Annotated in this window: 38 protein-coding genes and 8 pseudogenes; 21 read left to right on the top strand and 25 right to left on the bottom strand. The window is 68.4% G+C overall.

The window, feature by feature from the left end; translation table 11 throughout:
* Nucleotides 1–730: 730 nt before the first annotated feature.
* The 7 genes from AB0G13_RS19225 to AB0G13_RS19195 form a co-directional block, all read right to left on the bottom strand.
* Complete coding sequence (locus AB0G13_RS19225) at nt 731–1696, bottom strand: ribokinase (protein ID WP_357875922.1); 966 nt, start codon at nt 1694–1696, stop codon at nt 731–733.
* Complete coding sequence (locus AB0G13_RS19220) at nt 1663–2565, bottom strand: nucleoside hydrolase (protein WP_357875920.1); 903 nt, start codon at nt 2563–2565, stop codon at nt 1663–1665. Before AB0G13_RS19220 ends, AB0G13_RS19225 begins: the two co-directional genes overlap by 34 nt.
* Before the next feature lie 39 nt (nt 2566–2604).
* Complete coding sequence (locus tag AB0G13_RS19215; RefSeq protein WP_357875918.1) at nt 2605–3384, bottom strand: ABC transporter permease; 780 nt, start codon at nt 3382–3384, stop codon at nt 2605–2607.
* Nucleotides 3381–4397, bottom strand: coding sequence for an ABC transporter substrate-binding protein (locus AB0G13_RS19210; RefSeq protein ID WP_357875916.1), 1017 nt, complete (start codon nt 4395–4397; stop codon nt 3381–3383). The genes AB0G13_RS19215 and AB0G13_RS19210 overlap by 4 nt, the downstream gene beginning before the upstream one ends.
* A 67-nt stretch (nt 4398–4464) precedes the next feature.
* The gene (locus tag AB0G13_RS19205; RefSeq protein WP_357875914.1) at nt 4465–5220 is read right to left on the bottom strand and encodes an ABC transporter permease; all 756 of its coding nucleotides are present in this window, start codon (nt 5218–5220) and stop codon (nt 4465–4467) included.
* Nucleotides 5221–5306: 86 nt separating this feature from the next.
* Complete coding sequence (locus AB0G13_RS19200; protein ID WP_357875912.1) at nt 5307–6107, bottom strand: ABC transporter ATP-binding protein; 801 nt, start codon at nt 6105–6107, stop codon at nt 5307–5309.
* Nucleotides 6104–7111: a LacI family DNA-binding transcriptional regulator gene (locus tag AB0G13_RS19195; protein WP_357875910.1), complete on the bottom strand. Its 1008-nt coding sequence runs from the start codon at nt 7109–7111 to the stop codon at nt 6104–6106. The genes AB0G13_RS19200 and AB0G13_RS19195 overlap by 4 nt, the downstream gene beginning before the upstream one ends.
* Before the next feature lie 451 nt (nt 7112–7562).
* Between AB0G13_RS19195 and AB0G13_RS19190 the strand changes: the two genes are divergently transcribed.
* The 7 genes from AB0G13_RS19190 (at nt 7563) to AB0G13_RS19160 (ending at nt 14124) form a co-directional block, all read left to right on the top strand.
* Nucleotides 7563–8573: a dihydroorotate dehydrogenase gene (locus AB0G13_RS19190; protein ID WP_357875908.1), complete on the top strand. Its 1011-nt coding sequence runs from the start codon at nt 7563–7565 to the stop codon at nt 8571–8573.
* 29 nt (nt 8574–8602) lie between these two features.
* Entirely contained in the window at nt 8603–9427 is an 825-nt protein-coding gene (locus AB0G13_RS19185) for an IclR family transcriptional regulator (protein WP_357875906.1), read from the top strand.
* Nucleotides 9424–10047, top strand: coding sequence for a hypothetical protein (locus AB0G13_RS19180; protein ID WP_357875904.1), 624 nt, complete (start codon nt 9424–9426; stop codon nt 10045–10047). Before AB0G13_RS19185 ends, AB0G13_RS19180 begins: the two co-directional genes overlap by 4 nt.
* A 115-nt stretch (nt 10048–10162) precedes the next feature.
* Nucleotides 10163–10636: a hypothetical protein gene (locus tag AB0G13_RS19175; RefSeq protein WP_357875902.1), complete on the top strand. Its 474-nt coding sequence runs from the start codon at nt 10163–10165 to the stop codon at nt 10634–10636.
* On the top strand, nt 10633–11931 hold the full coding sequence (locus AB0G13_RS19170; RefSeq protein ID WP_357875900.1) for a Zn-dependent hydrolase: 1299 nt from the start codon (nt 10633–10635) through the stop codon (nt 11929–11931). Before AB0G13_RS19175 ends, AB0G13_RS19170 begins: the two co-directional genes overlap by 4 nt.
* Nucleotides 11925–12776 carry a hypothetical protein gene (locus AB0G13_RS19165; protein WP_357875898.1) on the top strand — a complete coding sequence of 284 codons (852 nt, stop codon included), beginning with the start codon at nt 11925–11927 and terminating at the stop codon, nt 12774–12776. The genes AB0G13_RS19170 and AB0G13_RS19165 overlap by 7 nt, the downstream gene beginning before the upstream one ends.
* Nucleotides 12769–14124 carry a dihydroorotase gene (locus AB0G13_RS19160; RefSeq protein WP_357875896.1) on the top strand — a complete coding sequence of 452 codons (1356 nt, stop codon included), beginning with the start codon at nt 12769–12771 and terminating at the stop codon, nt 14122–14124. The genes AB0G13_RS19165 and AB0G13_RS19160 overlap by 8 nt, the downstream gene beginning before the upstream one ends.
* A gap of 297 nt (nt 14125–14421) precedes the next feature.
* On the opposite strand, the gene AB0G13_RS19155 is transcribed toward AB0G13_RS19160, so the two are convergent.
* Nucleotides 14422–14775, bottom strand: coding sequence for a hypothetical protein (locus tag AB0G13_RS19155; RefSeq protein WP_357875894.1), 354 nt, complete (start codon nt 14773–14775; stop codon nt 14422–14424).
* A gap of 666 nt (nt 14776–15441) precedes the next feature.
* Here AB0G13_RS19155 and AB0G13_RS19150 point away from each other — a divergent pair.
* Complete coding sequence (locus AB0G13_RS19150; RefSeq protein ID WP_357875892.1) at nt 15442–15831, top strand: SCP2 sterol-binding domain-containing protein; 390 nt, start codon at nt 15442–15444, stop codon at nt 15829–15831.
* A complete protein-coding gene (locus AB0G13_RS19145) occupies nt 15816–17897 on the top strand; it encodes a glycogen debranching N-terminal domain-containing protein (protein ID WP_357875890.1) in 2082 nt (693 codons plus the stop codon). The genes AB0G13_RS19150 and AB0G13_RS19145 overlap by 16 nt, the downstream gene beginning before the upstream one ends.
* Nucleotides 17898–17948: 51 nt before the next feature.
* Here the strand turns inward: AB0G13_RS19145 and AB0G13_RS19140 are convergent.
* Nucleotides 17949–18395: pseudogene (locus AB0G13_RS19140) on the bottom strand (response regulator transcription factor); the annotation flags it as partial.
* A gap of 341 nt (nt 18396–18736) precedes the next feature.
* On the opposite strand from AB0G13_RS19140, the gene AB0G13_RS19135 reads away from it, so the two are divergent.
* The 3 genes from AB0G13_RS19135 (at nt 18737) to AB0G13_RS19125 (ending at nt 22637) form a co-directional block, all read left to right on the top strand.
* Nucleotides 18737–20053 carry an MFS transporter gene (locus AB0G13_RS19135; protein WP_357875888.1) on the top strand — a complete coding sequence of 439 codons (1317 nt, stop codon included), beginning with the start codon at nt 18737–18739 and terminating at the stop codon, nt 20051–20053.
* 179 nt (nt 20054–20232) lie between these two features.
* A complete protein-coding gene (locus tag AB0G13_RS19130) occupies nt 20233–20607 on the top strand; it encodes an SCP2 sterol-binding domain-containing protein (protein WP_357875926.1) in 375 nt (124 codons plus the stop codon).
* Complete coding sequence (locus AB0G13_RS19125) at nt 20604–22637, top strand: glycogen debranching N-terminal domain-containing protein (RefSeq protein WP_357875886.1); 2034 nt, start codon at nt 20604–20606, stop codon at nt 22635–22637. The genes AB0G13_RS19130 and AB0G13_RS19125 overlap by 4 nt, the downstream gene beginning before the upstream one ends.
* A gap of 255 nt (nt 22638–22892) precedes the next feature.
* Here the strand turns inward: AB0G13_RS19125 and AB0G13_RS19120 are convergent, their stop codons facing one another.
* Both AB0G13_RS19120 and AB0G13_RS19115 read right to left on the bottom strand, forming a co-directional pair.
* Nucleotides 22893–23159: a site-specific integrase gene (locus AB0G13_RS19120; protein WP_357875884.1), complete on the bottom strand. Its 267-nt coding sequence runs from the start codon at nt 23157–23159 to the stop codon at nt 22893–22895.
* A gap of 141 nt (nt 23160–23300) precedes the next feature.
* Complete coding sequence (locus tag AB0G13_RS19115) at nt 23301–23678, bottom strand: hypothetical protein (protein ID WP_357875882.1); 378 nt, start codon at nt 23676–23678, stop codon at nt 23301–23303.
* 186 nt (nt 23679–23864) lie between these two features.
* Here AB0G13_RS19115 and AB0G13_RS19110 point away from each other — a divergent pair, with 186 nt between their 5' ends.
* The 4 genes and pseudogenes from AB0G13_RS19110 to AB0G13_RS19095 all read left to right on the top strand — a co-directional run.
* Entirely contained in the window at nt 23865–24353 is a 489-nt protein-coding gene (locus AB0G13_RS19110; protein ID WP_357875880.1) for a hypothetical protein, read from the top strand.
* A gap of 334 nt (nt 24354–24687) precedes the next feature.
* Nucleotides 24688–25112: pseudogene (locus AB0G13_RS19105) on the top strand (transposase); the annotation flags it as partial.
* 158 nt (nt 25113–25270) lie between these two features.
* On the top strand, nt 25271–26533 hold the full coding sequence (locus AB0G13_RS19100) for a PQQ-binding-like beta-propeller repeat protein (RefSeq protein WP_357875878.1): 1263 nt from the start codon (nt 25271–25273) through the stop codon (nt 26531–26533).
* Nucleotides 26534–26756: 223 nt separating this feature from the next.
* Nucleotides 26757–27197: pseudogene (locus AB0G13_RS19095) on the top strand (IS5 family transposase); the annotation flags it as partial.
* Nucleotides 27198–27309: 112 nt separating this feature from the next.
* Here AB0G13_RS19095 and AB0G13_RS19090 read toward each other — a convergent pair.
* The 4 genes from AB0G13_RS19090 to AB0G13_RS19075 form a co-directional block, all read right to left on the bottom strand.
* A complete protein-coding gene (locus AB0G13_RS19090; protein WP_357875876.1) occupies nt 27310–27792 on the bottom strand; it encodes a hypothetical protein in 483 nt (160 codons plus the stop codon).
* A gap of 11 nt (nt 27793–27803) precedes the next feature.
* Nucleotides 27804–28520, bottom strand: coding sequence for a DUF6152 family protein (locus AB0G13_RS19085; protein WP_357875874.1), 717 nt, complete (start codon nt 28518–28520; stop codon nt 27804–27806).
* Nucleotides 28521–28753: 233 nt separating this feature from the next.
* Nucleotides 28754–29233 (bottom strand): lipocalin-like domain-containing protein, encoded by a 480-nt coding sequence (locus AB0G13_RS19080; protein WP_357875872.1) that lies wholly within the window; start codon nt 29231–29233, stop codon nt 28754–28756.
* Nucleotides 29234–29745: 512 nt separating this feature from the next.
* A complete protein-coding gene (locus AB0G13_RS19075) occupies nt 29746–30525 on the bottom strand; it encodes a helix-turn-helix transcriptional regulator (RefSeq protein WP_357875870.1) in 780 nt (259 codons plus the stop codon).
* Nucleotides 30526–30722: 197 nt separating this feature from the next.
* Here AB0G13_RS19075 and AB0G13_RS19070 point away from each other — a divergent pair.
* Both AB0G13_RS19070 and AB0G13_RS19065 read left to right on the top strand, forming a co-directional pair.
* Nucleotides 30723–31913, top strand: a pseudogene (locus AB0G13_RS19070) (multidrug effflux MFS transporter); the annotation flags it as partial.
* Between the two features lie 50 nt (nt 31914–31963).
* A pseudogene (locus AB0G13_RS19065) lies at nt 31964–32067 on the top strand (IS630 family transposase); the annotation flags it as partial.
* Here AB0G13_RS19065 and AB0G13_RS19060 read toward each other — a convergent pair.
* The 10 genes and pseudogenes from AB0G13_RS19060 to AB0G13_RS19015 all read right to left on the bottom strand — a co-directional run.
* Nucleotides 32063–32471 (bottom strand): annotated as a pseudogene (locus AB0G13_RS19060) (transposase); the annotation flags it as partial. The pseudogenes AB0G13_RS19065 and AB0G13_RS19060 sit on opposite strands and share 5 nt — an antisense overlap.
* A gap of 129 nt (nt 32472–32600) precedes the next feature.
* Nucleotides 32601–34250, bottom strand: a complete 1650-nt coding sequence (pruA, locus tag AB0G13_RS19055) for an L-glutamate gamma-semialdehyde dehydrogenase (protein ID WP_357875924.1) — start codon at nt 34248–34250, stop codon at nt 32601–32603.
* A gap of 23 nt (nt 34251–34273) precedes the next feature.
* On the bottom strand, nt 34274–35008 hold the full coding sequence (locus AB0G13_RS19050; protein ID WP_357875868.1) for an acetoacetate decarboxylase family protein: 735 nt from the start codon (nt 35006–35008) through the stop codon (nt 34274–34276).
* 35 nt (nt 35009–35043) lie between these two features.
* Nucleotides 35044–35790 (bottom strand): amino acid ABC transporter ATP-binding protein, encoded by a 747-nt coding sequence (locus tag AB0G13_RS19045; RefSeq protein WP_357875866.1) that lies wholly within the window; start codon nt 35788–35790, stop codon nt 35044–35046.
* Nucleotides 35790–36794 (bottom strand): ABC transporter permease subunit, encoded by a 1005-nt coding sequence (locus AB0G13_RS19040; RefSeq protein WP_357875864.1) that lies wholly within the window; start codon nt 36792–36794, stop codon nt 35790–35792. Before AB0G13_RS19040 ends, AB0G13_RS19045 begins: the two co-directional genes overlap by 1 nt.
* Nucleotides 36795–36916: 122 nt before the next feature.
* A complete protein-coding gene (locus tag AB0G13_RS19035; RefSeq protein WP_357875861.1) occupies nt 36917–37801 on the bottom strand; it encodes an ABC transporter substrate-binding protein in 885 nt (294 codons plus the stop codon).
* A gap of 77 nt (nt 37802–37878) precedes the next feature.
* Nucleotides 37879–38556, bottom strand: a complete 678-nt coding sequence (locus tag AB0G13_RS19030; RefSeq protein WP_357875859.1) for a GntR family transcriptional regulator — start codon at nt 38554–38556, stop codon at nt 37879–37881.
* Nucleotides 38553–39293 (bottom strand): acetoacetate decarboxylase family protein, encoded by a 741-nt coding sequence (locus AB0G13_RS19025; protein ID WP_357875857.1) that lies wholly within the window; start codon nt 39291–39293, stop codon nt 38553–38555. The genes AB0G13_RS19030 and AB0G13_RS19025 overlap by 4 nt, the downstream gene beginning before the upstream one ends.
* A 74-nt stretch (nt 39294–39367) precedes the next feature.
* Entirely contained in the window at nt 39368–39943 is a 576-nt protein-coding gene (locus tag AB0G13_RS19020) for a transposase (protein WP_357875855.1), read from the bottom strand.
* 1016 nt (nt 39944–40959) lie between these two features.
* Nucleotides 40960–41802 (bottom strand): formate/nitrite transporter family protein, encoded by an 843-nt coding sequence (locus AB0G13_RS19015; protein ID WP_357875853.1) that lies wholly within the window; start codon nt 41800–41802, stop codon nt 40960–40962.
* A gap of 565 nt (nt 41803–42367) precedes the next feature.
* Between AB0G13_RS19015 and AB0G13_RS19010 the strand changes: the two genes are divergently transcribed.
* From AB0G13_RS19010 to AB0G13_RS19000, 3 genes and pseudogenes are all read left to right on the top strand, one after another.
* Nucleotides 42368–43597 (top strand): IS110 family transposase, encoded by a 1230-nt coding sequence (locus tag AB0G13_RS19010; protein ID WP_357875851.1) that lies wholly within the window; start codon nt 42368–42370, stop codon nt 43595–43597.
* A gap of 675 nt (nt 43598–44272) precedes the next feature.
* Nucleotides 44273–44641 (top strand): annotated as a pseudogene (locus tag AB0G13_RS19005) (IS110 family transposase); the annotation flags it as partial.
* A gap of 59 nt (nt 44642–44700) precedes the next feature.
* Nucleotides 44701–45047 (top strand): annotated as a pseudogene (locus AB0G13_RS19000) (transposase); the annotation flags it as partial.
* Nucleotides 45048–45141 lie beyond the last annotated feature (94 nt).

Here is a 45141-nt window from a genome sequence, read left to right as displayed (position 1 = left end):
CTTTCTAGCTCCCTGCGGCGTCCGGTCCTCTCGGATCTCGAAGTCCATCGCACCCCTTGAGCTGGGGTGTTGCAACGACTCCTAGAACCCAAGCACTGGGGCGGCCGTTCACCCGGTGGAGCGTGCGTAAGCTCGCCGACTACCGGGAACAGACCGGACCCCGTACCACCCACCGAACTCGCCATGCCCCAACGCCACAGCCCACACGGTCACCAGCTTCTGATCGTGGATGTCGTCTCTACTCCGGCGTCGATCAGGAATACGCCAGCGAGGCCCCTTCAGGACTCCAACACTTGGACGTCGCCTTGGAAGAAACCTGCCACCTGGTCCGGCGGCTGTGTGGCTGGCGCCTTGTCCGTTTCATGCTTCTCGTAGAAGCCGTGCGTGCCAGGATTCTCGTCGTGCCTGTGTTCAGCCCCCGCACGGCGCTTGGGATCGCCACCGACCTTCCACCGCATGTCCGGGCCCTGTCCGTCAGAACACCAAGCCCAGCGGGCCAGCGTGACGGGGGACGCTGCGGCGCTGGGCTGTGTGCGCCGTAACCGCCAACTCCGAGGTGCTGGCGGTTACGGCGCAAGTTGCTCATGTCAAGCCCCTTGACCTGGAGACGCACGCACCCAGCAGCGGGATCGCCGCCAGATGGCTCGACGAGGTGAAGGCCGACTCGCGCTCCACCCCGGGTCGACCAGCCGTGCTGGTGCTGTGGGTCGAACGGGCCTGTGGAGGCCTGCTACGAGAACGGACGGTCCGTGGCGCTCATCGCCCTGGACACCTCATCCAGGGTCGGCAGCGCGCCTTGCGCGCCCCGGCCGCGTGTCGACAGCGCCGCCGCGACGGCCGCCCAGCGGGCGGCCTCCGCCACGGCCCGGCCCGGCCGCGCCACCAGGGCGGTCGCGAGGGCTCCGCAGAAGCAGTCGCCGGCGCCGGTCGTATCCACGGCCTCGGTACGCAGCGCCGGAACGTGATCAACCCGGCCGTCCGGCTCCATCACGGCCGCGCCCTGCGACCCGAGCGTCACCACGACGGTCGCCGCGAGCCCGAGCTTGCCGACGGCGCTCGCCACGTCGTCCAGGCTCTCTGGCGGGGACGTGCCGGCCAGGACCGCCAACTCGGCCCGGTTGGGCACCAGCACATCCACCCGGCGTACGAGGGCGTCGGGAAGCGGAGCTGCGGGCGCGGGATTCAGCACCAGGAGGCCCCCGGCCAGCGCTGCGGCGCGCTCCAGAGCGGGCGTTTCGACCTCGCACTGCATCAGGGTGAGCGCTGCCGTCGCGATCATGTCCCGGTGCCGGTCGACGCGGGCCGCGTCCAGTGCGCCGTTCGCCCCGGGGTGCACCACGATCACGTTCTCGCCGGCGCCGTCCACCGTAATCAGCGCGGTCCCCGTGGGGACGTCATGGACGACCGCCAGCCCCGACACGTCCACGCCCCGGCCGGCGAGCCGCTGCCGCACCTGCTCACCAGCGGCGTCGGCGCCGACGCATCCGACGAAGCCGACGGGCGTACCGAGGGTGGCGATGGTCATCGCCTGGTTCGCGCCCTTACCGCCGACACCCTCCCGGTACTCCCGGGCGGTCAGTGTCTCCCCCGGCCCGGGGAGCCGGTCGGTCACCACCATGCGGTCAAGGTTGGCGCTGCCCACCACCGCGATCTTCGGGCCGTTCAACGCATCGTCGCCTCTCTGTCCGTCGCCCATGCCAGGACGATCTCGCGCCACGCCGTGTTGTCGAGGCGTTTCACCACCGTCACGGCCAAGTTCCCCTCGGGGGTCATGCTCGACCGGCCGTACGCGTCGACGGCCACCGTGGCGGGCGTCTCGACCGCCACCACCTCCGGGCGGGCCACGACAGCTGCGGCCACCAGGTCGTGGCAGTATCGGCTGGCTGTGCCGGACCAGTAGTGCGCCAGCAGTTGCGCACGTACCCCGGGCCAGCCGTTGCCGCCGGCGAGCACCCGCAGGACGGCCTCCGGCGGGCAGCTCGCCTGGGTGGTCGCGTCCGTCGGCACAACCCGTACCCCCCGGCCGGGCGGCTCGGCGAACAACTGCCGGGCGGCCCGGGGATCGCGGGCGAAGTTCGGCTCGGCGCCCCGCACCACGCCGGGCAGGGAGAATGCCCCACCCATCATGGTCAGCCGGACATGCGCCGGCCAGTGACCCACCTGCCCGGCGAGGCGCTCGGCGGTGGTCAACGGGCCGAGCACCAGGTAGTCGGTGTGCGCCGGCAGTGACGGGTCGACGCGTATGTCGCCGTCGAACTCGGCGCCGTGCGTGGGGGCGAGCGGCCCGAGACCGTACTCGCCGTGCAGCCGCGCGCCCGACGGGACTGCGGCCCGCGCGGCGGGGTCGATCTCGGCGCCTCGCAGCAGCAACGGCCGCCGGGCCGGAGCGAGCGCGCGAAGCGCATGGGTGACCGCCGCCCCGACGACATCGGCGGACCGTGCCCCGCCGGTGGCGATGATCGCCGGTATCTCCACATCCGGCAGGCGCAGCAACCAGGCGAGTGCCACCAGGTCGTCCACGCCTCCGTCGGTGTCGACCACGATGCGCCGGGGTGTCCCGGTCATCGTCCCGGCCTCCGCCGACGACAGCGGCTCCGCGGCGGCTCAGCCATCGGTCACGCCGAAGCGGGAGCGGAGCCAGCCGGCGACGGCACCGATACCGGACCAGGAGACCAGCCCGAGCATGCTCAGCAGCAGCAGCCCGACCATTGCCTGCGGGATGTTGTCGGTCTCCTGGCTCTGTGCGACCAGGTATCCGAGCCCACCCTGGGCGCCGATCAACTCGCCGATCACTGCGGCGGTGACTCCGGCCAGGGCGCCGAGGCGGAGCCCGACCACGATGTGCGGCAGGGTCATCGGCAGTTCGAGCTGGAAGAACCGCCGCGGGCCGGAGAGTGCGAGCACCTGACACAGGTGGCGGTAGTTCGTGCCGATGCCGCGCAGCCCGGCCAGCGTGTTGATCAGTACCGGAAAGAACGTGACCAGCGCGACGAGGGTGATCTTGCTGGTCACGCCGAGCCCGAGCCACAGCACCAGGAGTGGGGCGATCGCGATCTTCGGGGTGATCTGGATGAACACCAGCAGGGGCATTGCCGCTCGTTCCAGCCAGCGCCATCGGGACATCGCCACCCCGGTGAGCACGCCGACCGTCAAGCCGATCGCCACCCCCTGCAGCAGTTCGGCACCGGTCACCCGGAGGTGGACCAGCAGTTGCTCGCCGGTGAGCATCCGCCAGGTGTACGTCACGATCTCGATCGGGCCGGGGAGGGTGTACGTGGGCACGTGCGCGAGGTGGACGTAGCCCTGCCAGGCCAGTAGGAAGGCCGCTACCGACGCCGTGCCGAGCACGGCGCGCGGTAGCTTGCCGAGTCGCTGCTCGGTCACGAGGAGGCCTTCACGAAGTCGGACGCCCGCACGTCGCCCTGGATCAGGCCGTACTTCTTCTGCGCGTCCACGGCGTTCTGCCATGCCGTCGGGTCACCGTAGCCGAGCCCGTGCGCCTTGGTGGCGTCGCTCTGCCACAGGTCCTTGACGAAGACTTCCTGCATCACCTGGGTGACCGACTTTTCCTGGCCGGCGAAGCTGGTGGCGTACTTCTGGATGGACAACTCGACGGCCTGCGGCAGCTTGCCGTCGATGAGGTCCTGTAGCGCGGCGTTCAGCGCGGTGGTGAATCCGGTGACGGCCTTGGGGTTCTCCTTGGCGAACTGCTGGCCGGTGATCACGACGTTGCCGAACGACGGGAGGTACTGGTTGGACAGGATCTGGGTGACCTGCACCCCGGCGGCCTGCAGGGTGTAGTAGCGCAGCCGCGAGAAGACGATCGCGTCGACCTGCTTGTTCTGCAGTGCGGAGACGATGGCGCCGGTACCGACGACCTTGACCGTCAGGTCCTTCTTCACGTCCAGGCCCGCCGAGGCGGCAATCGCCGTCAGCTGGACGTAGTTCGGGGAGCCGAGGCTGGTCACCGCGACCGTCTTGCCCTTCAGGTCGGCCGGGCTGGTGATGCCGGAGTCGGCGAGGGTGAGCAGTGCACCGATGCCCTGCTGGTACGTGGTGTGCACGACGAGGTCCGGCACGCCGTTGGCCACCGCCTGGATCACGCTGTCAGCGTTCGGGAAGCCGAACTGGACGTTGTTGGCGGCCACGTTCTTGGTGATAGTCGCGGCGTCGGCGTACAGGAATTCGACGTCGAGGTTCTGCTTGGTGAAGTAGCCCTGTTCCTTGGCCCAGTACAGCGGCGCGTAGTAGGGGGCGGCGGCGCCGTCGATCTGGATGCTGACCTTGGTCGTGCCACCGTCGGTGCCGCCGCCGGGGGCCTCGACGCCGCCGCAGCCGGCGGTGAGGGCGATGACGGTGCTGGCGGCGATACCGGCAAGGAGGGATCTACGGGTCATGGAGCGCATGGGTGTACCTCGTATTCCAGTTCGATGGGGGGCGGCCCACGACGGACAGGTCGTGTGATCAGGCCGTGACGGGATCGCGCCACCGCAGGGCGCGGGCCTCCACGTAGGAGACCAGTTGGTAGAGGGCGAGTCCGACAGCCACGATCACCACGATCGAGGCCATCAGCATGGGGACCTGGTAGGAGGAGTTGGCCTCGACCAGGAGGTAGCCGAGTCCCTGGCTTGAGGAGATCCACTCGGCGAGGACCGCTCCGGTCATGGCGTCGACGGCGGCCACCCGGGCGGCGGCGAAGATCGACGGCGACGCTGCGCGGATGTCGATGCGGAACAGTCGGGCTACCGGGTTCATCCCGACGATCGTGGCGAGGTCCCGGTAGCCCGGGTTCACCTGCCGCAGCCCGGTGGCGGTGCCGACCAGGATCGGGAAGAAGGACAGGCTCACGATGAGCACAAGCTGGCTGGTCAGGCCGAGGCCGAACCAGAGCACCAACATGGGCGCGAGCGCGATCTTCGGCATCGCCTGGAACACGACGAGAAACGGGGAGAGCATCGCGTCGACGACCTGCGACCGGGAGACCGCCACTCCCAGCGCCGCGCCGATCACCGCCCCGATCGCGAAGCCGACACCGATGTTGCGGACCGTGTATCCCAGGTGGGTCCACAGCGTTCCGGTCCGTACCAGGTCCAGCAGTTGCGATCCGACCTCGGTCGGGCTGGCGAGCAGGTACCGCGGGACGTCCGCCACCGCCTGGTACGCGGCCCAGGCGCCGACGATCACGAGGACGTACAGCAGCGCCACGAAGGGCTTGACCACGAGTCGCAGGCGGCCGCGTCGCGACCAACCACCCGGTGCCGGCGCGACGGCCGGTGCCGTCGGCTCGGGTGTCGAGGTCTGAACCGTCACAGTTCCCCCCGCAGCATGGCCTGGAACTCCGCGAACCGCGGATCGAGCTTCGTCCGCGCGTCGCGGGGCCGGGGCAGGGGGACGTCGTGGACCGCGCGTACCCGGCCGGGGCGGGGTGAGAGCACGACCACCCGGTCGGCGAGGTAGGTGGCCTCGTCGACGCTGTGCGTCACGAACACGATGGTCTTGCCGGTCGCGGTCCAGATGTTGAGCAGATCGTCGTGCAGCTTCTCCCGGGTGATCTGGTCGAGTGCGCCGAAGGGCTCGTCCATCAGCAACAGCATCGGATCGTGGGCGAGCGCCCGCACGATCGAGGTCCGCTGCCGCATTCCGCCGGAGAGTTCGCGCGGCAGCGCGTCGGCGAAGTCGGTCAGTCCGACCAGGCTCAGCAGTTCGCGTACCCGAGGCTCGTACTGCTGCCGCGGCTCCTTCAACGTCTCCGGGGCGATGCAGGCGTTACGCAGGACGCTGCGCCAGGGCAGCAGGACGGGCTCCTGGAAGACGTAACCGATGTCTCGGCCGGGTGTCGGCCGGCGTGACCACTCCGTCTGCCCGGAGGTGATGGTGTCGAGGCCCGCCATGATCCGCAGCAGGGTGGACTTGCCGCAGCCGGACGCGCCGATGATGGCGAGGATCTCGCCCTGCCGCACGTCGAGGGACACCTCGTGGAGCGCGCGCACCACCTTGCCCCGGTCGGACCGGTACTCCTTGGTGATCTGCGACAGCCGCAGCAGAGTTTCCTGCGCGGCCTGTGGGGAACGGCGTTCGGCGGTGGGGTTTCCGGTTGGCACACTCATGGCTGTCCACATCCACAACTTGTTCGGAACACGGGCTCGGCGGGCAGGGCGATGTGCCGCGCCGGTCGGTACGGGTCGCGTATTCGCTCCTCGAGAAGCGTCAGGGCGCCGGCCGCGAGCGCCGGCAGGGGCTGCCGCATGGTGGACAGCGGTGGCGTGGTGTAGGCGCTGACGTCCGTGCCGTCGAAGGACACGATGGCGATGTCTCGCGGTACGTCGAGTCCCCGTTCGCGCACGGCGCGCAGCAGGCCGAGCGCCTGCCGGTCCGAGGCGACGAAGACGGCGGCCGGGAAGGTCAACCGGTCGAGCAGTTCGTTCCCGGCCGCCCGTCCGCCCTCCGGGGTGAAGTCCGCCGGTACCTCCCACACGCCGTCGGTGATGCCGTGGTCGGCCAGCGCCTGCCGCCAACCAGATGTCCGGTCGCGCCCGACGATGGTCTCGCTCGGGCCGGACAGGCACGACACCTGCCGGAAGCCGTGCTCGACCAGATGGCTGGTGGCCAGCCGGGCGCCCTGGTGGTGGTCCACCGCGACCGAGTCGTACCCGGTCGCCGCATCGGCCGGCACTCGGTCGAGGACCACCACCGGGCAGGGCGAGTTGGCCAGGGCGGATGCGGTCGACGGGCTCTCGTGGTGCGGCACCCACAGCACCCCCTCGGCCCGGACATCCCCCATGGCGGCGAGTCGCTCGCCCTCCTCGCCGCCGTCGGAGTGCAGCAGGAACAGCAGCTTTCCGCGGCGTGCCGCCTCGGTCTCGATGGCGTTGGCCAGCTCGGCGAAGAAGGGGTTGCCGCCGTCCGGCATCAACAGGCCGAGGAAGCCGCTGCGGGTACGGCGGAGCGCCTGGGCCACGCGGTTCGGGCGGTATCCGAGGTCCCGGATGGCTGCCTCGACCCGGGCCCGGGTGGCTGGTGCGACCGGGCGTGGACCGCCGTTGAGCACATAGCTGACCACCGACGGCGAGGTCTGCGCCCACCTGGCCACATCGGCTCGAGTCACCTTCATGAACACCTCCGGGGGAAGGAGAGCCGAAGATACGTCCATCACATGGGGTAGTCAATACGTGTTGATAACCTCGGACCCGGCCAACGCTCGTTGGCGTCACCGGCACGCGTGACCGTCGCCTAGCGAAACAGAAACTTAACTTCGGCCAGTCGGAAGCCACCCGGACCGCCTGGGCACTCACGGCACTCTGATGCGCGCCCTCCAGACCGGGTCAGCGGTCCCGGAGACTGCGCTGAGTAGCCGGAGAGCGGAAGCCTTTCCGGCGGGAAGCCCGCATCATGACTAGCGAACAGCGCTTGACCACACCGCTTTCCACATGCTGAAACGCGCCGACTCTCAGAGCGATGCGAAAGCTCTGGCGCTTCCCCGGGCAGAGTTCTCCACCCCTTGACGAACCACGGCCGGTGACGCATAGTCGACTCTTCCCAGACGGAAGAGGTACATCCGCGTAGTGGAAACAAGACTGCATGCCTCAACCGACAACTCGGGTATTTCAGTCGCCATCCCGGGCGGCGAGGCCGACTCGAGAGCTCGGTTCTGGACCCAGGAACAACGAGCCAGCATCGATTTAACGGTAACTCTCGGTGATATCCGGCTGAGTAACCCGGTCATGCCCGCGTCCGGCTGTTTCGGCCCGGAACTCGGCACGCTGGTGCCGCTGGACGAGCTGGGCGCGCTGGTTACGAAGACCGTCTTCGCCGCGGTGCGCTCCGGCAATCCCGCACACCGCATCACCGAGACTCCCGACGGAATGCTCAACAGCGTCGGCATCCCCAGTCCGGGTATCGACGAATTCCGCTCCCGCCTACTCCCCCGTTACCTCGCCACCGACGTACCCACCATCATCAGCGTCGGCGGGCTGACCGTGGCGGAGTACTGGACGGCGACGGAGCAACTGGCCGGCCACGGCGCCGCAGCGCTCGAGGTGAACGTCTCCTGCCCCAACCTCGAACACGGCGGCCTGGCCATCGGCACCGACGCGGCCACGGTCGAGCGGGTCGTGTCCGGTGTGGTGGCCCGCTCGCACGTACCGGTGTTCGTCAAACTCACCCCGAACGTGACGTCGATCGTGGACATCGCCCACGCCGCGGAGCGCGCCGGTGCCACGGCCATCACAGTGGCCAACACCTTCCCGGCGATGAGCGTGGACGCCACCCGCCGTACGGCCGTACTCGGCAACGGCGTCGGCGGACTGTCCGGACCCGCGGTGAAACCGATCGCGCTGCGCCTGGTCTGGCAGGCCGCCCGCGCGGTCGACATCCCGGTCATCGGCTGCGGCGGCATCAGCTCGGCGCGGGACGTCCTGGAATTCCTCCTCGCTGGGGCGAGCGCAGTCCAGGTCGGGACGGCCAACTTCGCCCGCCCGTACGCCATGGCGGAGATCGTGCGGGAGCTCGGGCCGCTGCTGGCCGCATCGGGCACCATGTCCGTCTCGGAAGTCGTCGGCTCACTACGGGTCTGAGCCCACCGAGCCAATTCGAAGGAGACAGCGTGCAACCGGTCGTCAGAGCGCTGGAAATTCTGCGGACCCTCGCCCACCACGGCGACGGGATGAGCATGAAGGACCTACACGAGACCCTCGACATCCCGCTCGGCAGCGCGCACCGGCTACTGGCGGTCCTGGCCGAACAGGAGTTCGTCGCCCGATCCCCGGTCAACCGCCGTTACTTCCTCGGCCCCGCCGCCCGCCAACTGGCTGAACAGAACAGCCGCCGCACCTCCACACTGGTCGCCCCGCACCCTGCGGTGGCCGCCGCGGCCGCCGAGTCCGGGGAGACGGTATTCCTCGCCGAACTGGTCGGCAACCGGGTGGTCTGCATCGCTCTCATCGAGAGCGTGCACCCGCTGCGACTGTTCGTCCGGATCGGCCAGGAAATGCCGCTGCACGCGGCGGCGTCCGCCCGCGCTCTCCTCGCCGATATGGACACAGACATCGTCCGCGCGCTGCTCGCGGAACGGCCGCTCACCGCGTTCACCCCGGACACCCCGGCCACCCCGGACGCCGTGGTCGAACACCTCGCGGTCGTCCGGGCTCGAGGCTACGACGTCTGCGACGACGAGCTGGACCGAGGCGTGTGGGCGGTGGCCGCGCCAGTTCGCTCGTCCACCGGCGCGACCTGCGCGAGCATCACGCTCGCTGCGGCCGCCGACCGGATGCGTGATCCAGTCGCCCGGGCCCGGGCGACTCATCTGGTGCTCGTCACGGCGGCCCGGCTCAGCGCCGAACTCGGCTACAGCAGTGAGTTCACCCCGTCACCGCTGATCACCGATGCCGACCAGACGGACAGCACCGCGACCTACCGAGGGACCCCATGAACAGAGCCGCCCCCAGCACCATCGGCACCGGCGACACGACCGCCTTCCAAAACCGCCACCAACGTTGGCTGGAACTTGCCCGCGATCTGCGCGCCGCGGCGTGCCTGCCCGGCGAGTTCACCCTCGCCCCGGCCGGCCCGATCGACGTCTACATAGATGTCTTCTTGTTCGAAACCCGCCCGACGATCCTGCGGCGCATGGCCGCCCTGATGGCCGACCTGCTGGACGCCACAACGGACCGGCTGGCCGCCCGGGCGGAGGTGACACCGCTCGTCACCGCCCTGTCCCTGGAGACCGGTCTGCCCTTCGCGGTGGTCCCCACCCCTGCTGCCGGCGAACACCCGACGCAGATTGAGGGGGAACTGCATGCGGGCGAACGCGTCGTCCTCGTCGAGGACGTGATCATGTCCGGCTCACGGGCCACCACCGCCGTCCACGCGCTTCGGGACCGCGGTGTGGTGGTGCCTGCCGTACTGGCGGCCGTCGACCGCAGCGGCGGCCAGGGCGAGGCTGCGGCCCGCTGCCCCGTCCGGGCTCTGTTCACCCCGGCGGACCTGCACATCCCCGATCAGCCGCGAGTCCGGGACCGCCAGGGCACAGTCGACGTACAACAAGCGTGACCCAGTTTCCACCGCTTCACCCAGACTCCGACCGCTGTCGGTCCACTGATTCCTGAAAGGGGGACGGCGCTTCCTTCCCATGGCCAACGCCGAGGGTCACCGCGCCACGAACGCCATGAACACTCACCCAACACCGGCGAGCCAGCTCGCCGCAGCTGTCGACGAACTCCACCGGGCCGTCACGGCCGACCGTGCCGGTGCCGCGGCGGCCGTCGAACTCGTCGGCGCGGCGATCGCCGACGCGCTGCGGCCGTACACACCGACGGTGGTGGCCGTGCGGGACAACCTCGACGACGGCGTGCTGGCCCACGTCGTCTCCCGGGAGCTGGACCTCCCCACCGTGCGCATCTACGAAGACTCTGGGCTGCTCTCGCTGAGCCCGGCCCCGGCCCCCGGAGCACGCGTCGCGCTTCTCGCCGCCTCCTGGCACGACATGTCGGCGCTGCCGGCGCTCCGGCTCCTGCTCGCCCATGCCCAAGCCGAGGTGGTGGCGGTCGCGGCGGCGCTACCCGTCACCGACGCGGTCCTGGCAGCGGTTGACGGCACCCCGGTCGTCACCGCCGCAGCTTCCTCGCGGACACAGCGATGAGCCTGGACACCGTCGACGTCGCCCTGCCCCTGGCCGACGCCAGCCGGTTGGCCGACCTGCTGGCGGAGTTCGCCGAGATCAGCGAGAGCACCGACGGCGTGACGCGACTCGCGTACACCCCGTTGGAACGCGCGGCGCACCGGATGTTCACCGACCAGCTCTCCGCGCTGGGCCTGCGAACATGGACCGACGCGGCGGGCAACAGCTACGCCGAACGGCCCGGCGATGCCGGGCCCGCCCCCGCCATCGGCACCGGCTCCCACCTGGACAGCGTGCCGCGGGCCGGACGGTTCGACGGCATCGCCGGGGTGGTGGCCGCCATGGAGGTCGCCCGGCTTCTCGTCGAGGCGGACGTACGGCACACCCATCCGATCAGGTTCGTGGCGTTCGCCGGTGAGGAGGGCGCCCGGTTCGGCCAGGCGTGCACCGGCAGCCGGATCGCGGCGGGCCTGCTGAGCTCGTCCGATCTGGCCGACCGGCGGGACGTCCACGGAGTGAGTCTCGCCGAGGCCATGCGGGCTGTCGGTCTCGATCCGAACCGCGTCGAGGAAGCGCGGTGGCGCGCGGACGACTGGGCGGCGTTCGTGGAGCTACACATCGAGCAGGGTGGCGTGCTCGAAGCCCAGGGCGTGCCGATCGGCATCGTCGACCTCATCTCCGGCAGCACCCGGTTCCGCCTCGACCTGCACGGCCGCGCCTCGCACACCGGCGGAACGCCGATGCACCAGCGGGCCGACGCCATGACGGCCGCGGCGGAGATCACGCTCCTCGCCGAAAGCATCGCAACCGACCCCCGGCACCACGGCACTCGGGCCACGGTCGGCCGGCTGGAACTCGAACCGGGCTCGATCACCACGATCCCCGGCGAGGCTCGGCTCTACGTGGACATCCGCGATGTGGACAGCGACCGGCAGCGGTCGACTGCGACCGAGCTGATCCACGGTGCCCGCGCCATCTGCGGGCGACGCGGGGTGAGCCTGGACATCGAGTTGCTCGGCGACGCCTCCCCGGTGGTGCTGCCGATCTGGCTGCGCCGCCGGATCGCCGAGACCTGCACCGCCACGGGGACGGCGTACCGGGTCCTGCCCAGCGGCGCCAGCCACGACAGCCAGATGATCAACAAGGTGGTGCCCGCAGGAATGATCTTCGTGCCGAGCCGGGCCGGGCTGAGTCACGTCCCCGAGGAGTGGACAAGCAGCGCGGATCTCGCCGCCGGAACCGACCTGCTCGCCCGCAGCCTGCTCGCCCTCGATCACGAACTGACCACGACATCGCCGGCGGAGGGGTCGTGCTGAACACCACTGGCGGGCGGCTCGTCCCGCTCGACCTGCCGCTGGCGCACCGGCCCCCACCCACCTGGCACCACGCGCCGGTCCTGCGCCACGAACCGGTCGGCGACCGGTACCGGTTCCTCCGCCTGCACGCCCCGACCATCGCCATCCGCGCCCAACCCGGCCAGTTCGTGATGCTCACGGCGGCGCGCGCCGACGAAACCGCCCCCGTCCTGCCGCGGCCGATGGCGATTTACGACACCGCGCCCGAACACGGCACGATCGACGTGATCTACGGCGTCGTCGGCGGCGGTACGCGCCGGCTCGCCACCTTCGCCGTCGGCGAGACCATGCTCGCGACCGGTCCGCTCGGGCAGGGGTTTCACCTTTCCTCCGCGACCAGCCGGGTACTGCTGCTGGGCCGGGGCATCGGCACCTGTTCGCTGACCATGGTCGCCGCGGTCAACGCCGGCCGTGGCGGTACGACCGTCGCCGTCATCAGTGCCCGCCATCCTGGAGTGCTGATCGGCGCCGACGTCCTGCGCCGGGGCGGTGTCGAGCACCTGCACCAGGTCACCGACGCGGACGGGACCAGCGATCCGGACTTCCTGTCCACCCTGCTCACCTCGACGTTGGCCGCCGATCCTCCGCAGCTCATCCTCACCTGCGGCTCGCAACGGCTGACCGATCTCGCCGCCGACCTCGGAAGACGGTGGGATGCGGAGGTGCAGGTGTCCGTCGAGGCGCACATGGCGTGCGGCCTCGGATACTGCCACGGCTGCTCCTCAGGGCAACGGAGCATGGGGACCGAAGCTCCTCTGGTATGCCTGGACGGGCCGGTCTTCAAGTGGGGACCCGCGGATGACTGAGCCCGGCTGGAACCTGCGCCCGCTGCCACGGCAACCGCTGCTGCCACCCACCGTGCTGCGGGGCGTACGACCCTACGGCGAGGAACCGGTGGACCTGCTGATCGACAACGGCCGGATCGCCGCGCTCGACCCCGCCGGGCAGGGACCCGCCGTCCACAGCATCGACTGCCATGGCCTGATCGCTCTGCCTGCGCTCACCGACCTGCACACCCACCTGCGTCAACCCGGTGCGGAGGACGCGGAGACGATCGCCACCGGCACGCTCGCGGCGGCCAAGGGCGGCTACGTGACGGTGTTCGCCATGGCGAACACCCAGCCGGTGGCGGATGATCCGCGACGCGTGGAGTACGTCGCCGAGGTGGCCGAACGCACCGCACACTGCCAGGTACAGCCCGTGGGCGCGGTCACCGTCGGCCTCGACGGCACCACGCTGGCACCGATTGAGGCAATGGCCGCCTCGGCCGCCCGCACCCGGATGTTCTCCGACGACGGCCGGTGTGTGGAGGACCCCGCGTTGATGCGACAGGCGCTGCGCCGGGCGGCCGACGTCGGCGGGTTCATCGCCCAGCACGCCCAGTCCTCGCCACTGAGCCCGAACGCCCAGGCCAACGACGGGGCGGTCGCCCGCGAGTTGGGCCTGCCCGGATGGCCCGCCGTCGCCGAAGAGGCGATTATCGCCCGAGACTGCGTGCTTGCGGGCGCGGACGACACCCCGCTGCACATCTGCCATGTCTCGACGCAAGGCAGCGTGGAGATAATCCGCTGGGCCAAATCGCGAGGCTGGCCAGTCACCGCGGAGGTCACCCCGCACCATCTCCTGCTCACCGACGAACTGATACGCACCGGCGACACCCGCTACAAGGTCAACCCGCCGCTGCGGAGCGCCCAGGACGTGACGGCCCTGCGAAAAGCACTCGCCGAGGGGGTCATCGACGTGGTCGCCACCGATCACGCGCCACACCCCGCCGCCACCAAGAACCGTCCCTGGTGCGAGGCGCCACCCGGCATGCTCGGACTGGAGACCGCGCTGCCGGTCGTCGCGGAGACCATGGTGCGCACGGGCCTCATGTCATGGCGCCGCCTGGCCGAGGCGATGGCCATCCGGCCCGCGGCGATCGGCGGAACAGCTGTCGGCTGCGGGGATCCGCTCCAGGTAGGCATGCCCGCCACGCTGTGCCTGGTCTCCACCGACGCCGACTGGACGGTCGACGCGGCCCGACTGGCCAGCCTGGCCCGGAACACACCGTTCTCCGGTCATCGGTTCTCGACTCGGGTTGCCGCCACGATCATCGGCGGCAGGCTCGCCTGGTCAGCCATCCCCGGTCCGGACGGCTCAACCCGCGCCTGACCTATGAAGTCGGAGTCTTCGCTGATAGAGGCTGTTTGGCGCGGCGCCGTTGCCGACGCCGCCATCACGGCCATCGATGCAGGAGGATCCTGACGTGGTGGCGAAGAACGGGCCGGGACAGCCGGCGGATGGTGTCGACGCGAAGTTGGTCGCCCAACTGGTAGTCCGGTACACCTGGGTCCACGGGACCGGCCCACGGTCCGACTCGCTCACCACGCCATCCTCTGGAGCCTACTGGCGTTGCTCCATACCTTTACAGATCTTGAATGGTCCGGTTGTGCCGGGTTCGATGGCAACTCATTGATCGAACGTGTGCCGCTCCCATTCGAGGCCGCCGCGCCAGTCGAGCCGGCCGGCCGCCCAACCGGTGATGACCGACTGGAGCACATCCAGTTCGTCGACGTACGCCCGGAAGTGGCGGTCCGGCCCGCCTTCGCGGTACTCGACGACCAGGCGCCACATCCCGTCGTCATCCCTGGTCTCAGCGCACTGGATGAAGGTCTGCCCGTCGGGGGCGCCAGTGCGATTGACAACCAGGAACTCCTCGCCCATCGAGTGGACCCGCTCGGCGAGATCGAGCAGTAGCTCCTCGGTCGGGTCGTCGTACGTGGCACCAGACTCGACTTCGGCCCGGATGATGGATCCTGTCATGCGGCGAGTGTGCCAGCCCGACTCGACCCGCGCCGTACCGTCGCGGCAGCGTGGGCGTGACGGTGAGAGACGAGAGGCGGCTGCGGCCCCGGCGACTGGCGCTGGCGGCACCACCGGCCCGACCCTCGAACCCGATACTCCAGACCGCCCCACGGCGCGCAGGGTCGCGTCGACCGCCACCAGCGGGTCAGGAACAGCCAGCGCGAGCAGGCCGCCCAAGGACTCGACCGGCGCAGACCGCCGGCGTTGGGCCATGCGCTGGAAAGCACCCCTGAACGCCTTCCAGATCGCCTGCGAGGGCCGGCTCACCCCCGCCAACCACTGACCACCTCAACAACCAAGATCAGACGTCAACTTGGCACTCCCTGCCAGGGCAGCGAGGTAACGATCTCGGTCGTCGACGGCCCCGCCCGTTGTTCCGCGCGCCCGTGCCCGGAACGTCGACGGTGGCCGGGCTCGCCCTCACAGAGGCCCTCTCCCGGAACGTGAGGCGTCGTCCGCGACGGCGGAAACGTGCCTGACCGCGAACGGGGCCTGCGGCATCACCCGGATCGGGTGAGTTCACCGCGCCTCCCGCCAAGTTCATCCGTTCCGGGTGAGGCCCCCACCCCTGATCCAAGTGATGCTGGTCTTGGTCCGCCGGATTTTCTGCGGGGGGGTGGTGCCATGTCTGATGCGTCGGAAGAGTTCTTCGATGAACTCGGCCGCCATGGACGGGAACGGCTGTTGCGGAAGACCACGGCAACAATCCGGTTCGACATCGAGCACGACCATGGGATCGACCACTGGTTTGTGGCCATCACCAAGGGTGATGTGCGGGTGTCGCGGGAGGATCGCGACGCGGACACCGTCATCCGCACCGCCGACGCCTTTTTCGACCGGATGGCTCGGGGCGAGGCCAAACCGCTGCCGGCGTGGGTTCGAAACGATATTACGAGTGAAGGACAGTTCCAGTTCGTCATCCTGCTGGAGCGGCTCTTCCCCGGGCCGCCCGGGGCGCGCCATCCGCGGACCATCGCCCGCGATCGTGAGGGGAAGAGATGGAATCGGACCTGATCAGGATCCTGTACGGCAACAGTTTCGTACTGAGCGACGGTGGCGGCGACATCGAAGCCGTACCGTCAGTGCCGGTCGGGTTCTTCTCGTTCGACACCCGGTTCCTGTCGCGGTGGCGGCTCACTGTCAACGGTGAACGGTTGAGCGCGCTGGCTAGGGACGACCGATCCTATTTCGAGGTGCGGTTCTTCCTGGTGCCCGGCACGCCGACGCATTACGTGGACGCCAAGGTGTCGGTGATCCGCGAGCGATCGTTGGCCGCCAGCTTCGAGGAACGGTTGACGGTGCTCAACCATGCCGCGGAACCAGCCGATCTCGCCGTCCGGGTGGAGGTGGACAGCGACTTCTCCCCACTGGGCGTGCTCGGGCAACCGCGGGAGCCGGTGGGTCGGATCTACAGGCGTGCCGAGGACGGTCGTCTGCGTCTGGGCTATGAGCGGGAGAAGTTCCGGCGCGAGACGCTGATCTCCACGACCGAGCCGGCCCGGATCGACGAGCACGGGTTGACGTACCACATCCGGCTCGGATCGCAGGAAGAGTGGACCACGACCCTGCACGTGCGGGCGCTGGTGCTGCGCCCGGACGGGCAGGATGTTCGCGATCATCTGTCTCAGCGTCGCCAAGGAGCCAGGCAGAGACCCCAGCACGATCTCGACGGGCTGCTCGGCGACGCGCCGCGCCTGACGTGCGACTGGGACGCGTTGAGCACGGCGTACCGGCGCAGCCTCGTGGACCTTGTCGCGTTGCAGTACCCGACGCTGGCGCTTCCGGGTCAGGCGATGCCCGCCGCCGGCCTGCCGTGGGCGGCGACCCTCGTCGGCCGCGACAGCATTCTCACCAGCTTGCAGGCACTGCCCGTCGCACCGGGCCTCGCCGCTACGACGCTGCGCGTTCTGGGGATCAACCAGGGCACCGTGCTGGACGACTTCCGCGACGAGGAGCCCGGAAAGATCCTGCGCGAGGCGCGCCTCGGCGAGGTGGCGGCGTTCGAGGAGCAGCCGACGTTGCCGTACTACGGCGGCGCCGACATCACGCCGCTGTTCGTAATCCTGCTCGACGAGTACGAGCGCTGGACCGGGGACGTCGCGCTGGTGCGGGAGTACGAGGACGAGGCGCGGGCGGCCCTGCACTGGATCGACGAGTACGGCGACATGATGGACAACGGCTACCTCTGGTACCAGCGCCGCAACGAGCAGACCGGGCTGGAAAACCAGTGCTGGAAGGAAGCCTGGAACGCCATCTCCTACCGCGACGGCCGGCTCCCGGGGCTCCCCCGCGCCACCTGCGAGCTGCAGGGCTACGCCTATGACGCCAAGATCCGCGGCGCCCGGCTGGCCCGCGAGTTCTGGCACGACCCGGCGTACGCCGACCGACTGGAACGGCAGGCGGCCGAGCTCAAGCAGCGCTTCAACCGGGACTTCTGGGTCCGCGACGGTGAGTACTACGCCCTCGCCCTCGACCGCGACGGCCGCCAGGTCGACGCGCTGTCCTCGAACATCGGCCACCTGCTGTGGAGCGGCATCGTCGACGAGTCAAGGGCCGCGAAGATCGCCGAACACCTGCTCGGCCCCCGGCTCTTCTCCGGCTGGGGCGTGCGCACCCTGGCCGACGGGGAGGGGCGGTACAACCCGCTGGGCTACCAGGTCGGCACCGTTTGGCCGTTCGACAACTCGTTCATCGCCTGGGGTCTGCGCCGCTACGGCTTCACCCGCGAGGCGGGACGCATCGCCGAGGGCATCATCGACGCCGCCCACTACTTCGACGGGCAGTTGCCGGAGGCCTTCGGGGGTTACGACCGCGAGTTGACGAGGCACCCGGTGCGGTACCCGGCCGCGAACAGCCCGCAGGCTCTGGCCACCGGAGCGCCGCTGCTGTTGGTGCGTACGCTGCTCGGCCTCGAGCCGTACGGTGCCGACTTGAGGGTGGCGCCGGCGCTGCCCGACCGGTTCGGCCGGCTCGAACTGCTCGACATTCCGGGACGGTGGGGCCGCGTCGACGCGATCGGGAAGGTGGCACCAGAGTCGCACGCAGGTCGGCAGCCGAGCCTGGGGGCATCGCCGCGCTGACCGTTGCCGCTGACAGGGCGCGACGACCTCACCGCCGGGGCTGCGCCAGACCGACTCGTACGCCAGCACGGCGGCCTGCACCCGGTCGCGCAGCCGCAGCTTGGTCAGCACGTGCCCGACGTGGGTCTTGATCGTAGTCTCGCTGACCGACAACGCCCGGGCGATCTTGGCGTTGGACACCCCCGGTCCACCTGCACCAGCACCTCCCGCTCCCGCTCGGTCAGCGCGCTCAGCGCCTTCGGCAGCGCCGCCGACGGGTCCGGCAGCACGTCGGCGAAGCGGTCCAGCAGCCGCTTCAGGTTGCGTGGGGCGACCACCGCGTCCCCGGCCGCCACCCTGCAGATCACCGCCACCACCTCCTCCGGCACGTCGTTGGCCAGTTATACGCCGCTCGCCCCGGCGCGCAACCCCCACCACGTACTCGTCCAAGTCGAAGGTGGTCAGGATCAGCACCCGCACCGGCAGCCGGGCATCGATGATGGCCGGGGTCGCGGCCACCCGTCCATCTGCGGCATCCGGATGTCCATCAGGCCCGCCCATACTCAGCTTTCGCAGATTGGTGAGGTGCGGGCCAGGCGGCACGTCCACGACACGGCGGTGAGGTTTCCCCGGTTTCCCGGAGGGGTTTGATGTTCTTCGGTCGGCTCAGGGCTAAACGATGCTGTCTCGATCTGGTCGGCCTGGTGGACGTGCCAGAAGGCTTCGCACGGACAGGGCAGCAAGAAAGTCGGTGTTTACCTTCGGCATAAGTGGGAAGGTCACGATGCTTTCGACTGGAGTGGAAAGGTAACGATGTTCATCGAAGCTAGCTGCAGGAAGTAGCCGTATCTGGGGGTTTGATGCCGAAGACCTTCCTGACGCCGCGACAGGTCGCGTTCGTCGCGATGATCGGCACGGCGATCGAAATTTATGATTTCCTGCTCTATGCGTTCATTGCGGCAACGGTTTTTGGCCCGCTCTTCTTTCCCGGTTTTCACCCTTGGCTTGGCACCGTGGCTGCCTTCTCCAGTCATGCTGTTGCCTTCTTCATGCGGCCGCTGGGTGCTGCACTGTTCGCCCGCATCGGTGACCGTGCCGGCAGGCGACCTGCCCTTCTCGGGTCCCTTGCCATGATGGGTGTGGCGACCGTCGGCATCGGACTGCTTCCGACGTACTCGGCCATCGGTATAACCGCACCCCTCCTCTTGGTCGCACTCCGACTGGCGCAAGGGATGGCCGTCGGTGGCGAATATCCGGGAGCGGTGGTGGTTGCCGTCGAGTATGCGCCGCCGCATCGGCGGACTTTATATGGGTCGTTCCCACAAATTGGCTTCCCGTTGGGGATCCTGATCGTCGCGGTGACGCTGATGGTGGTCAACGTCGCCGTGGGTCCGGCGGTATTCGAGGTGTGGGGGTGGCGACTTCCATTCTTGTTCAGCGCGCTGCTGGTGATCGTCGGCCTGCTGTTTCGTTCCCGACTGGCGGAGACGCCAGAGTTCGTCGCCGCGACGAAGGGTCCAAACGTCAGACGAACCGCCGGCGCCGGCCAGATCCGAACGCTCCTTCGGGAAGCGCCCCGGCCCGTTGCGATTGGGATCTTGATGGGGATTGGCCCGGCCGCCTTCGCCTATGCGTACCTGACAAGCCTACTTGCATACGTCAAAGTCTACGTACCGACTCTGCCCGTCTCCAGGGTGCAACTCGGACTGGTGCCGACCGCGACCGTCATAGTCATCGTTGCCATCGTGAGCGCCTATTACGGGGACCGGTGGGGCAGGGAACGGGCAATCATCGTTTCCGGCGTCTGGTTGATCCTCTGGGCGGCGCCATCGTATTGGCTGGTCGGCGCATCGTCCGTGCCGGAACTGCTGGCGGCGATGATGGTCGGAGCCGTCTCGTACGGGATCTTCAGCGGGGTAGCGCCGGCACTGACGGCAGACCTGTTTCCAGTCAAGTTTCGCTATATCGGTGTAGCGACCAGCATCACCATCGCAGTGCTCATCGGTGGCGCACTTTTGCCAATTCCAGCGCTTTTCCTTACCGGCGCGACCAACGGATCCATCGCTCCGATGGTGATCATGATGGTGATAGCCGGCGCCGCCACGACCGTCGGCGGCCTGCTGGCCCACCGGAACCGTGCAATTCGATCAACAATACCCCCGGCAGCTCGGTGGTAGTTCGACGCCATGAACCTCGTGACTCCTTGATCGCCATCGCTACGGGCTCCGCACGTGTCGGTTCACCTCTTGTGGGTAACCCCCGGAATGTACCTCCTGTGGGTAACCCCGGATACGACGCCGTCGAGGGGGTCTACTTCCGGGTGAAGGGTGGCGTGTCGCATAGGGGGTGAGCACCCATTCGGGATCCGACCGGCGAGTTCTTCGAGGCGGTTCGCAGGCGAGGGCATGAGCCCCTGCTGGAGAAGACGGAGGGCACGATCCTGTTTAGCCTTAGCCAGGATCACCGGACGAACCACTGGTTCGTGGAGATCAGGAACGGGGAGGTCCGGGTGTCGCGGGAGGAACGCGGGGCCGACTGCGTCGCTCGCACCGATCAGGCGCTGTTCGACGTCATGGTGACCGGCCGCGAACGTATGCGGCGGGCATGGCTGCGAAACGAGGTCATGGTTGAGGGTGATCTGATGTTGCTGGCCCGCTTTGAACGCATTTTCCCCGGTCCGCCTGGGGCACGCCACCCGCGGGCCGGCAGTGGTCGGGAGCACCGGCCATGAGCACGGATCTCGTCAGAATTCTGGACGGCGGCACATTCGTGGTGAGCGACTCCAACGGCGACATCGTCGCGTCGCCCACGTTTCCGACCGGTCTCTTCTCGTTCGACACACGATTCCTGTCGACCTGGCAGTTGAGCGTCAACGGCGAACGGCTGCAGGCACTGACGGTTGATGAGCTGGAGTACTACGAGACGCGTTACTTCCTGGTCCCCGTCGCCCCGTCGCCCCGCATCGAACCCGAGCTGTCCGTGATCCGCCAACGTTCGATCATCGGCAGCATGCACGAGCAACTGACCGTCCTCAACCATGAGCGGGAGCCGGTCGACGTGTGCATCCGCGTCGACGCCAGCAGCGACTTCGCCGACCTGTTCGAGATCAAGGACGTACGGCAGAAGAAGGGGAGCTACTACACCCGAATCGAGAACGGCTGTCTGCGTCTCGGCTATCAGCGGGGGACCTTCCGCCGCGAGAGCGTCATCACGAGTAACCCGCCCGCCCTTGTTGACGAACGGGGCCTGACCTTCACCGTCAGGCTCGAACCCCACGGTCAGTGGGGCGCCGAGATACGTGTCGAGACGGTGGGACCGGACGGGCGGGACATTCGCGTGACCCTTCAGGGCCGGCCCGGTCGGACGAGGCCACAGATGCGCCAGGACCTCGAGGTCTGGCTGCGTCGCGCACCACGGCTCGAGTGCGACAACGAGTCGCTGGCGACGGCATATCAGCGCGGGCTGGTCGACCTTGCCGCGCTACGGTTCATGCCGCTGATCGCCGGCGGGGAGAGTGTTCCGGCGGCCGGGCTGCCATGGTTCATGAGCATCTTCGGTCGCGACAGCATCTTCGTGTCTCTGCAGGCGCTGCCGTTCGTGCCGGGCCTCGCGGCCACGACGCTGCAGGTACTAGGAGCTCTGCAGGGCAGCAGGCTGGACGACTTCGGCGAGGAGGAGCCCGGCAAGATCTTGCACGAGGTGCGGTACGGGGAGACGGTCGCGTTCGCAGAGCAGCCCCACTCGCCGTACTACGGCTCGGCTGACGCCACTCCCCTGTTCGTGGTGCTGCTCGACGAGTACGAGCGCTGGACCGGCGACGCCGCCCTGGTGCGGCACCTCGAGCCGGTCGCGCGGGCCGCGCTGGACTGGATCGACGAGTACGGCGACATCATGGGCAACGGCTACCTGTGGTACCAGCGTCGGAATGAGCAGACCGGGCTGGACAACCAGTGCTGGAAGGACTCCTGGGACTCCATCTCATACCACGACGGGACGTTGCCGGGGCTGCCCCGGGCAACCTGTGAACTGCAGGGCTACGCCTACGACGCGAAGATTCGCGGCGCCCGGCTGGCCCGGGAGTTCTGGAACGATCCGGCGTACGCCGACGCGCTCGAAGCACAGGCGGCGGATCTCAAGCACCGGTTCAACCGCGACTACTGGGTCGCGGACCGTGAATTCTATGCGTTGGCCCTCGACACCGACGGCCGGCCGGTGGACGCGCTCTCCTCGAACATCGGTCACCTGCTCTGGAGCGGCATCGTCGAGGAGTCCCGCGCCAGCGCGATCGCCGCCCACCTGACCGGACCGAAACTCTTCTCCGGCTGGGGCGTACGCACACTGGCGCAGGGTGAGGGACGGTACAACCCGGTCGGCTATCACGTCGGCACGGTCTGGCCATTCGACAACTCGATCATCGCCTGGGGGCTCCGGCGCTACGGCTTCGCCGAACAGGCCGGGCGGATCGCGGAAGCGATCATCGATGCGGCGCAGTACTTCCAGGGGCGCCTACCGGAGGCATTCGCCGGCTACGACCGGGAGCTGACCAAATACCCCGTCCAGTACCCCACCGCGTGTAGTCCGCAGGCGTGGTCGACGGGCACACCCATGCTGTTGCTCCGAACGATGCTCGGCATGGAGCCACACGCCGGCCGCCTGGCGACCGATCCGACGATTCCCGATCCGCTCGGCCGGATCACCCTGCATGGCGTCCATGGGCGGTGGGGCCGCGCCGACGTCTCGGCGGGCGGACAACCATCGTGAGTAGCGAGATATGCCCAATGCGCCAGCTCAGCTATCTGTCGTGGTGGATGTTTCGACCGGGCCAGTGTCATAAGCGAGCCCGAGTGGAAGTTCACACGTATGCCGCTGCCCGGCCTTCGCCCGCACCGGGCCACCAGCCACTCGATCTCCCACATACGCCCACCGACGCCGGCTTGCTCGGCGGTGCCGGCTCGGAAGTAGCGGGCGGTGGTGTCGAGGGAGGCGTGGCCGAGCAGGGCCGGGCCCGCTTGACCTTCAGCCGTAGGCCGCGGCGCCGGTCTCGTAGAGCAGGTCGATGGCGGCGAGCGCCTGATTGACGGTGGACGGGCTGCCCTTGGTGGCAACGAGGTGCCGGCGCCAGGCGGTGACGGCGGCCTCGGCGCCGACCTGGTCGACGAAGGCGTCCGGGTGGTCGCGGGCGTGCGCGGCGAGCCATGCGCCGTACGCGCGGACGCGGGCCCGGTACGCCTTGATGGTGTTGGCGGACAGGGCGCACCGGTCGAGGTGCCGGTGCAGCGCCACGAGGGCCCCGGATAAGAGGAATTATGCGTTCAGTGACGCGCGGCGTGATTCCTCGTACAGGCGTGTCGGGATCATCGAGATCTGAGCGAGGTGCGCAATGCAGGTCTGACGGGGACCCAAGGGTGCGGCTCACCAGCGCACTCAGCGCAGGACAGGGCCAGCGGCCGCCGCCACAAACAGGAGCGTCGGGGACGCGGCGGCGGTGCCGAGCGCGATCGCCGAGTTGATCCGGCTTCTTGTTAGGAGTCTCCGGAGCAGGATCAAACCTGCCAGCAGGGTGCCGAGAAGTACCGGTGCACCGACAGTGACCCCGAAGATCAGCATGTCTTCCCACGGTGAGTTGCCATACGACACCCTCATTCCGGATTGCCGGTCGAGGAGGACGAAGTAGGCGATGATCACCAGTCCGTGCCAGCCGAGCATAACCAGGTACGCGAAGGTGCGGTTCCCGGCCGACCGGCTCCTCGGCGGTCTCACCGGACCTCGGGCGGCGGTGTCACGCTCGTCGGCGCTTCGCACGTAGTCCCTCCTCAAGAGACGTGAACAAACCGGGAGGCTTCTGTCTCCCGAAAGCAGAGCACGGGGGTGGCGCACGTTCAACCGGATCGAGGACACGGGTGGCACAGGCCCACCCCGAGCACAACCCGCAGCGAGCCGGGCACAGACGCCACCCCCACCCCCGAAGAGTCCGCGCCCGACAATGCGGTGACCGCCCGCTACGACAACGACCTCGGCAACGTCTGTGAAGGCAAGCCAATCCTCAACGCGGCGCCCTACGCTGGGCCGTCGAGCGCGAAGGTCTACACCTTCGCGAACTCCCCCGACCGGCCGGCACTCTGGTCGTCAGTGTCGATCGCCTCGAACAAGCCGTACTCCGCCAAGAACACCGACTTCGAAGCGGTGTCAGTCGTCGCCTGCCTGGAGTTCGTGGGAGGCAGCGAAGCCACGCCCCTCGAGTGCGAATACACCGACACTCTCCACCACCGGGTCACCATCGACTACGTCTCGTCGCGCTACAAGCTCACCTTCCACGCGGCGAAGACCGCCGAGAAGATCGGCGACGGCGGCACCGTCAGCGGCCCGGCGAGCCGATGCCCGACCTTCATCTCGTCGTACAACAAGAACACCAAGAAGGCGTACGCCCCGCCGGATACCGGCACCATCGAGGCGGCCCTGCACAAGTTCCTGTCCTGAGGCTGCCGGTCGACATCGGGGAGGGATGGCGGCCCGTCCCTCCTCGATCCGTTTCCCGCGTCTGCCGTTCCTGCCAGCGTCGCGGTAACAAACTGGGGGTGATTGGTGATGTTCAGCCCGACGGGAAGCTCGTTGTCCTGTACGAGCAGGTGCACGAGGGGATCCGGGCAGTCCGGGGTGAAGACGCGGTCCGGCACCCACGGCAGCACGCCCACCTGACGCCGATGATCAGCGCATCCCGGCCATCACCATGATCACTCAGGCCAGTTGTGCTGCCCGGTCTGTCGCATTAAGGCCAGCGGGCGTACGGGCGAGCCCGTGCCGCCGACGATCGGCAGCGGAGCGAGGACCTCTGGCGGTCGTGCTGACCGCCGGGCATCGAGGCGACAGTCCGCAGTTCATCCCGGTCCTGGCCGCCATTCGCGTTCCTCGCCTGGTCACCGGCTGTCCCAGGACCCGACCATACCGAGTGCTGGCCGACAAGGCGTACACATCGAAAGCCAACCGGCGATATCTGCGCCGGCGAGGCATCGCCGCGACCATCCCGAGCAAGACCGATCAGGACCCCCACCGGCGGGCCAAGGGATCCAAGGGGGCCGGCCACCGACCTTCGACCCACACGTCTACCAGCAACGTCCTCGCCGTGGAGTGCGGCATCGACCGCCTCAAGCGGAACCGGGCCGGGCCACCCGCTCCGACAGACTCGCGGTCCGCTACGAAGCCACCATCCACCTCGCCGCCATCAACGAGTGGCTGTGAGCGACTTCGACACGGGCCCCTATGGTGGGCACTGCCGCCGATCGAGGGAGAGACCGTTGTCGCCGTCGCGCCGTCCACCCCGTTGGAGCCTGGCAGGGGCAGCTTTGAGCCTGCTCGTCGGTCTCACCGCTTGCACCAGGCCCCGGGCGGAGCCGCCCGTGCGGCCTGCGCCGCGGGTCGAGGTGACCCAGGAGAGCCTGCGCGGCAGTGAGACCGGAGCGCAACGGGAGGGCCCGGAGCCCACCTGGTCGGTGACGGCCGGCCGGCTCGAGCAGCCGTTGACGCAGCTCGGCCAGGTCATCGTCGTGCCGGACGGGCGCGAACTGCGGGCGGTAGACCGCTCCACGGGGCAGGACCGGTGGCGTCACCCGTTCCCGGTGAGCTACCAGTACGCGGTCGCCGGCAGCCTGATCGTCGTCAGCGCCAGCAACGGAGGGCCGCTGGAGGTGCTCGACGCGGCCACCGGCGCCACCCGCTGGCGGGCCGAGGACACCCAGGACGTCGTCGTCCAGCAACAGGTCGTGTACGACCGGGAGTGCGTCGGCACCGGACAGTCCGCGAAGTGTGTCGTCATCGCCCGGGACGTCCGCGACGGTCGCGAACTGTGGAAACTGCCCGCCGACCGGTTCGCCCGGGTGAGCGACGAGGCGCTCGGTGTCCGGGTGCCGTATGCCGCGCCCGCCGGGCGGTACGTGGCGGTGCGGCTGAACGGGCGTACCTACACGACCGTCGCGGCCACCACCGGCAAGGTCGGCGCCGGCCGGTTGCCGAGCCGGGCCTGGTACGGCTTCGTCGCCGACGGCCTGCTGGTAACCACCGATAACGATCCGCCCCGGGGCGACCGGCGGTGCACGGTCGGCATCGCCACCGTCAACGCGGCCACGGGCGCCAGAGGCTGGTCCGGCGAGGTCTTCAGCGGGCGTCGCGAGGACGGGGAGTGTGCCAAGGTCCTGGCGCACAACGGCAGTGGGCTGACCCTGATCGGGGCCGGCACCCGGCTCGTCGCGGTCACCGCCGCCGGCCGGCCCCAGGTGGTCGACCTGCGGACCGGCAGGACGCAGTGGGAGGGCGTCACCTCCGGCGTGCCGATCGACGGCGACGACCGGTCCGTGCTGGTGCGGCGCACCGCCGACGAGGGCGAACTGGCCCTGCTCGACATGGCCACGGGCGCGACGCGGTGGACCGCGCCGGACCCGGGCTTGTCCGGCACCTCGGCGAGCTGGCGGTCGAGCGTGACCAGACGCCTCGTGGCGGTCAGCGGCGCGGTAGAGAAACGACCGGTCGTGCTCGTTTATGACGCGTCGACCGGTCGCCAGCTCGGCCGGTACCCCGGTTGGCTAGCCGGGGTCGGGGACGACTGGGTCGCGGTCAGCCACTCCGGGGGACCGGACGGGATCGCCCTGGACCTGTACGCCTTCTGAGCCAGATCCGTGAGCGCGGGGGCGTGCGCTTCGGGCGGCGCTTGGCCGGCCCGCCACACCGGCCGCGGTCGGACACAGTCGCGTCCACCACCGGCGCGCCCTAGCCTGAGCGAGAGCCGCCCCGAACGATCCTACTGACCTAGAGGGCATCTGATCCGCGTAGTGGCTGATTCACGTTCGGCCGTTGCGGTGATGGGGCTGTTTCGTTGATCGTCACGTGGGCGTGCAGCGGCATGGGTATCGGTCGGACTTGTCGGATGAGCGGTGGGCGTTGATCGAGCCGGTGCTGACCGCGTGGCGGGCGGCGCGGGTGGGTTTGGGGATCAGCCGGCCGGTGCATGACCTGCGGGAGATCGTCAACGCGATCCTGTACGTGACCAGGACGGGGATCGCCTGGGAGTACCTGCCGCACGACTTCCCGCCAGCGAAGACGGTGTACCACTACTACGCCAAGTGGGAGGCCGACGGAACGACGCAGCGGATCCACGATCTGCTGCGGGAGCGGGTCCGGGCGGCCCGGGGCCGCCGCGAAAGCCCGTCAGCGGCGGTCCCGGACTCGCAGAGCGTGAAGACTTCCAGCAACGTCGGCGAGTCCAGCCAGGGCATCGACGCGGCGAAGATGATCAAGGGACGCAAGCGGCACATCGCCACCGACACCCTCGGACCCGTACCGGCGAGACCGAAAACAGGTGCGCCCACCTCGACCAAGTGGAAGCCGACGGCCTCGGTACGACCGCCTCGCCGATCCCGCTCTCGCGCAACCTCGCTGTGCCGGGTCAGGTGTAGGCCAGGAGGCTGCCCGCGACCGTGACACCCGTCCATGACGTCAGGGAGACGACCGCGGCGGTCCGGGCCGGCACAGGCGAGGGCTCGTTCAAGTCCCAGTCGGAGACACCGCGGTAGGTGCGCCTGTGGAAGATCAGGATGTTCAGACCCGCGATCAGCAGGAGGCCGAGCTTCCACGGAGCGCTGCCACGTTCAGCCATGAGGCTCGCGCCGGGCAGGAACATGAGGATGCCAGTGACCGCCGCTACCACGAATCCCAGGCGTGACAACGGCAGGAGATAGCCGGCCACAGTAGTCACCCGCAACTTCCGCTGCCCGAGCCCCAGCAGCCGAAGATCGAAGGCCGCAGCCGGGCCGATGAGCAGGGCGATACCGATGATGTGGAAGCTCCCGAGCACCGGATACAGGTAGGCCGTACCACGGATGGCTTCGGCAAGCGGGCCGTCCTCGAGCCAGGAGAAGAAGCCGTCCATGACGAGCGCCCTCACGCCCGACGCGAGCGCGCCCGCAGGTAGAGCGTCCCGCCCACCACGCCGATCACCAGGACGACGCCGACCGTGCCCCACACCAGAATCGGAGACGTACCGTCGGAATCCTCCGCAGCAGCCGTCGCATCCTGGTTCCGGTCGGCCGGATCGTCGCTCTCGGGGTACGGAACCGGCAGCGGCCTCGCCGGCAGTTCACTGCCGAGCACCTGGTTGACCGGCTGCCCGTCCTCGAACCAGAACACGACCGGACGGAACTCGTCGTCATGACTCCTGCCGATGTAGCCGACCGCTTCAACCCGCTCGCCGTCGGCGAGCGGACGGTCGAGACCCCACATTCCCGTGTAGGTCGGCGGTGCGATGACGACTTCCAGCTCGTCATGGGAGCCGCTGTACGACGGGGCATGGTTGATCGGGCCGCTGTCTTCTGGAGCCTGCAACTGCTCAGGCAGGGCCAGTTCAGGCGTGTCCGCGGGGCGATCGTTTTCCAGAGTCAGCCTGAAGTAGGAGTGCGGGTCGCCCCAGCGAACCTCCGAGACGGCGCCCGCGATGTAGTAGAGACGATCGGTGTCGAAGTCGTCGAACCCGTGGTGAGCCTGCGCGGCATTGGCAGGAACCACGATGAGCGTCACAGCGACAGCGAGGAACGCCGCCGCCAGCCTGCCGAGGCGGGTGCCGGTGTGAGCGTGCGGTGCGGTGCTTCTGGTGAAGCGCATGTGGAGTCGATCCTCTCGGAAGTTGGGGGTGGTCGGACCCGGCGGCCCTATCTCGCGGGAGCAAGGGAGTCCTGCCGTAGTGGTCCAGACAGGGCGTCCTCTTCAGCGGGGTCGATCGCGCTCAGTTGTGTGCTCAGATCTGGCAGTGACGCGCTCGGTGGCGGTGACCCGCTGCCGGCCGCGGCCCTCTGTGATCACGAGCGCTGGTCGGTGACCCGCCAACCCTGCTGCGATCAGAAGCGCCGGTAGGTGACGCGCCAGCCTTCTGCCGGGTCCGTCGGCGTCAGGACCAGCCGGTCACCAGAGACTTTGAAGACGCGCGTCAGGCGCTGTCCGATGAGGTTGCGCACCGCTGACGACTCAACGGTCACGACGAACGTGCCGGCGGCCTTGTTGACGGCGACAGTCCCGTAGAAGGCTTCGTATCCGTTGATCGTGTACGGAGTGTCCGGCGCGCTCGCGTCGGGGTTCATGGCCTGCACCGACATGGTGCCGGACCTGGTGAAGATGATCTGGCCGGAGTACGGCACGGGTCGCAGGTTGCCCGGGGTGCCGACCTCCAAGGAGGTCATAAGCCATCCGCCCACCAAAGGCGACGTGTCGCGATGGGCCATGCTGGGCTGGGCGAATGAGAACGCGGCGACCAGCAGCGCAACCGCGAGGACGAGGGGAAGCACCAGCGTACGCGGGGCGATCTTGAGTTTGGTTGCCATTGTTCGTTGGTTCCTTCTCTTCGCACGAGGGGGTGTGGCGGGCAGCCGTTGGGCTCCGTTTCCGGCCGGTGGCCCAGCTGGGTCGCGCTGCGGCCGTACCGCACGCTGGTTATCAGCAAACTGCGTCAACCGACGGGCGGGGAGTTCCTGACGGTGGGTGTACCGGCAGGGAACCCCTGTTCGTCGCGTCGGCGGGATCTAGAGCCGCGGAGGCCGTTGTCGCCCCTCGTGCGCGAACTCACCGGCGGCGGGGCTTCTAAGGTGTTGGAAGCGGTTGGGCACCCCGGCCTGCCCAACGATCAGGCCATCGATGTTTACGGCAGGGGATTGCCAGTGGGTGGCGGAGTCGCGGCGGTGTGGTCGGCTGCGGGCAGCCACAGCACGAAGGTGCTGCCCAGTCCTATCTCGGAGCGCCCGGCCGACCAGAGGATGGCGGTGAACATGACCGCGAGGGTCCGCGCTGCGGGATCGGCGCCGCGGTGTACCAACCGCGGGAGGGGCGGGAATTCGAGCTACCGCTGCGATGCAGCGAGTGTGCTTTCGTTGGTGGCGGCCCAGGACGCGAGCAAGGTGAGGGCCTGGGCGGTCGGTGAGCCGGGTTCGGCGGCGTAGATCGTCATACCGGCACCGCCCTCGGCCCGCAGATCCATCGTCTCGTAGGCCAGTTCGAGGTCACCGACGACCTGGTGGTGGAAGGTCTTCTGGCCGGTTCCGTGGGTGCGGACGTTGTGGGCGCCCCAGCGGCGGCGGAAGTCCTCGCTGCGGGTGGACAGTTCGCCGACCAGGTCGTGCAGGCCTTTGTCGTGCGGGTCCTTGCCGGCGGCGGTGCGCAGGTTCGCCACGGTCATGTCGGCGGCGAGGTTCCAGTCGGGGTAGAAGCGATGGGCGGCGCTGTCGAGGAAGGTGAACCGCCCGAAGTTGGGCACGCCGTGGGCGCCGGCGTAGACATCGCTGTACATGGCCCGGCCGAGCAGGTTCGCGGCGAGCAGGTCCTGCCGGTTGTTGACTACGATCGCCGGAGCGGTGATCGTGTCCAGGGTCCATTGCAGGCCGGGCCGTACGGTCCACTGCTTGGGGCGGCGGCTGGGCCGCACCAAAGCGCTGGTACCGCTGGCCTCCTGTGCCAGGCGCATGAGGTGGGCCCGTTCGGCGTCGTCGAGTTGCAGGGCACGGGCGATCGCCTCGAGCACCCCTGCGGAGACGCCAGCCAGCGCGCCGCGTTCCAGCTTCGCGTAGTACTCGACGCTCATGCCGGCCAGCGCGGCGACCTCACTGCGCCGCAGCCCGGGCACACGACGTTGTCCGCCAGCCGGCAGGCCCGCCTACTCCGGGGTGATCTTCGCCCGACGCGTGGTGAGGAAGTCGTGTACCTCGGCTCGGCTGTTCATGCCTTCGACGGTACGACGCACACCGCTGACCTGGGACGTACTGTCGGTACACCCATCATCGATGACTTCCTCCCACCGCACGCGGCGCGTGTGCTGGGGGCATGACTGCAGCTCTCGTCGAACAGCCGCCCTTGGATCAGGTGCGGCGTCAGGCCCGGCTCACCACTGCCCTGATCACCACGGTGATCTTTTTGACCGGGATCGCGCCGCTGGCGACCGACATGTACGTGCCGGCCTTCCCAGATGTCGCCGGTGACCTGTCGGCGACGGCGACGCAGGTGCAGCTCACGCTGACCACGTTCTTCGTCGGAATGGCGCTGGGTCAGCTGATCGGCGGGCCGGTCTCCGATCAGTACGGCCGGCGTCGGCTGCTGTTGGCCGCGGTGGTCGTGATGACCATCGCCTCCGTGGTGTGCGCCCTGACGCCGTCGATCGGCGTCATGATGACCGCCCGGTTCGTCCAGGGCTTCGCCGGCGGATGGGCGATGGTGATCGGCCGGGCGGTGATCGTCGACCTGGCGCGCGGTGCCCGGCTGGTCCGGGTGCTCAACGTGATCGCCGGTGTGGGTGGGATCGCGCCGATCGCCGGGCCGCTGCTCGGCGCGGTCATTCTGCAGCTTTCCGGCTGGCGGATGTCGTTCTGGGCGGTGGCGGCCCTGGGTGTGGCGATGGTGGTGGCGGTGCTACTGGCGGTGCCCGAGTCGCTGCCGCCGCACCGGCGGCACGCCGGCGGTCTGCGTACGTTCGCGATCGCCGGCCGGCAGATCCTCGCCCGACGGCGCTACGTCGGGTACGTGTTGGTCAGCGGCTCGGGAATGGGTGCGATCTTCGCATACGTGGCGACGTCGGCGTTCGTGCTCCAGTCGATGAACGGCCTGTCACCGGTCGCGTACTCGATCGACTTCGCCGCCAACGCGGCCGGCATGACGGTGGCGGCGCTGGTCGCTGCCCGCCTCGCGGGCCGGGTCGCCACCCGCAAGGTCATCCTGGCCGGGCAGGTCGCCGCGCTCGGCGCCGGTGTGGCGATGCTGGCGGGCGCGCTGTGGCTGGGTACGCCGCTGCTGCTAGTGATCGTTTGTTTCTTCGTACTGATGACCGCGCAGGGGCTGATCGGCCCCAACGGCGGCGCGCTGGCATCGGCGGAGGTGCCTGAGCATCCAGGCACCGGGTCGGCGATGCTCGGCTTCGTCACGTGGGTGGCCGCAGGTGTGATCGCGCCGATCGCCGGTCTCGGCGGGCAGGACACCGCCGTACCCATGGCGCTGCTCATGATCGCCTGCACGGTGCTGTCCATGGCCGGCCTGGTGCTGGCCCGGCCGGCGAAAGCCCCGTCCCCCCGCACGACCAGTTATGGGTGTCATCCGCACCCGCAGGTCCGCGGCGAACACCCTGGCCGCGTTGAAGTCGATCCGGGCCGCCCGTCCGGACGGCGCACCGATCTACGTTTCATGCCTTGCTTGCCGCGGTCGACCGGTGAACGGCCGGCGACCTCGCCACCGCCGGGCGCCTTGGTGATGCACCCGTCGACGGCGAGGTCGTCCAGCAGCAGCCCGACGAGACGGTCATAGGCGTTCAGCACGGATCGTCTTGAGCTGGGCGAACACGCCCAACTGGATCCACTCGTCGCGGCGGTTGCGGATCGTGGTGGCCGAGCAGGTCGAGTCGGCGATGCCCTGGTAGGAGCAGCCGAACCGCAGCACCTGCAGCAACTTGTCGAACACGATCCGGTCGGCTATACGCCGGCGGTGACAGCCCAGCGGATGGGTGGGATCGGTACCGGGACGGGGTGGCAGCAGCGCGGCGAACTGGTCCCACAAGGGGTCGCTCAGCGCTGATGGGACAGCGGGCACAGGAGTTCCAGTGATCACTAGGCGTAGGAACCTTCATGATCACTGATGTCTGTGCCCGTCTCCTGCCCAACTCATCCCCGCTGACCTATTTACGCGCCCTCTTAATCAACTAATCAACGACTCAGGACACTAGCCGCCGTGTGCTGCCTTCTGATGAAGATAGGCAACCGAGGTGGGTGGGACGAAGCTTTCCTTGACCGTTCGAGTCGACACCCACCTTTGGAGGTTCAGTGGTGAGCCGGCCTTGTCATTGGTGCCCGAGGCGCGTGAGCCACCGAACGGCTGCTGCCCCACCACCGCACCGGTCGGCTTGTCGTTGACGTAGAAGTTTCCGGCGGAGAACCGAAGGCGCTGGGTCGCACGGCCCACCGCCGCACGGTCACGCGCGATGATGGCACCGGTCAACCCGTACGGCCCGGTGTCGTCCACGAGGTCGAGCACGGCTTCGAACCACCCGGGTGTCGAGTCGTCGTAGACGTAGACGGTAAGGATTGGACCGAAGTACTCGGTGCTCATCGTCGGATGGCGCGAGTTATCCACCCGCAGCACCGTGGGTCGGACGAAGTAGCCGACACTGTCGTCAGCGGTCCCGCCAGCCACCACCTCCACCGCCGGGTCGCCGGCCGCGTCACGCAGCACACTGGCCAGCCGGTCGTACGCCCGGCGGTCGATGACGGCGCCGAGGAAGTTGCCGAAGTCGGTTACGTCGCCCATCGGCAGTGCCTCGGTCTCGGCGGCGAGGACAGGTCGCAGGTCGTCCCACAACGACGCCGGGATGTAGGCCCGAGACGCCGCCGAGCACTTCTGCCCGCTGTATTCGAAGGCACCCCGGATCAGCGCGGTGCAGAGCGCCTCGATGTCGGCGGACGGGTGGGCGAGCACGAAGCCTTTTCCTCCGGTCTCCCCCACCATGCGGGGGTAGCTGCGGTAGGTGCCCAGGTTGCTCGCGACCTCTCGCCACAGGTGCTGGAAGGTTCGGGTGGAGCCGGTGAAGTGGATGCCGGCCAGGTCCGGATGGGCCAGCGCCACCTGCGACACCGCCCGCCCGTCGCCGGTGAGGAGGTTGATCACCCCGGGTGGCAGCCCAGCCTCCTGCAGTAGTTGCATCGTGAGGTATGCAGCCAGTGTCTGGGTTTCCGACGGCTTCCAGATCACCACGTTCCCCATCAACGCCGGAGCCGTCGGCAGGTTGCCGGCGATCGCGGTGAAGTTGAACGGAGTGATCGCGTAGACGAATCCTTCCAGTGGCCGGTGGTCGAGCCGGTTCCACACCCCGGGCGAGGAGACCGGCTGCTCGGCCAGCACCTGGCGGCCGAACGCCACGTTGTAGCGCCAGAAGTCGATCAGCTCGCAGGCTGAGTCGATCTCCGCCTGGATGGCGGTCTTGCCTTGGCCGAGCATGGTGGCGGCGTTGAGGCGGGCCCGCCACGGCCCGGCGAGCAGGTCGGCGGCGCGCAGCAGGATCGCCGCCCGGTCGTCATAGGACATGGTCTGCCAGGCGGGTGCTGCAGCGGCAGCGGCGGCGATCGCGTCATTGGCGTCAGCGGTGGTGGCCTCGGCGAATTCACCGAGCACCTGGGCGTGCCGGTGTGGGGCGACGACCGCGTGCCGGGCACCGCCGCCCATCCAGTGGCGGGCCCCGATAACGCAGGGCAGCTCGATGGGCTGGGCCGTCAGGGCGGTGAGTTGGGCGTTGAGCGCGGCCCGCTCGGACGAGCCGGGGGCGTAGTCGAGCACCGGCTCGTTACGCGGCGTGGGGACCTGGGTAACGGCGTCCATGTGGTTCTCCAGCAGGTTTCGGGTCACACCAGGGATGCGATGACGTCGGGGATGCCGTTCTGCTTTGTGATCGCGTAGTCACCGATCACATATTCGGCTCCCAGAACGGCGCTCACCTCCAGCTTGTTGTCGCCGAGCGCGACGGACTGCCCGAGGGAGAGCTCACCGATGCCATACCGGCGTTCTTTGACGAGGAAGTTGGGCGAGGTGTCCCGGCTGAGGATGTCGAAGCTCTGGAAGGCGGGACCGTTGGGCTGGGGCACCGCCCGCACTTGGAGGTGGGGGAAGGTACGGAATCCGTCCCATGCCGCACCGTCGGCGTCCGCGTCGTAGCGGATCGCGAGGTCGATGATGGGTTCGTTGCGCAGCGACACGGCACCCCGTATGCCGGCATCGTCAGCCGTGAGGCTGATGTCGGCGAACTTCTTCGGGTAGCCCCACAGTTCCCGGCCGAGTGCCACACTCCAGGACTGGTCCTCCCACTCGAAGAAGTAGTTGGCGCCCTCGTGGTCGCCGTACCGGACCGGGAAGACGATGCCGGCATCGAAGTACGGCCCGGCAGAGCAGTTGGTGAAGTCCGCGATGGTGACTAGGAACCGGTCGTCGGTGAGGGTGAACGGGGTGGGGGCGAACAGGCGGGCGAGCTGCTCTTGGTCACCGCGGCAGTAGACCGACAGGGTCCGCAGGTCCGGGCAGGTGTAGAGCTGGTCCCCGCGGCCGTAGCCGAGAAAGTCGAAGAACTGGTTCGGGTCGTACACGGTTGCGTTACTCCTGACAGGGGTGGGTACGGGCATCAGCCCATGCGACCGGCTTGGATGACCCGACGCAGAAACGCCTGGGTCTCGGGCTGTTGCGGGGCATTGAAGATCTGCTCCGGGCTGCCGCGTTCGATGATCTGTCCGTTCGACAGGAAGCAGACCTGGTCGGAGATGTCCCGGGCGAAGTTCATCTCGTGCGTGGTGAGCAGCATGGTCATCCCATTGCCCGCCAGTTCGCGGACCAGGTCGAGCACCTCTACCACCAGCTCCGGGTCGAGGGCGGAGGTGATCTCGTCGAGCAGCAACACCCGGGGCTGCATCACCATCGTGCGGGCGATCGCCACCCGCTGTTGCTGACCGCCGGAGAGCTGGTCGGGATAGGCATTGGCCTTGTCGGCCAGCCCTACCCGGCGCAGCATCTCCCGGGCCCGCTCGACGGCTTCCGCTTTGCTGAACTGCCGGGTGGTCACGGGTGCAACCGTGCAGTTGGCAAGCACGCTCATGTGCGGAAAGAGGTTGAAGCTCTGGAACACCATCCCGACCTGACGCCGGAGCCTGACCTTGTCGACGCCGGGCCCGGACACCACGTCGCCGTCGATCGACACCGTGCCGCCCTGGATGTCCTCTAGGCCGTTGACACAACGCAGCAGCGTCGACTTGCCCGAGCCGGATGCGCCGATCAGGCTGACCACCTGGTGCGCCGCCACGTCCAGGTCGATGTTGGCCAGCACCACGAGGTCGGCGTAACTCTTACGCACGTTGCGTAGTTCGATCAGTGCCATCAGGACCTGCCTCGGGTACGGCTGTCGGTTCTGGCGATGAGGTAGTCGACCAGCCGGGTCTGCGGAATCGTGATGATGACGAACAGGATGCAGACCACCGTCACCGCCGAGAGGTTGAACATGTTGCTGGCGAAGATCTTCGCCTGAGTGAATGAATCGACGATGCCGACGACATTGACCAGCGCGGTGTCCTTCTGAAGCGCGACAAAGGCGCTCAACAGTGCCGGGGCGATGCGCCGCATCACCTGCGGCAGCACGATCAGCCGATTCACCGAGAACGGAGACAGTCCGAGCGACAGCGCCGCCGAAGTCTGGCTCGCGTGCACCGACTCGATGCCCGACCGGAACAGTTCGGCGTTGTACGCGCCGTAGGTGAGGCTGAGCGCGACGACCGCGTAGAGCATCGGCGGCGCCTCGCTGATCACCGGGATTCCGGCGATCGGGACGCCGAAGCAAACCAGGTAGATGACCACGATCGAGGGCAGGCCCCGAAATAGGTCGATGTAGCCGATGGCCAGCAGCCGCAGCGGTCGCGCGCTCCGACTCGGCAACAGTCGGGCCAGCGCTAGGAGTAGCCCGAGCGCCGACGAGAGCAACTGCGCCCCGAGCGCGATGATCAGGTTGACGCTGAGCGCGCGGGCGATGTCGCCGAAGCTGGACCTGATCAGGTCCCACTGGAAGAACGTCGCCGCCACGGCGGAGTTGTTCGCGGTGACGAAGAGCGCGGCGACCACCACCACTGCCATGAAGCCGGCCAGCCCCAGACCGCTCCACGCGGCTTCCCGGGAGCCGGCTGCCGCCCGGCGGGCGCCGACATGGTCGCCTGCCGCCCACCGCCGACGGGAGTCAGCTCGGCGGGCCCAGGCACGGCCGGCCCGCACGAACACCAGCACCGTCACAATGCCAAGCGCCACCGCGATCGCCACGGCCACGACCGGTGCCACACTTCGGGACACCACGTCGACGATCAGCCATACGACGAGCGCGGCCAGGACGGCGAGCACCGTGTTAATGATCGCCAGGCTCCGGGTTCGCGGCGGCGGGGCCGGCGCGGCGGCACGCGCCAGCCCATCGGGGGAGAGCGACGCGCCCGGTGCCGTCCCCGTTTCCGGTACTGTCGCCATGATCAGCCGACCGTCCAGGTGGGCAGCTGCGCCGGGTCGCCGCCGAGCGTCGGGTTGAGCCAGGTCGCGAAGACCTCCTTCAACGATCCGTCGCTCTTCATGTCGGCGAGGATCTGGTTGACGACGGCCTTGTTCGGTGAGCCCTTGGGCAGCAGGATGCACAGGCCCCCGCCGACCGCGTACTTGGCGATGGTCTCGAACGCGCCGTTGCTCTTCGCCGTCTGCGGCATGGTCGAGGTGGTGTCGAGCAGCACCGCGTCGATCTGACCGGCGCGCAGCGCGGCGTAGGCGTCCGGCTCCGACTGGAAGATGCTGGGCTGCTTCGTCGGTTTGAGGGTGTTGTTAATGAACTCAAGCTGCAATGACCCGACGAGTACGCCGATCTTCGCGTCCTTGATGGTCTCCTGGGTAAGCTTGCTGCCCTTCTTGACCATCACGCCGGTGTCGACGGTGAGGTAGGGATCGGAGAAGTCCGCTACCTTCTTCCGCGCATCGGTGGCGAACAGGTCGTAGGGGGCGATGTCGAAACCGGTGACGGTGCCGCTGACCAGCGCGTCGTAGGAGACGTTCACCAAAGCCAGCTTGGGCAGACCACCGCGCTGCGCGATCTGCGCGGACAGGCAGTACAGGTAGCCGCTCTTCACCTGCTCGATCGTGTTGCCCTTGTACGCCGCGCCGGCCGGGACGGGCACCTTGATGGTGAGCTGACCCGGCACTGCGGCCTGGAGATGGTGGCGAGCCGGCTCGTTCGGCACTGTGCACTCGCCGTAGCCTCCGGCGCCCTTGGCGGCGCTCGGGGCGCTGGTGTTGCCACCGCCGCAGGCAGAAACAGCGAGCACAAGGGCAAGACCAATGCCCATAAACCGGGTGCTTCTGGACAGAAACATGGCGCGTTTCCTCCTTCAAGTTGGCTGGGGGATGCCGCCACGGGCAGCCGGCGCCCCGCGTTCGCGAGGACGCGCGGTCAGAGCCCGTTGTCGGAGAAGATGAGGCTCAGGTCGGCGGCGTTGCTGAGGATGTGCCGGCGGATGGACGCCTCCGCCCGCTTACCGTCACGGTCTCGCAGCGCGTAGGCCGTGTCGCAGTGGTGGACACCGATGCTGGCGGGCAGCTCGAACGACTTCGCGCAGAAATACCAGATACGCAGTGACAGGTTGAAGTAGTGACTGAGGGTGCCTTCGAGGAAGCGGTTACGGCAGGCGGCGTAAACCGCGCGGTGGAACTGCGCGTCCAGATCAAACTGCTCGACCAGCTTGCACCCGCCCCGCGCGGCCTCGGCCAGCTCGACGATCCGGGACAGCTCGGCGGTGGTGGCCCGCTCTGCGGCCAGTCGCGCGGCGGTACCCTCGATCTCTAAGCGGACCTCGCGGACCGCCTGATCATCGCGGATACCAATCTCCGACACGAACGTGCCCCGCCGAGGAAAGATCGTCACCAGCCGGTCGAACTCCAGCCGTCGCAGCGCCTCGCGGATCGGGGCGATCCCCAACGCGAGTTCGTCGCTGAGCTGCTTCTCGTTGAGCGGCTCCAGTGGCTGGTACTCGATACGGATGATGCGATCGCGCAGCCTGCGGTAGGCCACATCACTTGCGCGGTCTTCACCACGGCGCTGAGGCGGAGGGTTGCCGGACACGAGCGTCACACCAGGGCAGCGACGTGCGTGGGCACGCCATTCGCAGCCGTGGAGGCGTAGTCACCGACCGTCAGCTCGGCACCCAGCGGAACGGCGTGCAGCGGCTGTCCAGCGACGGCCAACGCCGCCCCGAACCGCACCGCACCGCGGCCGTACCGCCGGGTCTTCAACACGTAGTCCTTTGAGGTGTCACGGCTGAGGATGTCGAAGCTCTGAAAGGTCGGCCCATCATACTGAGGGACCGCGCGGACCTGAAGATGCGGATACAGCGACAGGCCGGCCCAGCCCGAGCCGTCGACCGTGTCGTCGAAGGTAAAGTCTAGGCTGAACAGGGATGCACCCTCGTTGCTGACATCGGCACGCGCTCCGTGAGCGTCGGCCTCGAAGCAGATCTTGGCGTACCGCTTGGGGTAGCCCCACAGTTCCCGGCCACCCGCCACGCTGCCGTGCTTGTCCTCAAATTCGTGGTAGTACGTGCCCCCGACGAGATCGCCGTAGCGCACCGCAAGGATCACCGCCGCGTCGATGTACGTGGCGCCCGAGTTGCGGGTGAAGTCGGCGATCGACACCGCGAACCGGTCATCCGCCAGGGTGAAGGGAGTCGGTCGCAACAACTCCTCGAGCTGCGCCTCGTCGCCGCGAAAGTATGCAATCACGCTGGTCAGGTCGGCACAGTGGTAGGTCTGGTCACCCCGGCCGTAGCCGAGGAACTCGAAATATGACGTGACGTCGTAGGGCTCTCGCATCGTTCCCATCCCGGGCTCCGGACTGACACCGCACTGACATGTCAGTTATCTACCCAGGCAAGCTAGGGGCACCGTCACGGAATGTCAACACCCTCTTTCCGCCGACAACCGCCGCCCCTAGGCTGCCGACGGGTGTCCTCGCCTACACGATCACCGAACACGCCCACCGCTGATGGGCCAACCCGCGACTTCCCCTGCCGGTCGCCGGCGCGCGAAAGACGGTGGCGTTGGATGTCACCGGATGACACTTCTAGCGGCGCGACGCCGCAGTACGAGGCGAACGCGGACTCCGACCGGAACCTGTTGACGGCGCCGGAGCGGGCCAGGATCTTCGCGGCGGTGACGTCTCCGATGCGGAGCAAATCGGTCAGTGTGGTGCCGGAGGCCGCGACCGCGGCGGACAGCGTTGCTGTTGCTTCGGCAATGCGCCGGTCGAGGCGGCGCAGCTCGCCGAGTAGTTCCACGGCGACCTGGCGCATGGTGCGGGCCAGCACGGCACGTGGGCGGATGCTGCGTAACGCAGCGGCTGCGCTGTCGGCGGTCAGGCCGCGGGACAGGCCGGCAGGAATGAGCTGGGCCAGCAGCGCATGCAGGCGGTTGACGATCTGGGTGCGACTGCGGACGAGGTCATCGCGGTGTTCGGTGAGCACCGCGGGGCGGCGATGGCCTCATCCACCACGGCGGTGTTGAGTCGAGCAGCGGTGTGCGCGCCGATCCCGACCGATAGAGCATCCTGTTCGTTGGGGACGTGGCCGCGGGCCTTCACGGCCCGCCGGTAGCGGGCGGTGAGCGATTCGGAGCTCTCTTGCCAAGCGGCCGTTGCCAAGGCTGGCGTCGCGGGCCTGGAAAGGCGGGCGGCGTCGGCCCACATGTGCCGGATGATGATGTTCGCCAGTTGCCGCTTGTGGCATCGGCGCGTCATCTGCAGAAGGAACCGCCGGGTGGCGTGCAGACCGAGGCCCGCCACTGGTACCGGGGCGCACGCGCCCCAGACAGCGCCGCCGGTCTTCTCCACGTCTGGCTGCACTTCGAGCGCCAGCAGCCGACCCGGCTCCACGCCTGTGGCGACGAGTTGCGGCTGTCCACCGAAGACCCGTACCCGGGCTACGGCATGGACGAATTCGGCGGGCTTCGAGCACGACTGGCCCCGGCCGGTCTATCCGTACACTCACGCCAGAGGGAGGACGCCGACGTCCCTGGAAGACCAGCTCGAAGAGGGCCGCAAGAACCTGGAAGTCACGCTGGAGGAGCTGCGCGAGGCGCGGCGTTGCCGAGGGCTGCTCGGACGCGGCGCTGCTCGACGCGTTCCCCGGTGCCCGCACGTACATCGACGATTCGGTTGCGCACGGAGACGCAGACACACCGCCGACCGACACCGACCTCGGTGTCGTGGTCGACGTGGCTGGGTACGGGCCGGACGGCTCGGGGGCTGTTGCCGCTGATAGAGCAGGCCTGCGACGCGATCCGGGAGCACCTCAAGGACGAGTTCGACAACCCCACGGTCACGCTCGAGGGCCATAAGCGGTCGGCAGGCCGCTACCCCCGAGAGCGAATCGATGCCGCCCGAGGCACCTGCATCGCCACTATGCGCAACGCGCTCCTACGACACCGAACCCGCACGCTTCTCATCAAAGGTATCTGGAGAGGCAAACGAGCCCGTCACGCGTCACCTTGGTCTGGATGCCGACTTCTCGGGATGCGGGCGGTTCCGGGTCGCACCTGTGCGGGCGTGCGTCGCGTAGAGGGCGAGCCCCACGAAGACCAAGCCGCCGACCAGATTGCCGACCACTGTGGGGACCTCGTTCCACATCAGGTAGTCAGCGATCGAAAAGTCGCCACCGAGCATCAGGCCGGCCGGGAACAGGAACATGTTCACCACCGAGTGCTCGAACCCCATGTAGAAGAAGACCACGATCGGCATCCACATGCCGATCACCTTCCCCGACACCGACGTCGAGATCATCGCGGCGACGACGCCGGTGGAGACCATCCAGTTGCACAGGACACCGCGGATGAAGAGGGTGAGCATCCCGGCGGCACCATGGTCGGCGTACCCGACCGTCCGCGACGCGCCGATCGCGCCGAGCCGCTGGCCGACCTCGTTCGGGTCCATGCTGAAGGCGAAGGTCAGGATCACGGCCATCATGAGCGCGACGGTGAGCGCGCCGGCGAAGTTGCCGACGAAGACCAAGCCCCAGTTGCGCAGGACCAGGCGCAATCTGACGCCCGGTCGCCTGTCGATCAGCGCGAGGGGAACAAGGGTGAACACACCGGTCAGGAGGTCGAACCCGAGCAGGTACAGCAAGCAGAACCCGATGGGGAAGAGAAGGGCCCCGACGAGGGGCTGACCCGTCTCCACGGTGATGGTGACCGCGAACGCCGCAGCGAGTGCGAGGATGGCACCGGCCATGTATGCACGGATCACCGTGTCCCGGGTGGACATGAACACTTTGGCCTCGCCCGCGTCGATCATCTTCGCGACGAACTCTGATGGGGTCACGTAGGACATGGACTCGTTCCTTCTGGTGTGGGCAACCACGGAGCTGCCGGTGTACCCAAGATCCGGACTGTCCGGTCGGTCTCGGCACTATAGATGTCCATCGCCGTAACACCGTGCAGCCCATCGAGGCACGTGAGATCCCCCCCCCGTTACCTAATGAATCCCGAACGGCCCCGTGGACCACGGGATGCCTGCCCGTTACCTGGCCCTTGAGGTCTCCAAAAAGATCGGCAGCGTGGGCTCGGCGAGCCGTTCGTGGGTGGTCCGGCTCGCTGAGTACACGCCTGCACACCTCTGGACCGAGCCAGGTCTCGTGCAAGACCGGCGGACCTCGGCGGTGCCGGACCACCTCGTGACCTTGGGCAGGATGTTGATCGTGGTTGCAGCCCGCCCGCACGGCGAACACCTCGCATACCGGGAGCCGACGAGCTCTGACTGCGAAGACCGGGACCGTGCGGGTCGCTGGGATCGCGAACGGCTCATCGGAGGGTAGGCCACAGAGCCTCGTCATTAGGGCGCCGCGCGTTTCCGCCAGGGTTGCGCACCTGTACTGACAGATGGGGAGGAGTACGAGTTGACGGTGTACTGCGGCATCGACTGGGCGGAACAGCACCACGACATCGCTCTCGTCGACGAGCACGGTCGCCTGGTCGCCAAGGGGCGTATTGGCGATGACCTGGACGGATTTACCACGCTGGTGGAGATGCTGGCCGCCGCCGGCGACAACACCGACTGCCCGATCCCGGTGGCGATCGAGACCCCGCGCGGGCTACTGGTCGCGGCGCTACGCGCAAGTGGGCGACGGGTGTACTCGATCAACCCGATGGCGGTGGCACGCTATCGGGAGCGGTACTCGGTGTCTCGCAAGAAGTCCGACCACGCCGACGCGGTGGTGCTGGCCAACATTCTGCGCACCGACGCGCACGCCCATCGGCCGCTGCCGCACGACAGCGAGCTGGTCCAGGCCATCGCCGTGCTGGCTCGGGCTCACCAGGATGCCACCTGGCGGCGGACCCGGGCATCGAACGAGTTACGGTCGCTGCTGCGGGAGTACTTTCCTACGTTCCTGGCCGCGTTCACCGGCAGGAAGGGCAATCTGACCAGTGCGGACGCCCGGGCTGTGCTGGCCATCGCCCCTACGCCGGCCGCTGCTGCGAAGTTGTCCACGACGCGCATCGCGGCTGCGCTGCGCCGCGGCGGCCGCCAACGCGGCATCGAGGACCTGGCCGCTGAGCTGCAGCAGGAGCTGCGGCGTCCGCAACTGCGCCAGCCGGCCGTCGTGGAGGAAGCGATGGGCACCCAGGCGCTGGCACTGCTGGCGACGCTGAACGTCGAATGCGCCAGTGTCGACCAGCTCACCGAGGCCACCAGTGAAGCGTTCCGCCAGCATCCCGACCACGCGATCGTGACGAGCTTCCCTGGCCTGGCCGACGTGACTGGCGCCCGCGTCCTGGCCGAGATCGGCGACGACCGCGCCCGGTTCGCCGACGCCCGCGCGTTGAAGGCGTACGCGGGCGCGGCCCCGGTCACCCGCGCGTCCGGGCGCAGCATCTCCATCACCCATCGCAAGGTGAAGAACGACCGGCTCGCCGCGGCCGGTTACCTGTGGGCCTTCGTCGCCGCCACCCACGCCGAACCTGCCAAGCAGCACTACCAACGTCGACGCGACCACGGCGACCGGCACCCCGCAGCGCTGCGCAACCTGTTCAACCGGCTCCTCGGTTGCCTGCACCACTGCCTGGGAACCGGCCAGCTCTACGACCCCGCCAAGGCATTCGCTCACGGGGCGCTTGCAAGCCCGTGACGATCAGTCCGGTAGCGCCCGAGCGACTCGATCAAGCAGGTCTTGGGCGCCGGCACGGGTATCTGGGTCAGGATCGGACAGCAGACTCTGCAGCACGGCTCGGAAACGCATGCGGTCGTCCGACCCAGCGCAGGCCAGCTCGAACAAGGCGGCACTCAGGCAACTGGTCAGATGATCCCCTTGCTCCGGCTCCGCGACATGCCACGCTGCGGCAAGTAGACGCAGCCCGGCTGCGCCACGACGCCGCAATAGCGCCGCGGCGGTCGCATCGGTGACCGCGGTATTCGCGCGGTCAAGTAGGAGACTCCGGACCACGGCGTCTACCGGCTCCCTCCCAACGACAGTGCTCAGGTGACATCCGGCGCGGGCCCTGTCCGACCACAACTGCGACCGAGCCAATCGCAGGGCCTCATCCGTTTCCACCGCTACATCATTCCTGCCCTTGACTCGTACGGGAGATCGGAGGTCTTTTTGATCGTCCCCAGCCGGGGACCCTCGGTCGCCCGGCCCGGTATGACTGCCTGCCCCTGTCGTTCGGATGATCCGGGGGTGTTGTCGCCAGGCCGGGTGGCGTCGGTGGACCGCTGATAGGGACACGGCCACCCGTTTTGGGGTAGGTCTCTTCGTAACGGGGCTGCCGGCAGTCCGACGCCTGGACCAGCGGCCGGGGCCACGATGCGATGTGTGGAGGCAGGTCTGGTGCACGACGAATATGGCGTCTACCTGGGCTCGGACGTCGGTAAGGGTGATCACCACGCGGTCGGGTTGACGCCGGACGGCAAGCGGCTGCACGACGCGGCGTTGCCGAACACCGAGGCCCGGCTGAGGCAACTGTTCGACAAGCTCGCCCGTTATGGTCGCGTGCTGGTGGTGGTCGACCAGCCGGCCTCGATCGGCGCCCTGCCGGTCGCGGTCGCGAGGGCGGCCGGACATCAGGTGGCCTACCTGCCCGGCTTGGCCATGCGCCGTATCGCTGACCTGCACCCGGGCACGGCGAAGACCGATGCCCGGGACGCCTACGTCATCGCCGATGCCGCCCGCACCCCACGGCGGTGCGGATGCGGCTGGCCCGCCGAGCTTCCGACGTGGTCAAGCCGGTGGCATGGGTGGTCGATGACACCGGCTTCCCGAAGGACGGCAAGGGCTCACCGGGCGTGGCGCGGCAGTACTCGGGGACGTTGGGCAAGGTGGGAACTGCCAGATCGGGGTGAGTGTTCACGCGGTCACCGACACCGCGTCGTGCCCGCTGGATTGGCGGTTGTTTCTCCCGACGTCGTGGGACGAGCATGCCGTTGACGAGGCTGACCGCCCCGATGCGGTCGCTCGCCGGGCCCGGTGCGGGATAGCTGCCGACGAGCATCATCGCCCGAAGTGGGCGCTGGTGGTGGAGATGCTCGACGAGTTGGCCGATCGCGGGCTGCGTCCGCCGTTGCTGGCCGCGGACGCCGGCTAGTAGTGCTTTGTTAAGTCGTTGTGGCGTGTCGCTTGTATGAGCGTCGTGGCGGTGTTTGGCTGCCGCGGTGGATGAGCGGGATCTCGTTCGG

It is taken from the genome of Micromonospora sp. NPDC023633 (genome assembly GCF_040640035.1).
Lineage (GTDB): Bacteria > Actinomycetota > Actinomycetes > Mycobacteriales > Micromonosporaceae > Micromonospora.
The sequence above is the reverse complement of the archived record's forward strand: the minus strand, read 5'-3'. Positions and strand labels throughout refer to the sequence as shown.

Bases quoted from the DNA above. Each gene is read 5' to 3' on its own strand.
- AB0G13_RS19015 (WP_357875853.1), bottom strand. From the start codon at position 41,802: ATGTCCTACGTGACCCCATCAGAGTTCGTCGCGAAGATGATCGACGCG.
- AB0G13_RS19145 (WP_357875890.1), top strand. From the start codon at position 15,816: ATGGAATCGGACCTGATCAGGATCCTGTACGGCAACAGTTTCGTACTG.
- AB0G13_RS19175 (WP_357875902.1), top strand. From the start codon at position 10,163: ATGAACACTCACCCAACACCGGCGAGCCAGCTCGCCGCAGCTGTCGAC.
- AB0G13_RS19080 (WP_357875872.1), bottom strand. From the start codon at position 29,233: ATGGCAACCAAACTCAAGATCGCCCCGCGTACGCTGGTGCTTCCCCTC.
- AB0G13_RS19135 (WP_357875888.1), top strand. From the start codon at position 18,737: ATGCCGAAGACCTTCCTGACGCCGCGACAGGTCGCGTTCGTCGCGATG.
- AB0G13_RS19125 (WP_357875886.1), top strand. From the start codon at position 20,604: ATGAGCACGGATCTCGTCAGAATTCTGGACGGCGGCACATTCGTGGTG.
- AB0G13_RS19025 (WP_357875857.1), bottom strand. From the start codon at position 39,293: ATGCGAGAGCCCTACGACGTCACGTCATATTTCGAGTTCCTCGGCTAC.
- AB0G13_RS19180 (WP_357875904.1), top strand. From the start codon at position 9,424: ATGAACAGAGCCGCCCCCAGCACCATCGGCACCGGCGACACGACCGCC.
- AB0G13_RS19085 (WP_357875874.1), bottom strand. From the start codon at position 28,520: ATGCGCTTCACCAGAAGCACCGCACCGCACGCTCACACCGGCACCCGC.
- AB0G13_RS19225 (WP_357875922.1), bottom strand. From the start codon at position 1,696: ATGGGCGACGGACAGAGAGGCGACGATGCGTTGAACGGCCCGAAGATC.
- AB0G13_RS19160 (WP_357875896.1), top strand. From the start codon at position 12,769: ATGACTGAGCCCGGCTGGAACCTGCGCCCGCTGCCACGGCAACCGCTG.
- AB0G13_RS19155 (WP_357875894.1), bottom strand. From the start codon at position 14,775: ATGACAGGATCCATCATCCGGGCCGAAGTCGAGTCTGGTGCCACGTAC.
- pruA (WP_357875924.1), bottom strand. From the start codon at position 34,250: ATGGACGCCGTTACCCAGGTCCCCACGCCGCGTAACGAGCCGGTGCTC.
- AB0G13_RS19200 (WP_357875912.1), bottom strand. From the start codon at position 6,107: ATGAGTGTGCCAACCGGAAACCCCACCGCCGAACGCCGTTCCCCACAG.
- AB0G13_RS19170 (WP_357875900.1), top strand. From the start codon at position 10,633: ATGAGCCTGGACACCGTCGACGTCGCCCTGCCCCTGGCCGACGCCAGC.
- AB0G13_RS19150 (WP_357875892.1), top strand. From the start codon at position 15,442: ATGTCTGATGCGTCGGAAGAGTTCTTCGATGAACTCGGCCGCCATGGA.
- AB0G13_RS19035 (WP_357875861.1), bottom strand. From the start codon at position 37,801: ATGTTTCTGTCCAGAAGCACCCGGTTTATGGGCATTGGTCTTGCCCTT.
- AB0G13_RS19090 (WP_357875876.1), bottom strand. From the start codon at position 27,792: ATGGACGGCTTCTTCTCCTGGCTCGAGGACGGCCCGCTTGCCGAAGCC.
- AB0G13_RS19210 (WP_357875916.1), bottom strand. From the start codon at position 4,397: ATGACCCGTAGATCCCTCCTTGCCGGTATCGCCGCCAGCACCGTCATC.
- AB0G13_RS19045 (WP_357875866.1), bottom strand. From the start codon at position 35,790: ATGGCACTGATCGAACTACGCAACGTGCGTAAGAGTTACGCCGACCTC.
- AB0G13_RS19195 (WP_357875910.1), bottom strand. From the start codon at position 7,111: ATGAAGGTGACTCGAGCCGATGTGGCCAGGTGGGCGCAGACCTCGCCG.
- AB0G13_RS19220 (WP_357875920.1), bottom strand. From the start codon at position 2,565: ATGACCGGGACACCCCGGCGCATCGTGGTCGACACCGACGGAGGCGTG.